This window comes from Nostoc sp. CALU 1950 (assembly GCF_051172895.1).
Taxonomy (GTDB): Bacteria; Cyanobacteriota; Cyanobacteriia; order Cyanobacteriales; family Nostocaceae; genus Nostoc; species Nostoc edaphicum_A.
In genome coordinates this window covers 1-44724 of sequence record NZ_JBDNJQ010000058.1, presented here as the reverse complement: position 1 = coordinate 44724, position 44724 = coordinate 1, and the positions used below count along the sequence as shown (strand labels likewise).

Annotated in this window: 33 protein-coding genes and 3 pseudogenes; 18 read left to right on the top strand and 18 right to left on the bottom strand. The window is 40.6% G+C overall.

The features are described from left to right. Positions 1 to 298 (bottom strand): hypothetical protein (locus ABF638_RS17270; protein WP_435024119.1); only part of this gene is annotated, 298 nt, incomplete at its 3' end. A gap of 466 nt (positions 299 to 764) precedes the next feature. On the opposite strand from ABF638_RS17270, the gene ABF638_RS17265 reads away from it, so the two are divergent. Further along, the gene (locus ABF638_RS17265) at positions 765 to 1652 is read left to right on the top strand and encodes a tetratricopeptide repeat protein (protein WP_435024117.1); all 888 of its coding nucleotides are present in this window, start codon (positions 765 to 767) and stop codon (positions 1650 to 1652) included. 221 nt (positions 1653 to 1873) lie between these two features. Here ABF638_RS17265 and ABF638_RS17260 read toward each other — a convergent pair whose 3' ends face one another. After that, the gene (locus tag ABF638_RS17260) at positions 1874 to 2272 is read right to left on the bottom strand and encodes a response regulator (RefSeq protein WP_069073372.1); all 399 of its coding nucleotides are present in this window, start codon (positions 2270 to 2272) and stop codon (positions 1874 to 1876) included. 496 nt (positions 2273 to 2768) lie between these two features. On the opposite strand from ABF638_RS17260, the gene gyrA reads away from it, so the two are divergent. The 3 genes from gyrA (at position 2769) to ABF638_RS17245 (ending at position 6193) form a co-directional block, all read left to right on the top strand. After that, entirely contained in the window at positions 2769 to 5255 is a 2487-nt protein-coding gene (gene gyrA / locus ABF638_RS17255; RefSeq protein WP_435024116.1) for a DNA gyrase subunit A, read from the top strand. 252 nt (positions 5256 to 5507) lie between these two features. Further along, positions 5508 to 5696 carry a GNAT family N-acetyltransferase gene (locus tag ABF638_RS17250; RefSeq protein WP_435024115.1) on the top strand — a complete coding sequence of 63 codons (189 nt, stop codon included), beginning with the start codon at positions 5508 to 5510 and terminating at the stop codon, positions 5694 to 5696. Between the two features lie 311 nt (positions 5697 to 6007). Further along, entirely contained in the window at positions 6008 to 6193 is a 186-nt protein-coding gene (locus tag ABF638_RS17245; RefSeq protein ID WP_435024113.1) for a chlorophyll a/b-binding protein, read from the top strand. A 147-nt stretch (positions 6194 to 6340) separates the two neighbouring features. Here ABF638_RS17245 and rpoD read toward each other — a convergent pair whose 3' ends face one another. The 3 genes from rpoD to gyrB all read right to left on the bottom strand — a co-directional run bounded on the left by rpoD (position 6341) and on the right by gyrB (position 12195). Then, on the bottom strand, positions 6341 to 7510 hold the full coding sequence (rpoD, locus tag ABF638_RS17240) for an RNA polymerase sigma factor RpoD (RefSeq protein WP_069073375.1): 1170 nt from the start codon (positions 7508 to 7510) through the stop codon (positions 6341 to 6343). 1538 nt (positions 7511 to 9048) lie between these two features. Beyond that, the gene (locus tag ABF638_RS17235; protein WP_435024111.1) at positions 9049 to 9696 is read right to left on the bottom strand and encodes a fasciclin domain-containing protein; all 648 of its coding nucleotides are present in this window, start codon (positions 9694 to 9696) and stop codon (positions 9049 to 9051) included. A gap of 561 nt (positions 9697 to 10257) precedes the next feature. Further along, positions 10258 to 12195, bottom strand: coding sequence for a DNA topoisomerase (ATP-hydrolyzing) subunit B (gene gyrB / locus ABF638_RS17230; protein WP_435024109.1), 1938 nt, complete (start codon positions 12193 to 12195; stop codon positions 10258 to 10260). Between the two features lie 280 nt (positions 12196 to 12475). Between gyrB and miaA the strand changes: the two genes are divergently transcribed. Beyond that, positions 12476 to 13381 (top strand): tRNA (adenosine(37)-N6)-dimethylallyltransferase MiaA, encoded by a 906-nt coding sequence (gene miaA / locus ABF638_RS17225; RefSeq protein ID WP_435024107.1) that lies wholly within the window; start codon positions 12476 to 12478, stop codon positions 13379 to 13381. Between the two features lie 117 nt (positions 13382 to 13498). On the opposite strand, the gene ABF638_RS17220 is transcribed toward miaA, so the two are convergent. Further along, positions 13499 to 15025 (bottom strand): NB-ARC domain-containing protein, encoded by a 1527-nt coding sequence (locus ABF638_RS17220; protein ID WP_435024105.1) that lies wholly within the window; start codon positions 15023 to 15025, stop codon positions 13499 to 13501. A 697-nt stretch (positions 15026 to 15722) separates the two neighbouring features. Here ABF638_RS17220 and ABF638_RS17215 point away from each other — a divergent pair. The 6 genes from ABF638_RS17215 (at position 15723) to ABF638_RS17190 (ending at position 28270) form a co-directional block, all read left to right on the top strand. Continuing rightward, positions 15723 to 22946: a M10 family metallopeptidase C-terminal domain-containing protein gene (locus tag ABF638_RS17215; protein WP_435024103.1), complete on the top strand. Its 7224-nt coding sequence runs from the start codon at positions 15723 to 15725 to the stop codon at positions 22944 to 22946. Between the two features lie 287 nt (positions 22947 to 23233). After that, positions 23234 to 23905: a PEP-CTERM sorting domain-containing protein gene (locus ABF638_RS17210; protein WP_435024102.1), complete on the top strand. Its 672-nt coding sequence runs from the start codon at positions 23234 to 23236 to the stop codon at positions 23903 to 23905. Positions 23906 to 24220: 315 nt separating this feature from the next. Continuing rightward, entirely contained in the window at positions 24221 to 25525 is a 1305-nt protein-coding gene (locus tag ABF638_RS17205) for a Tudor-knot domain-containing protein (RefSeq protein ID WP_435024101.1), read from the top strand. Positions 25526 to 25751: 226 nt separating this feature from the next. After that, entirely contained in the window at positions 25752 to 26870 is a 1119-nt protein-coding gene (locus tag ABF638_RS17200) for a phosphotransferase enzyme family protein (protein WP_435024099.1), read from the top strand. Further along, on the top strand, positions 26867 to 27439 hold the full coding sequence (locus ABF638_RS17195) for a DOMON-like domain-containing protein (protein ID WP_435024097.1): 573 nt from the start codon (positions 26867 to 26869) through the stop codon (positions 27437 to 27439). Before ABF638_RS17200 ends, ABF638_RS17195 begins: the two co-directional genes overlap by 4 nt. Positions 27440 to 27505: 66 nt before the next feature. Next, positions 27506 to 28270 (top strand): ABC transporter ATP-binding protein, encoded by a 765-nt coding sequence (locus tag ABF638_RS17190; RefSeq protein ID WP_435024095.1) that lies wholly within the window; start codon positions 27506 to 27508, stop codon positions 28268 to 28270. Between the two features lie 64 nt (positions 28271 to 28334). On the opposite strand, the gene ABF638_RS17185 is transcribed toward ABF638_RS17190, so the two are convergent. After that, positions 28335 to 28865, bottom strand: a complete 531-nt coding sequence (locus ABF638_RS17185; RefSeq protein WP_435024093.1) for an orange carotenoid protein N-terminal domain-containing protein — start codon at positions 28863 to 28865, stop codon at positions 28335 to 28337. 224 nt (positions 28866 to 29089) lie between these two features. Between ABF638_RS17185 and ABF638_RS17180 the strand changes: the two genes are divergently transcribed. After that, entirely contained in the window at positions 29090 to 29464 is a 375-nt protein-coding gene (locus ABF638_RS17180) for a hypothetical protein (protein WP_435024091.1), read from the top strand. A 151-nt stretch (positions 29465 to 29615) separates the two neighbouring features. Here ABF638_RS17180 and ABF638_RS17175 read toward each other — a convergent pair whose 3' ends face one another. Together ABF638_RS17175 and queG are read right to left on the bottom strand one after the other, a co-directional pair. Next, the gene (locus tag ABF638_RS17175) at positions 29616 to 30251 is read right to left on the bottom strand and encodes an HAD-IA family hydrolase (protein ID WP_435024089.1); all 636 of its coding nucleotides are present in this window, start codon (positions 30249 to 30251) and stop codon (positions 29616 to 29618) included. After that, a pseudogene (queG, locus tag ABF638_RS17170) lies at positions 30226 to 31199 on the bottom strand (tRNA epoxyqueuosine(34) reductase QueG). Before queG ends, ABF638_RS17175 begins: the two are co-directional and overlap by 26 nt. 237 nt (positions 31200 to 31436) lie before the next feature. Here queG and ABF638_RS17165 point away from each other — a divergent pair. Beyond that, complete coding sequence (locus ABF638_RS17165; protein WP_435024087.1) at positions 31437 to 31868, top strand: ketosteroid isomerase family protein; 432 nt, start codon at positions 31437 to 31439, stop codon at positions 31866 to 31868. Between the two features lie 44 nt (positions 31869 to 31912). Here the strand turns inward: ABF638_RS17165 and ABF638_RS17160 are convergent, their stop codons facing one another. The 3 genes from ABF638_RS17160 to ABF638_RS17150 all read right to left on the bottom strand — a co-directional run bounded on the left by ABF638_RS17160 (position 31913) and on the right by ABF638_RS17150 (position 34898). Next, positions 31913 to 32338 carry an ATP-binding protein gene (locus tag ABF638_RS17160; RefSeq protein WP_435024085.1) on the bottom strand — a complete coding sequence of 142 codons (426 nt, stop codon included), beginning with the start codon at positions 32336 to 32338 and terminating at the stop codon, positions 31913 to 31915. Between the two features lie 3 nt (positions 32339 to 32341). Then, positions 32342 to 34015, bottom strand: coding sequence for a SpoIIE family protein phosphatase (locus ABF638_RS17155; RefSeq protein ID WP_435024083.1), 1674 nt, complete (start codon positions 34013 to 34015; stop codon positions 32342 to 32344). A gap of 163 nt (positions 34016 to 34178) precedes the next feature. Then, positions 34179 to 34898 (bottom strand): response regulator, encoded by a 720-nt coding sequence (locus ABF638_RS17150; RefSeq protein ID WP_435024081.1) that lies wholly within the window; start codon positions 34896 to 34898, stop codon positions 34179 to 34181. A gap of 329 nt (positions 34899 to 35227) precedes the next feature. Between ABF638_RS17150 and ABF638_RS17145 the strand changes: the two genes are divergently transcribed. Both ABF638_RS17145 and ftsE read left to right on the top strand, forming a co-directional pair. Next, a complete protein-coding gene (locus ABF638_RS17145) occupies positions 35228 to 35983 on the top strand; it encodes a WecB/TagA/CpsF family glycosyltransferase (protein ID WP_435024079.1) in 756 nt (251 codons plus the stop codon). 182 nt (positions 35984 to 36165) lie between these two features. Continuing rightward, positions 36166 to 36912: a cell division ATP-binding protein FtsE gene (ftsE, locus tag ABF638_RS17140; protein ID WP_435024078.1), complete on the top strand. Its 747-nt coding sequence runs from the start codon at positions 36166 to 36168 to the stop codon at positions 36910 to 36912. Between the two features lie 96 nt (positions 36913 to 37008). Here the strand turns inward: ftsE and ABF638_RS17135 are convergent, their stop codons facing one another. Together ABF638_RS17135 and ABF638_RS17130 are read right to left on the bottom strand one after the other, a co-directional pair. Next, complete coding sequence (locus tag ABF638_RS17135; protein ID WP_435024076.1) at positions 37009 to 37782, bottom strand: armadillo-type fold-containing protein; 774 nt, start codon at positions 37780 to 37782, stop codon at positions 37009 to 37011. 187 nt (positions 37783 to 37969) lie between these two features. Next, the gene (locus ABF638_RS17130; protein WP_435024074.1) at positions 37970 to 38554 is read right to left on the bottom strand and encodes a hypothetical protein; all 585 of its coding nucleotides are present in this window, start codon (positions 38552 to 38554) and stop codon (positions 37970 to 37972) included. Between the two features lie 531 nt (positions 38555 to 39085). Between ABF638_RS17130 and ABF638_RS17125 the strand changes: the two genes are divergently transcribed. Next, positions 39086 to 39982, top strand: a complete 897-nt coding sequence (locus ABF638_RS17125; protein WP_435024072.1) for an alpha/beta fold hydrolase — start codon at positions 39086 to 39088, stop codon at positions 39980 to 39982. Between the two features lie 258 nt (positions 39983 to 40240). Here ABF638_RS17125 and ABF638_RS17120 read toward each other — a convergent pair whose 3' ends face one another. Then, complete coding sequence (locus ABF638_RS17120) at positions 40241 to 40771, bottom strand: DUF4330 domain-containing protein (protein WP_435024070.1); 531 nt, start codon at positions 40769 to 40771, stop codon at positions 40241 to 40243. 394 nt (positions 40772 to 41165) lie between these two features. Between ABF638_RS17120 and ABF638_RS17115 the strand changes: the two genes are divergently transcribed. Then, entirely contained in the window at positions 41166 to 42023 is an 858-nt protein-coding gene (locus ABF638_RS17115; protein WP_435024069.1) for a M48 family metallopeptidase, read from the top strand. Positions 42024 to 42079: 56 nt separating this feature from the next. Here the strand turns inward: ABF638_RS17115 and ABF638_RS17110 are convergent, their stop codons facing one another. Beyond that, on the bottom strand, positions 42080 to 42835 hold the full coding sequence (locus tag ABF638_RS17110) for a metallophosphoesterase family protein (RefSeq protein ID WP_435024067.1): 756 nt from the start codon (positions 42833 to 42835) through the stop codon (positions 42080 to 42082). Between the two features lie 289 nt (positions 42836 to 43124). Here ABF638_RS17110 and ABF638_RS17105 point away from each other — a divergent pair, with 289 nt between their 5' ends. Further along, the gene (locus ABF638_RS17105) at positions 43125 to 43409 is read left to right on the top strand and encodes a DUF2470 domain-containing protein (RefSeq protein WP_435024065.1); all 285 of its coding nucleotides are present in this window, start codon (positions 43125 to 43127) and stop codon (positions 43407 to 43409) included. Between the two features lie 257 nt (positions 43410 to 43666). On the opposite strand, the pseudogene ABF638_RS17100 reads toward ABF638_RS17105, so the two are convergent. Next, positions 43667 to 44168: pseudogene (locus ABF638_RS17100) on the bottom strand (transposase); the annotation flags it as partial. A gap of 147 nt (positions 44169 to 44315) precedes the next feature. Continuing rightward, a pseudogene (locus tag ABF638_RS17095) lies at positions 44316 to 44571 on the bottom strand (transposase); the annotation flags it as partial. Between the last annotated feature and the right edge of the window lie 153 nt (positions 44572 to 44724).

Below are 44724 nucleotides of genomic sequence, written 5' to 3'. Positions count from 1 at the left end.
TGTCTCTAGAGTTTCTGACTTCTACAGGATAGGGTCTGCCGTTACGGTTCCAATTGTCCCTGTCTCTAGAGTTTCTGACTTCTACAGGATAGGGTCTGCCGTTACGGTTCCAATTACCCCTGTCTCTAGAGTTTCTGACTTCTCTAGAGTTGCTTCTGCCGTCGCGATCCCAATTTTGATTGCGATCGCTAACAACATAGACTTCCGTCTGGGCACTTGCAGGCGCAGTCAACAGAGTGGGAACAATGATCAAAGCAGCAGCAGCTAAAACTATCGATACACGGTTTGGTTTCAACATGGAATTAACTCCTAATTGGCATTAAACTTCTATTTTGCTGATGTTTAAATTCAGCAATCTTAGACAGTTGCTTTTGTTTGGACATCAAAGTGTTTAATATTTACCTCATCGTATAAATTCATACATTATAATTATCGATCAAAAAGTCCAAACCTATGTATGACGAAAGTCACTAGTAATTCCAGGCTGAGGTATGACGAAAGTCATCAGTTTTTTTAATGGGGATTGGGGACTGGAGACTGGGGATTGGGGATTGGGGACTGGGTATAAATTGTTTTTGTTATAGAAATGTCAAGAACTAATAACTTCAGGAAGGAGGAGGAACCCACGCTTTTAAGCCAACTAAAGTTTCTGTTAATACTTCTGCCTCCTGCCGCCTTTGTTTGTAAGATTTTACTGCCGTCAAGAGCGGAGATCGTTTAAGCTAGCTGAAAGATTCTTTGATTAGTGGCTTAAAGGCGGTAATGTGCCTAAACATGTTAGTTTGATTTCTCTTCTAATGGTTTGTAGTTTGTGGAGTATGCCAAAAGCCGCTAACGCGCAGGCATTAATACCCCATACACTGCAACTGGATGCAACAAAGTTAGAAAAGCAGGGTTTGAGCTTGGCGCAAGAGGCGGCTCAACTAGCTCAGTTTCAACAGGTTGAATTAGCTTTGCCACGAGCGCGGCTGGCTAGTCAACTGGCTCCTGGGAATGATAAGGTGTGGTTGCTGTTAGGTGGATTGCAACTGCAAACTAAAGAGTTTGACGCAGCGATCGCTAGCCTGAAAAAAGCGCAATCTATCAACCCCAAAAATGGTGATATTTTGTTTGCTTTGGGTTCAGCTAATTTTCAGCAGAAAAATTACCAAGCAGCTCTTGTCAATTACCAAGAGGGTTTGAAGTTAAAACCCAATGATCCAGAGGGGTTGTTTAATTTGGGTAATGCTTACTTTATGCTGGGTCGATTGCCTGATGCGATCGCACAGTACAGTACAGCAGTCTCTAAAGATAAAAAATTCTGGCCAGCGCTCAACAATATTGGCTTAATCAACTACGAACAGGGTGATATCCCCGGAGCGATTAAGCAATGGCAATCTGCTGTCACCATTGACAAACAAGCCGCAGAACCTTTATTGGCCTTGGCAGTGGCACTCTATACTAAAGGCGATCGTCAACAAGGACTAACTTTGGGAGAAACTGCACTCCGGATTGATTCGCGCTATGCTAATTTGGATTTCCTCAAAGAAAATCTCTGGGGCGATCGTTTACTGTCTGATACGAAAAAATTCCTAGAATTACCCCGTATTCAAGCAGCCCTACAGCAACCAGCAAACTCATCATCAGCCCCTAGGCAACAGCCTACCCAATAGGAGTGGGGAGCAGGGGGAGCAGGGGGAGCAGGGGAAGAAGAATTATTGATTAATTCCCAATGCCCAGTCCCCAGTCCCCATTCCCCAATGCCCATTCCCCATTCCCCACTTGCCTAACAGTACCTTTTCGTAGTACATATATACTAAACAAATACGGGAAATAGTTGCCCAAAAATATTGGCGGGCAAGTATTCCTAAAATTAAGTCGTTAATTCCCAGTGTTAGTCTGTCGGTAGAAGTGCGATGATTTGGTCAACAAACTGTTGATGGTCAACAACTGGCTTAGAAATGTAGCCGTCAGCACCGCTTTGCTTGAGAAAGTTCTCGCGATCGCCTTCCATAGCATGTGCCGTAACCAAAATTACAGGCAAGTTTGCTGTCTTCGGATCAGATTTCAACATTTGTGTAATCTTGATTCCATCAACAGACTTGCCTTGGTAAACACTTCTGGACAGAGAAACATCCATCAAAATCAGGTCGGCTTCTCCTGATTGGGCAATTTTTATAACTTCTTCGACATTTTCAGTATGTTTTACACCCAAGCCGCCACGCTTGGACAAAATTTTGGAAAAAACACGAGCATTAATTAGATCGTCTTCGACAATTAAAACAGTTTTCATGAGAATTTTAGTTATAGAGGTGAGGAGATTAAAGAATTCCAGAATTCAAAATTAAGAAATGCAATCATGATCAAAAGGAGTCAGAAAACAGAATTCAGAATTCAGAATAACCCAGCAATCAAGTCAGGCGTAACAGTCATGGAAAAAATTTTTCTTCTCCCAAGGGGAGACGCTAAGAGCGAACACGCGCGTTTAAAATCACTTGCTTTAAACCTCGATTCTCTATCCAGTCCCACAAAATCCATTCTGGATTCTGTCTCCTGAATTCTGAATTCTTCTTCGGTAAGTATGATGGCTACTAAGTTTATGTAGATTATACTCGTGTGCATCCTTTTTAATAGTCAATTGCATCCTGGTCATCAAGGATGATACTACTGCTTTTTCTTCTGCGACTATCAAAATTTTGTTATGAATCCTATTTGATCCGTTATGCTGTGGTTGCCGCAGTGTTGAGTTCCATCGGCTTTTGTGTAGTTAAATTTCAGGGAAAAAACTCATGGCAAAACAGTTAAACCTTCTCTCAACGGGACAGGTAATTCCAACAGCCCTGCACACCGAGATGCAACGGTCTTATCTAGAATATGCCATGAGCGTGATTGTCGGGCGAGCGCTACCAGACGTGCGTGATGGCTTAAAACCAGTGCATCGCCGCATTCTATATGCAATGCACGAACTTGGTTTAGTACCAGATAGACCCTATCGAAAATGTGCCCGTGTAGTGGGTGATGTGTTGGGTAAATACCATCCCCACGGCGACCAATCAGTTTACGATGCCTTAGTCAGGCTGGTACAGGATTTTTCTAGCCGCTATCCTTTACTGGCAGGACACGGTAACTTTGGCAGTGTCGATAATGACCCGCCAGCGGCAATGCGCTACACAGAAACGCGCCTCGCACCGATCAGTCATGAGGGAATGCTGACAGAAATTGGTGAAGAAACTGTGGAATTTGTCGGGAACTTTGATAATTCCCAGCAAGAACCAACGGTGTTACCTGCTCAGTTGCCGTTTCTGTTGCTCAATGGCTGTTCTGGTATTGCCGTAGGAATGGCAACGAATGTACCACCCCACAATTTGGGGGAAGTTGTCGATGGGTTAATTGCCTTAATCGACAATCCAGATTTGCCAGATGAAAAATTATTCGAGTTAATTCCAGGGCCAGATTTTCCCACTGGTGGAGAAATAATTGGTGAGACGGGAATTCGGGAAGCATACACCGCTGGTAAAGGTGGAATTCTGCTGCGGGGAGTTGCGACTCTGGAGGAAATTCCAGCCAGTCGGGGAAGCAAGCGACGGACGGCAATTATCATTACAGAATTGCCTTATCAAGTGAATAAGGCTGCCTGGATTGAGAAGGTAGCGGACTTAGTAAATCAAGGACGTTTGCAAGGAATTTCCGATCTCCGAGATGAGAGCGATCGCGAAGGGATGCGGGTAGTAATTGAACTCAAACGCGATACCAATCCCCAAGAAGTTCTCCAGCATTTGTATCACCAAACTGCTTTACAAATGACTTTTGGGGCCATTCTCCTAGCAATAGTAGATGGACAACCCCGCCAATTAAGTTTGCGTCAACTGTTGCAGGAGTTTTTGAGTTTCCGAGAAGAGACGCTGAACCGCCGCTACAATTACGAGTTGGGTAAGGCCCAAAGTCGTGTGCATTTGGTGGAAGGTTTGCTGAAAGCGCTGTCTAATTTGGATGAGGTAATTCAAATTTTGCGCCAAGCTCCTGATGGCAGTACGGCAAAAATTAATCTTTGTAGCCAACTGGATTTGAGTGAGGTACAAGGAGATGCAATTCTGGCTATGCCGTTGCGCCGCCTCACCAGTTTAGAACAGCAAAATTTGCAGCAGGAATTTGAGCAAATCAGCGAACAAATTAGCTTGTTGGAGCAGTTGCTGAACGATCGCCGCGAATTATTAAAGGCGCTGAAAAAAGAATTGCGATCGCTCAAGCGCAAGTACAACGATCCCCGGCGGACAAAAATCGGAGAGGAGCAGAAGTCTAGGGCAGAGGAGCAGAAGGGCAGGGGAGCAGAGGAGGAGGAACTTAAATCTTCTGAACCAGTAGAAGAAGCAGTTTTAGAATTTACCCAACGCGGTTATGTCCGCCGCACTCAGCCATCTGGGAGAAAGTCAAAAGCTGAAAATGGTCTGCACGATAATGACTTCATTATCCAAACTGTGTTGACCGACACGGGGAAAGACTTGCTGATACTAACTGGTAGCGGCAAAGTCTACCCGGTGAATGTGGGAGAAATTCCCCCAACTACTGGACGTTCTCCACGGGGAAAACCTTTGATTACTATGCTCAGTAGTACTGCTCAAAGCGCTCAAGAAGATGTGGTCAGCCGCTTTTTGCTGCCGGAAAATCTTGAAACTAGGCAGATGATTCTCCTCACAAAACAGGGAAGAATTAAACGTCTGTCTCTGGGAGAATTTACTAACTTAACTCGGCGCGGAATCACGATTTTGAAGCTCAAAGACGATGATGAATTGTCATTTACCCAGTTCACCGCTCCAGGGGCGCATCTAATTTTAGCTAGTTCCGGCGGGCGAATGTTGCGCTTTGCAGCCAATGATGAACAATTACCAGTCATGGGTCGCACAGCGATGGGTTTACAAGCATTTCGGTTATTGAAAAATCAGCAAATGGTTGGCTGTGTCACTGTCGGTAAAGATGACCAACTGCTGCTAGTTACTCAAGAAGGATATGCCAAACGGATGGCTGCGAGTCAGTTGAGAGCAGCTAATCGCGGCGATTTAGGTACGCAAGCGCTGAAATTTGCTAGCAAAACTGACAACTTGGCTGGTATGGTCATAGCGATCGCATCTGGCGAGGTAGCTTTAGTGACGAATAAGGAACGGGTAGTGCGAATCCCTGTAGAAACAGTGCCGCTCTTAGGTAGAGATGTCAAAGGTGAAAGCATCCTCCAACTCAACCGCGATGAAAAAATCATTACTGTGGCTGAAGTGCGATCGTAAATTAGGGTGATGTTCAACTTCCGACAAGCCAACTTGCAGGATTTAGAGGCGCTAATCCAACAACTGCGTCTCTAACTCCTGCGGGAGGCTAGCGATATTAAAAGTGACTCGCGTAAATAATTAAAGGTTTGTAGTGGGGACTTTAGTCCTCTCTTAAGGGCTAAAGTCCTTACTACGAGCTAATTCAATTGAATTTTACATTACTTAATGTAGTTTGATTTATTCTTGCCCACTTACTTAGAAGCCTACATTATGAATGTTTATGCAATTCCGATGTGGCGAGGACGGGGAATTGCAACAGCCTTGTTAAAGGAAATTATCAGCTTTGTCAGAACAACTGAGGCAAGACGCCTCTGGCTTAACTCCACTGAGGATGGTAAAAGTCTCTATAAAAAGCTTGGTTTTGTCTCGACTTCAAAAGAAATGGAAATTGTCTGGTAATGACTTAAGCTATCAATATTTTCTTATCTTAAAATAACAAACTCTATTGGAAATCAATCAATTTAAATAAATTATTTGATAATTAATATCAATAAGATATTATTGTTTATAACGGTAAAATTCTAGATAACATTTCTTTCACCTCCGTAAATCTTACTGAAGACAGATGCTTGAATCTGTATAAATGGCTATTCCTATTTATGTCAAGGTATGGAAACAAAAGTATAAAAAATGTTGCCTTTCTCAAAATATTTGTTATATTAGTTTACATAAGGCAATAAACCTTAAAAATTAAATTTGGAGTTCAGACCATGACAAATGTAAGCACCACAAAAGTAACTACTCCTGTAATTGAAGATCGCAACGCTTGGCGTTGGGGCTTTACCCCACAAGCAGAAATTTGGAACGGTCGTTTGGCAATGATTGGCTTTTCAGCAGCCATTTTGGTTGAAGTTTTTTCTGGTCAAGGCTTCCTACACTTTTGGGGTATCCTGTAAGTTTTAATATTTAAGATGACCTATAAATAAAAAAACCTGGAGTGCCAATTCACTACCAGGTTTTTTATTTTTTTTTGTTATTAGTCAGTTGTCATTTGTCCTTCGTTTATTTACTAATGACCAATGACTAATGACCAATGACAATAACTACCGAATATATTCCTTGAGAACGCTATTGCGGTTTGGATGGCGTAATTTGCGGAGTGCTTTTGCCTCAATTTGACGAATCCGTTCGCGAGTAACGTTGAAAATCTGTCCGATTTCCTCAAGGGTTTTCATCCGACCATCATCCAAGCCGTAACGTAGTCTGAGAACATCACGTTCACGTGGGCTGAGACTGTCGAGGACTTTTTCGAGATCTTCGCGGAGAAGATTTTTGGAAACTTGGTCTTCTGGCGTTTCACCGTCGGATTCAATAAAATCGCCCAATCGAGAATCTTCTTCTTTACCAATAGGCGTTTCTAGTGAGATAGGTAACTGGGCAGATTTAGCAATGAACCGCAACTTCTCAATGGTCATTTCCATGCGAGTCGCGATTTCTTCTTCAGTGGGTTTGCGACCCATCTCTTGAGATAGTAACTTGGTAGTTTTCTTAATCCGAGAGATGGTTTCGTAAAGGTGAACTGGAAGACGAATTGTGCGAGATTGATCTGCGATCGCGCGGGTAATTGCTTGACGAATCCACCATGTAGCGTATGTAGAGAACTTATAACCTTTTTCGTGGTCAAACTTTTCAGCGGCACGAATCAAACCGAGACTGCCTTCCTGAATTAAGTCCTGGAACGACAAACCACGATTCATGTACTTCTTAGCAATTGAAACTACAAGACGGAGGTTAGATTGCACCATCTTGTCTTTCGCCCGACGACCAACATGGAGGCGATAACGAAAGGCTGGTAGTGGCAGTTGTACTGCTTCTGCCCATTCACTATCTCGAGGATCGCGATCTAATTGCTCACAGAGTCTTTCGCGGACTCTCTCTAATTCCAGCAAATCGGCTATTTTCCGCGCCAATTCAATTTCTTCGTCTGCCCGCAACAGACGAATTCTACCAATTTCTTGCAAGTAAAGCCGAATTGAATCTTCGGTATAGTGCTTTTTCTTGCTTTGTGTCCGACGACGCGATTTAGCGGCTTTTCCAGACTTTGCGTCGTCCTCATCAGACTGAGGCTCTAAAAATTCCTCGTCACCTTCATCGATGATCAGCAAGTCCTCTTCATCGTCTATTAAGAGTTCTTCTAACTCGAGCTCAGGCTGATTTATTATTTCTAGGTCAGGCTGATATATGCTTTCGAGTACGTTGTTAGCCTGGTTCATGCCGCGTTCCTCATGCTCCTTGCAGAATCAATTACTCAAGATGTGTTTACTGCTCTTTATAAACGAGCTAGTTATCAACCGAAAATAAGCTTTTTGGCAGATTTGCCAGAGATATTTTCGGACATTTTACACCTCCGTTAGGAGGGGTTTTTACTTTAGTTCAAGCAACTACTAAAGGTGATTTGCTCACTTTCGTAAATGTTATATGTGTTGCTATCACATACTGCTTTCAACTAACTGGTTAAAAAAAATACTCGCCCTTGTCAAAAAATTTGCCACTCTATACAAATGAGTTCATACTGTTGGCAGATTTTCCTATAAAGACTCTTCAGATTGTAGCCTGTTTCACAGAAATTGCACTCTTTTTGTGTATTAATCATGAATTCATTAAGCAACTCTTAGCCACGTTCACCAAAAAGACATTAAAAATGGGATTTATACCCTGAAATTTTTTCTCCACTTTTCGGAATTACAGTGACGCTCTTATTACATTGCGAAGTAAGTACGCTTGCTTTTGCCGAATTTCATGTATTTTACACAACATTAATTACTGAGGAAGAGTGCATTTTATGTTAACTCAGACTATTCGTCTTAACCTACCCATTTTTACATTTCCTTCATAAATTACGCATTCCTTAGACTAAAGAGGGTCTTGTCGTTGGGTAAATACAACAAGTGTGGTGGTGCTTGCCTTAAACCAGTTAACCTTCTACTTACTCATTACCTTAACTGAGGAGTTGAGGTAGTGGCAGAATCGACCGATAGGAGATCAATTTAGGTTTAACTAATTCGGTCTTATTCACACGTTAGCGCACTGTGGCGATTTCAGCCCTATGAAACTTGACAAACTCTTCTTATTGTATACAAGGATATTTTAATCAATTCAAAAACAATTTGTCCTGTGAATTAGCCAATATAGTCCTAATCTTAGGCAAAAGTACATTAGATACATACGATACAATAGCGATCGCCACAGCACCACATGAAGATATTAACAAGTTTTCAGCTTTATGGTGTGTGCTTTCACTAGCCATCAACTCGAACACAGAGAACCCAGAAGATTGCCTGATAATTTAGTTACAATGTCGTTTTGCGTAACTTAATTGTAAATTTAAATACTTTTATTTCAGTGAGTTTCTGTCATCTTATGGTGATAAATCCTCAAAATACTTATTAATTGCTGTTTGACAGATGATATTCACTTATTTTCTTAGAGGATAACAAATGTGTTTCTAGCTGGTGGGCGAAATTAATCAGCTAGTCAGAGCAAAGAGTATTATCTTGGCCAAATTTCCAATAAAATTGGTAGTTTTGCTCACACTTGAACATTGATGGTTTGGAAAATATTGACAAGAAGCAAATTATATGATTCTAGACTAAGTGAGAAATTTAGAATTTTTGTTATTATGTAGTGCTGACTTACCACTTGTGTGACAAGTCAACCTAAATTTTTAATTGATTATTAGCGTCTAGTTGAGAATCAGGATGGCTTTCAAACCTACTCCTAACGAAAACTGGGAATTATAAGCTTTGCTAAACTACCGTGGTGTTGGGGTTGTGTTTAGACTTGCAGCAAAATTAGGTGGGAGAAGTACCTGGTCAACTACATGAACGATGCCGTTGCTAGCTGGGATATCTGGCTGAGTCACTTTAGCGTTGTTGACTGTGATTGAGTTGCTAGCACGATCAACCGTTACTTTAACGGGACTACCCTCAACTGTTTTAACTTCTCCAGATGTCAATTGCTGGGAGGTAGTTCCCCCAGGGACGACATGGTAGGCCAGAAGCCTGACTAATTGTTGTTTGTTGGCTGGCTGCAAGAGTTGGTCTAGAGTAGCTTTCGGTAAAGCAGAGAAAGCGGCGTCAGTCGGTGCAAATACTGTGTAAGGGCCTGGTGTAGACAATTGTTCAGTTAAGCCAGCAGCTTGCACTGCTTGGATGAGAGTTTTAAACTGTCCTTGACTAGCTGCGGATGTTGCCAGTTCTGCTAAATTTTGGTTAGCAGTGGCGGCAGTAGGAGTTGGTGTAACGGGAGGAACGGTTGTTATGGGGGTTTCGGCAACGGGAGGGACAGTTGCAGTGGGAGTTTCTGTGACAGGTTGAGCGCAGGCAGACAGAGCAACCAAGCTACCTATGCCAATAATATTGAACAATGCTTTTTCTACTATGCCTTTGCTCGCTTTCATAGCTTTGTGTAGAATCCTGTTAAATAGGGGATCATTAACAATAGTTAATGAATTTATGGATATAGTCACTCATCTAACGACATAGTTTGTAGTATGAAAAATACTAATATAAAAGATTTATATATTTCCTAGTTTGTCATCAGCTAAAAGAAGTAGTTTTTATAGTAGATTTGGATATAAAGCAATACAGTTCAGATAAGACCAAAACACTTGTAGAGACGGCGATTTATCGCGTCTCGAAAACCCAAAATTTTGTACAATTAGCCCTTAACTAAAACGTGAGTTCGACAAGTCTTATTTGACCTCTCCCCCAACCCCTCTCCGACACGGAGAGGGGAGCAAAAAGCTGAATTTTTCGTTGCTCCTCCCTTTCCGTTTCCCAGAGGGAGGCTGGGAGGGAGAGGTTCATCGAACTCACGTTAACTAAACCGTATTGGGATATAAAGTCTTTACCAAAGGTTTGTTCTGGGAATGTCAATCAAGACTTTAAAGCCAAAGATCCCCGATTTCTTTGAGAAATCGGGGATCTTGTTTTTTACGAATGATTTAGGACTGCTGATATTAGATATCTAGATCGGTGAAGTTGAGTTTAGAGCCATAGGTTTCGATGAATTCTCGTCTGGGTGCGACCCGATCGCCCATTAAAATTGTGAAGATGCGATCAGCTTCAGCGGCATCCTCAATTTCGACTTGCTTCATTTTACGAGTTTCTGGGTTCATGGTGGTGTCCCAGAGTTGTTGTGGCATCATTTCACCCAAACCTTTGAAGCGTTGGATGGTATAGTTCGCGTTAGCAGGAAATTTGGCGATCGCTTGATTTTTTTCGCGATCGCTATAGCAATACTCATGATTACGTCCCCGTTCTACTTTAAACAGTGGGGGACAAGCAATATAAATAAAGCCTTGTTCGATAAGCGCCCGCTGATATCGATAGAAGAATGTTAACAACAAAGTCCGAATGTGCGCTCCATCTACGTCAGCGTCCGTCATGATGACTATGCGGTGATAACGCAGTTGAGTGGAATCGAATTCATCACCTTTAACACCTAAACCAAGTGCTGTAATTAACGATTGAACTTCGTTATTTTTATAGATTTTAGCGTCGTCGGTTTTTTCAATGTTGAGAATTTTACCACGTAGAGGCAAGATTGCTTGAGTGCGGCGATCGCGTCCTTGTTTGGCACTCCCACCGGCTGAGTCCCCTTCCACGATGAATATCTCAGATTCGCTGGGGTCGCGAGAACTACAATCTGCTAACTTACCAGGTAATGGCGAAGATTCTAGTACAGATTTGCGCCGGACTAACTCTCGCGCATGACGCGCTGCTTCTGCGGCTTTGAAAGCTTGGATAGCTTTATCTAAAATTGAATCTGCGATCGCCGGATGAAACTCTAGATACTCAGTGAGGACTTCTCCCACTAAAGAATCGACAATTCCCCGTACTTCGGTATTACCAAGTTTAGTTTTGGTTTGTCCTTCAAATTCTGGGTCGGGGACTTTAACGGAAATTACGGCTGTCAGACCTTCGCGGACGTGTTCGCCACTGAGGTTTGGTTCATTATCTTTAATTTTATTCCGCTTGCGAGCGATCGCATTTAATGTCCGGGTCAGAACCGCTTTTAACCCTTCTAAGTGCGTACCACCATCTACGGTGCGAATATTGTTAGCAAAACCTAGCACATTATCTGTGTAAGCATCAGTACACCATTGCAGTGAAACTTCTACTTGTACATTGTTGCGTTCCCCCTGCACATAGATAATTTCTTCATGCAGTGGCTGCTTCTCGCGGTTCATGTAAGCGATATATTCTTTAATACCACCCTTGTAATTGTAGGATTCTACTTTCGGTGTATCGCTTTTTAGTAGTTCTAGACGGTTGTCAGTAAAGGTAATTTTGACACCTGCATTCAGATACGCCAACTCCCGTAGGCGACCTGATAAAGTGATGTAATCAAACTCAATGCTAGTTGTAAAGATTTGGGTATCTGGCTTAAAGGTAACAGAAGTTCCAGTTCTAGCTTCTTTGTAAGGTTTGGTTTGCAGTTCAGTAACTGGGATACCGCGTTCATAGCGCTGGAGATGAACTTTTTTTTCTCGCCAAACTGTAACTTCTACAACTTCAGATAAGGCATTAACAACAGAAATACCAACCCCGTGTAATCCTCCAGAAACTTTGTAGCCACCGCCGCCAAACTTACCACCGGCGTGCAATACCGTCATCACGGTTTCCAAAGCCGATTTCCCGGTGCGCGAGTGAGTATCGACGGGAATACCGCGACCATCATCTGTTACAGTCACAGAACCATCAGCGTTGATATCCACCTCTATATGAGTGCAATGACCCGCCAAAGCCTCATCGATTGAATTGTCCACCACCTCGTAAACTAAATGGTGGAGTCCTCGCGGCCCAGTGGTACCGATGTACATTCCTGGTCTTTTGCGGACGGCTTCCAGACCTTCCAGAACTTGAATCTGATCGGCACTGTAACTGCTCGTCATGTAAACTCTCCTGATGCGTGGGGTTGAACTCGCCAAAAGGCAAATAAAAGTAAAAACACTCCAAAATTGTAACACAAAAGCCTTGCTGGCGTCTGTAGGGCATTTTCAAGAGAAGTTTATACTGGGGTTGCACTACCGTGGAAGAGGGGCAGAGGAGCAGAGGGGCAGGGGGGCAGGGGAGCAGGGGGAGATGAGGAAGCAGGGGAGGATTATTGAACAATTTTATTCCTTATGCCCAATGCCCCATAACAAATGACTAATGACTAATGACTAATGACTAATGACTAAATTAATTGTGATTTGTGGGGCGACGGCAACAGGTAAGTCTGGTTTGGCTTTGGCTTTGGCGATGCGGTTGGGTTCTGTGATTCTCAGTGCTGATTCTCGTCAAGTTTATCGTGAGTTTGATATTGGGACGGCAAAACCGACTGTGGCTGAACAAAAATTGGTGCCACATTATTTAATAGATATCTGCGATCCAACAGACATGATGACAGTAGCAGACTACCAGGAGCAAACACAAGCCTTAATTGCTTCTGTTGATGTTACACCACTATTGCTAGTTGGTGGCACTGGTTTATATATCCGTTCCATTGTCCAAGGGATGAAAATTCCGAGAGTTGCACCACAAACAGAATTGCGATCGCAACTGGAATCTCTCGGTCAACCACAACTCTACGCAATATTACAACAAGTTGATCCAGTTGCCGCACAAAAAATTCATGGCAATGATTCAGTCCGGACTTTACGAGCATTAGAGGTATTTTATGTAACTGGATATCCAATTTCAGAACAGCAAGGGGAGAATCCACCAAATTATCCGATTTTGCAAATTGGTTTAGATTGCGATCTTGAAAGATTGGGTGTTCGGATTCAACAACGTACTGAGCAGATGATAGCAAATGGTTTAGTTGCTGAGGTGGAGTATCTTTGTCAAAAATATGGCGCTGATTTGTCTTTATTGAATACTTTGGGGTATCAAGAAATTAAGCAATATTTGTCTGGCAATATTTCTTTGGATGAAGCGAAAGAATTAACAATTTTGCATACAAGGCAATTTGCCAAGCGACAACGTACTTGGTTCCGGGCATATCCAAAAATTGAATGGTTTGATGCGGATGATATTGATTTATTAGAGAAGGTTTGGCATCGGATAAATGAGTTTGTAAGTTTCACAAGTTTGTGAGATTTAATAAAGTTATACAATTTTTATTTGTCTACACTTTTAAGAAACACCGGGCGATTGGAAGTCTGAGGGCGATCTCAAAAAACCTTTATTATCAAATTTACTGTCTATGTGGAATTAGATAATTTCTGTAATGCAAGATTGCAGTACCCTTTGTTCTAATTTTGTTAACTCAATTCCCAGATAGTTAGAAAGATGAATAAAATTGGATACCCCATGTTTAGATAAGTGCTGCCTAAAAGTTTGCACTTCCTTTAAGATGCCCTGAATATGTCTTTTGAGGGCTATTCTTGAAGCAAAATGATGACAAAGTTGGTCTGCAATACCGAGTAAAGTCAATGAATTATGGTTTTTCATAACACGATTTTTAGTGATTTTTGCAACCAGTAAATATTTATTAAACAAGAGAAGTTTTGTATTTATCAGTTCTATTAAAATTTGCTGTTTAAATTTTTCGATTACATACTCAATTACAACAGGTTTTTGGGTATAACTTTTAGATTTTTTTTCAATTAGTGAGCGCCAAATCAATCTCTCTATGGCATTCAAAAGTTGGAATTTAAGAACAGTCGGACAAATACTTTTAGCTAAGGTATCAAGAGTTGATACTTCCTGATCGATCGCGATACAGTTCATAATGTGCCATTCTAACCCTGAAAGACGATTTAACTGCTGCTCTAGTAAATGGTTAATGTTACTGAGTAATAAGGTATTTTGTTCTAGGAATTTCCCTATTTCGCCATTAAATAGCTCGATTATGGCATTAGTAACCATGTTTATTTGTAAAGGGTTATTACTGTAGCGATCGCACAGTTCCTGTTTTTGCTCATCTGAACCCAGCAGTTGCTTTGATTGTAGTAGGTGAATGGCTACCTTTTGAGAAGCTTCCAACTTGAAAGAACGCACCAGTAATTCTGCTCCTTCTGATATGGCGACTTCAGCGGGTTTTTCTCTAGAGGTTAAAATCAGACAGCTATTATGATTTGTTTTTCCAATGGCTTGGATTAAATCACCATATATCTGATAATTAGGGCGATACTTTGCCATCGAACCCGGATCTAAGACCGTTTCTAAGTTGTCTAAAATTAATAGACATCGGTAAGTACGCAGATAATGGATCAGCAAATTGATGTCGGGTGTAGTTTCTTGCTGATTGGATAAAAATGATACTAATTCAGTTAAAAAGCTGTTTCCTGGCGGAGTGTATTGTAGCGATCGCCAAATCACATACTCAAACTGATCTTGAATTGATAGTGCTAATTTAGTGGCTAAAGTGGTTTTCCCAACGCCGCCCATACCGAAGATTGTAACCAAGCGACAGCCATCTTGTAAAATCCATGATTTTAGCTGCGTTAGTTCTTGGGTGCGATCGTAAAATGATGAAACATCAATTGCTGCACCAAAATCTGTCCTTTTTTTTATAACTTTGGATGTATTATTTAAGACATCTAGTTTGGGATTAGGTGTAGAGATATCTCTCCAATCTAGATTTAATTTATGACATAATTCTTCAAAATTTGTATGGCCAACTGGTTTCCCAGTTAGGAATTTGCTAACTGTAGCTAAAGCTAAACCAGTGTCATGAGCCAAGCTTCTTTGGTTGGGGTAGCCATTACGTGTAAGTGATATTTTGACTTGATCCATACAGTCATGGCGAACTTTCAATGACCTTGGCATTCTGTATTTTGTTTGTTTGTTTGATTATTTACTCAGTTTACAGTAGCGCTGAAGCAAGCTTATATATATTTTTCTTTTTTCAGGAAGAAGAATACTTTTATCGTTTTCTAGGCTAACTAAATTATTCTTTTAAGAAAGAATATTAAAAAACCATCAAACTTGGTCAAAATTCACAATAAATCAGTAATTTCTAGGACTGAAGTTAGTCAGCAACCGAATATTATGATTTTGCGTATAAGTAATTTCACTTATGTGTGCATAGATATCGTCTCTTTTGCTTCACATCCCTCTTTTACATGAGGGTGAGTTCTATAGCGCTTCTCGGTTGAGTCCAATACAGACTTAACTCCCAGCCCCTTCCCTGGCTACGGTGTACACACAAGTCTTTAAGAGTTGCGCCACAGGCTTTTGATCCCCCCAACCCCCCTTAAAAAGGGGGGCAAAAAGCTCTCAAAGTCCCCCTTTTTAAGGGGGATTTAGGGGGATCTACCACGATTTTGGTTTTATAGAAAGATGTGTGTACACCGTAGCCTCTTAGGAGAGAGGTTTGGAGAGAGGTCAAAGTCTATTGCTTCCATTCGAGAAACGCTATCAATTTGCTTTAGGAATGCAGACATTTTTTTGTGCTTAGTTATCGATGCAATACCAATCAAGGAGTAAAACCATGAAAACCTACAAAACTTTACCTAACAACCTATATAAAGCCCGTTTGTCAAAAAGATATTCTTTTATAAAAAATTTATTTCCTGACATTCTGGACAATGAAGAATTAATGAATGATTCTTTTGCATTCACTCAGATTACCAAGTCAGATAAATTCTCAAATCTACCATTCTTTGATTCCGATGATTTCAATAATCTACTTTTAGGATTTTGGGATAAAAACACATCTGGTAGACTATTTGGTTTTCCGTCACTTAGTGGCAATAAAAGAGATGCTTTTAATTCATTGAATGCTTTGAAAGCTCCAATCTCATCTGATACTAAATCTAGCAGGATTAATATAAATCAACAGAGTTTTGTTGTAGAAGGAAGTATTGCCAGTAGTAATAATCATCAAAATATTGATAATAACAATGATCTGATTATTAGCAGAAATATTGTTGAAGTTTATAAAAACAGTCAAACACAGTTAGATGAAACGAAGGTTAAGGATAATCTAACTTTTGTATTTGCTGAAAGTCTTCAGAATAACAGCGAATTGGACTTGTTGGATATTTACGGAATAGTAGATAAAGCCTTACGGGATAGCTATGACTATCTCAGCAAATTCCGTTTTGATCCAGATTACAGCCAGAAGTTAGAGACTGCTTTTGGTAATGATTTTAATCGGGAAGTAGCAGATAAATTATTTGATAATTTTGCTGACAGGAATTTTACCAATATTCCTACTATTAAGATTGTCAATGGTGGTGCTATTGCTGGGGGTAATGGTGCATTCTCTGACAATACTCAAAAAGTTTATTTGGCGGTGGAGTTTGTCAATAAATATGCTAATAATACGGCTAGAATTACTGATGTCTTAATAGAAGAAATTGGTCATTTTGTTGATTCTCAGATTAATGAGATTGATGCACATGGGGATGAGGGGGATATTTTTTCTGAGTTGGTGCAAGGGAATATTCTGAGTGATGAAGATTTACAGGTTTTAAAAGCAGAAAATGACATTGTTACTGTTCTTAGTAATCAGCAAGAGTTGAGTAATTCAGAAGATACTTTGAGAGTAGCCACATGGAATATTTGGAGGGATGATGCAAAACTTACTAATATAAATGTTCAACTAAGAACCCATGCAGAACGTATAAAATACATATCAGATATTAGTGCTGTTAATGATGTAGATGTAATAGTTATTCAGGAATTTAACTCAACAAAACTTTCTGAAACTCAATTAAGAAGTACTATAAATCAAGATTATGATTATTATAAAATAAACAGAGAATATGCTAAAGATAATATAGATAATTGGTACAAAACACTAAGTAATCCTGATTCATCAGGCTATCTGATTTTATATAAAAAAGCTACTATCTCACTACCCCCTGCATCACCACCGACTTTATCATCAAATTTAATTAATCCAAATAATCAAAACATTTGGCAATCAGAATATTCTGATAGATTTTACCGTACTCCAATTACATTTACTGCTACAAAAGGAGCTAACAGTTACAACTTCTTAGGCTGGCATAATGAGACGGGAAGTCGCAAAAAATGGGAAACTATCACAAATGCTCCTAATAACACACTCCGTAATGATTTAGCTAATTTACAATTCTATGGAAACCCAGCTAGACGAACACTTAATATTCTTAATAATCAACTTGCTGCTAATGATTATAAGACAATAATACTTGGTGACTTAAATGTTACCGACACAATGCTTCGGAATACTTTGACTTTTAGCAATAGCCAACCTATTAAAGGCGCAAACAAAAAAAATGACTTTATTGCTACTACTGCTCAAAATTATTCTGTGGAGGAAATTGATATTCCTCATGACATTAAAAATAACCTTAAAAGCGATCATCATTACGCAATTTTTGCTGATATTAAACAAGTCATTTCAAATAATAAAAGACGCGTTAGTAATGCTGTTATACAAGCAACTAAAAGGATTAAAACAACTAATTTCCAGCTTATAACAACTAATTTTCAGCAATCTCTTCAACTATCGAGTGAGACTACTCCCAATAATAACCCTTATTCTTACACACCAGACACAGATCAAATTCAATTAGATACAGCCAATGAAGTAGTCTATATAGGTAAAGCAGATGGAGACAATGATGAGATATTGGAAGCTCTGCTTACGATTGTAGACGGTAAAGTAACCATTGGTAGAGAAAGCGATGGGAAACAATATATCTATATCGAACCAATAAATTCTACTATAAATCCTAAAGTTTATACCAGCTTAGGTGATATTGCAGACAAGCCTTTATTCAATGGTAAACTAAGACTTGATCCCAATAATTTACAAGCAACAATTGACGAATTAGGGACTAATGATTCTGATTTTAAATTTTTTGGGCTGGAAGCCAATTTTGAAGGTTTAGAATTTGGCAATAATGAGATATCTGGTTATCCTGAACTTAAATTACAGGGTTCAGTGATCCTGCCCAAAAACTTAGTCGGTGGCAATGGATTAGCAATAACAATAGGAAAACATGATACAGGTGAAGACTATATCATCTTTGGTGTTAAGGAACGAATAGAAGAAGATGAAACAATTTACGTCCCTTATGTTGATGTCACAGGTGGTTCATTAATACTGCGAGGAGAGCGTGAGTTTAATCTGCTCAACTTAATTAAAATTAAAAGTACTGATGCAGCAATAAACTTTAACTTTGGTGAACAAATAGCAACACTTACAGGTCTGTTTGAAGTTCCCAGTCTCAAGGGTTTTAAACTAGATTTAAGAAGTGGTAATTACGTTAAGGTTAAAAATAGTGATCAAGGTCTTCAGTATGAATTAGTAGCGGATTTTCAAGTTAATCCTATAGACATATATGGTGACTGGAAACTCTCTGATATTCAAGTAAATGTTAATAAAACTTTTGATAATCGTAGAAATGAAGTTACAGGTACAGCTAAACTGTACACTGCTCCTGAAAAATATATTGGTTTAACTCTGGCTTTTGATCAAGGTCAGCTCACAAGAATTAGTGCAGACACCCCAGAAGGAACTGATTTTACATTTTTTGGCACAAATGTTGACCTCCGAACCATAATCTTTACCCCTGACCGAAATCTTACTGATACAATCTTATGGGACCCAGAACTTAAAACTCAAGGTAAGTTAATCCTTCCTGACGCATTAGGAAAAGCCACTGTAGATATAACTGGTTTAAATTACTTAGTTGTTAATAATGATGGAATTGACTTAACTGGTGGTATAATTACAATTCCTAATTTTGATGTTAATTTTCTGGGTTTAGAAAAACTGCGAGCAACAGGTACAAATATTAAACTTGAATACGCCAAAGTATTAGATAAAGACGGCAAAACAATTTTAGAAAAATACTTTAAATTTCAAGGTACATTGGTACTTCCCGATTTTCACGAGTTCACCGCTAATTTTAGTGGTTCAAACTATATTAAAATTAGCAACAATGCTGCTAATCCTGTAGTAGAAGTTGTCGGAACATTCTCTGCTGAGAATATCAATGCAGGGGGATGGACAATCAAACACGCAGAATTAGGGATTAATACAGTAAATAGCACAATAAATGCTAAAGGAACTCTATCAATTCCCAGTGGAATTGATATTAACGCTGATTTTACATTCAATACCACTACTGGTGTATTAACTTATGCCGACATTAAAGCAGATCACCTGAATAAACCAATTGGTACTACCGGAGCTTATCTTCAAAGCATAGAAGGGCGATATGAGGCAGTAAACACATTATTTGGTGGCAAAGTTGGTATAACAGCCGGGGCTGAAATTAACTTAAATCTACCTTCTTGGGCTGGTGGTGGTATTCATGGCTCGTTGGTTGAGTTAGATGCAAGCGCCAGAATTACTAGCAGCTACTTCAAAACAACTGGCAACATTACCGTTCTTGGTGGGTTGATTAAAGGTAATGGCGATACTGAAATCAATTGGGCTAATAAAGGAAATGAATATTTATGGGCAACATCTAATTTCACCATTTTAAATGGACTAATCACTACACAAACTCAGTTTTTGGCTACGTCTAAATTAGACCTATATATGTTCGGTGAGGCGAGTGTCAAGGTTCCTGATTTTATCCCCTTCATCGGCGGAAAGAATTTAGGCTCTGGGGAAGTTTATGTTGAGTACACTAATGATGGTATATCGAGCAATGATTATGTTGCAGCTTGGGGAAATGTAGCTCTGCTAGGAACTGTAGGTATTAAGGTTTCCTTAGATGGCAATTACCATGTCATGTGGTATGACGAGGCAAATACCATAGCTCAATATGCTAGAGAAACAATTACAGAAAAACATAAACTTTTGGTGGAAAATAAACCTATATACGAAATAGGCAATGTTCAACTAGATGTCTCAGCTAATAATGTAGCAAACATAGACGGCACAGATGGTAACGATAGTATAGTTGGTGATAATAATCAGAACATCATCATTGGTAAGAAAGGTGATGATTTATTGTTAGGCGAGGGAGGTAATGACGCCCTATATGGCGATGAAAATAAGGACTTGCTTCATGGTGGAGATGGCGATGATTTCCTCTATGGTGATGGAGATAATGACATCCTGTATGGCGACAAAGGCTATGATGAGCTTTATGGAGGAGATGGCGATGATAACCTCTATGGAAATGATAATGATTACCTCGTTGGCAATGATGGCAATGATTACCTTTTCGGAGGGGGTAAACTCTACGGTGGAAAAGGCTCTGACATCCTTACTACCAGCTATGCTTTCGCTAAATTAGATGGTGCCCACGTAGAAGGTAATAAAGCCATATTTGAATTTGATAACCTCGATGGTAGTGATAGTGATACTGTCTCTTACAGCCTTTATACTGAAAATCTAGATATATCTCTCAACGAGTTTGATAGCTCTTTGAGTTATACAACTGGATTAGTGTATAAGAAAGGGATAGAAAGCAGTCAATTTCAGCACCTTTTAGCATCAATTGAAAACGCCATTGGTGGCAGTGGTGATGATTCCTTATCTGGCAATAGCCAAAATAATCGGCTCGAAGGTGGAGAAGGGGACGACACCCTAACGGGAGGAGCTGGTGCTGATACTTTTGTCTTTAACGGTATCTCAGAAGGAATTGATACCATTACAGACTTCAATCCATTAGAGGGAGATAAGATTCAGATTGATATTTCTCAATTTGGCCCAATTTCTATGGATCAATTTAGCTATGATCGCAATACAGGTGATTTATATTATAAGATATTTGATTTTGCCAGCCCTATTTTTCCATTCTTTAAGTCCCAGCATTTAATAACACTCAGCAACAAGCTAGATTTTAAAAATTCAAATTTTATAATCTCTGGTGACCATGCTGAAATTTTTGAACATGGTAGTTATTTAGGAAAAAGCTTGAAGCTAATACCAGGTAGGTACAATTATGATAGGTTGCTAAGAAACGGCTTCGATAAGGATATCCTCAGTTCCTTAAAAGTTCCTCAAGGTTGGGCAGTTGCACTCTACAAAGATAATAACTTTAGGGATCTATCGGAGATTTTTACTAGCAATAGAGCGTGGACTAATACAAATGATTCCACTGACTCGCTCATCGCCTTTAATAATTATAAGGAAGGAACTGCTGGGAATGATACCCTGAAGGGTGAGTATGACTACTACAGCTTACTAAAAGGTGGTGCTGGTAACGATACTTATATTGTTCTTGATAGCATCACTGATACTATTATCGAGAATCCAGCAGAAGGAACTGATACCGTTCAATCCAGCGTCACCTTTAGTATTGCTGATATTGCTAACGTAGAAAACCTTACCCTGACAGGAACAGTTGCGATTAATGGCACAGGTAACGCCGCCAATAACATCATTACAGGTAATAGTGGCAATAACATTCTCAATGGTGGTGCAGGGAATGACAACCTGAGTGGTGGTGCAGGTAATGACAACCTGAGTGGTGGCGATGGTAATGACAACCTGAGTGGTGGTGCAGGTAATGACACCGCAGTTTTCACGGGAGATTCTGTTAATTATCAAATCTCTTTATTAAATAATGGAGATATGCAGGTTACTGACACTCAAACCAATAGAGATGGTACTGATATCCTCATAGATATTGAACAAATCAATTTTAATGGAGGAGGAACATATAAAGTTTTTAAAGGAAACGATTCCAATAATATTTTAACAGCAGACTCTTATTCGGCTTTAATGTATGGTGGTGCTGGCAATGATACCCTTAATGGCGGCGGTAGTAATGACAGACTAATCGGTGGACGTGGTTCAGATATTCTAACCGGAGGAACTGGAGCAGATATTTTTGTTTACACCGACTTAAAAGACTCTCTCCTCAATAACTTTGATGTTATTAAAGACTTCAATGCTAACGAAGAAAAATTTCAAATTTCTACCGTATCTAACTTCTATTTCTATAATGCGGGTAATCTTCTAAAAGGATTTCCAAATGAGTCTTCAATTAATACACACTTAAACATGGGAAACCTGTTTTCTGGTGGATTTCAAGCCAACTATGCTGCCACATTTACTTCTGGTAGTAGTCGCTATTTAGTTATTAATGATGGTACAGCAGGGTTTCAGGCGGGTAGCGATGCCATCATTCAATTGCAAAATTTACAGGGAACCATTAAAGCAAGTAATTTTATAGATCCTAATGGTAATGTTGCTCAAAATGTTTTACTAACTTTACCAGATTTGGGTGGTGGATATATTAGTATCCAATCAGTTTCTGGTGGTGGCACAAGTATTAGTAGTGGCGGCTTTACGCGTGGAGATACTACTTCCGTACCAATTACTGATAATCTCTCCATTCAGCCAAATGAAATCACTGGTACACCAGGGCGTGATACTTTAATTGGAACTTCCACGAGCGATCGCATCACCGGCTTACAAGGCGCAGATATAATTACTGGTGGTGACGGAAATGACGAATTTGTATATACTAATATCCGCGATAACGGTGACACGATTACAGATTTTGAAGTTGGCAAGGATCGTATTGTCTTCACGCAACTGCTCGATAGCCTAGTTACAGGAGGCTACAACAGTGCAAACGCAATAGCCAACGGCTATGTGAAAGTTGTGCAGGGTATTAGCACCAACAATTTCAGCGTGCAAATTGATGCTGATGGCTCTACAGGCGACGACATCTTCAGACCTTTTATCACGGTTAATTTAGCTGGTACTGGCACTTTTAATAACCCCAGCAACTTCGTATTTTAGGGCTTGACCGTTATAGGATGTTTAAAAAGTAGTTGGTTGTGATTTTAGGAACTTATTGATCCCCCCTAGCCCCCCTTAAAAAGGGGGGAACCGGAATCAAAGTCCCTCTTTTTAAGGGGGATTTAGGGGGATCTAGAACGTTTTGTTACCGAGAAGAAAACTTTTCAAACATCGTCTTAGCCCTTCCACAAGAAAATGGGAAAGCAACAGTCAAACTGGTAGTTAGTTCAATCTTCAAAACTAGTATCTACTAACAAAGCGGTTTCATAAATTTGTAGGAATTTTATATGTTGAATGCAACTTTTATCAAACGAACAATTCACAAGGCTATGGTTTTTAGCTTCTTGGGCTTGAGCAGTTTCACCATTGCTTCCCCTTCTTTTGCTGCCAGTCTTAATTTAAGCAATTGGGACAAATTGGGTGATGTTGTTGCAGTTCCAAGTCAAGCGACGCTAACAAATGCCTTCGCTGATGGCAATGATGATGCTGACAACTACAATGTCTCAGGTAATGACCCAACTTATATTAGCTCCTTAGAAACTTTTTTAAGTCTCAATCCAGGATCGCTTGGTATTGATGCCACCGAAGGTTCTGCGATTAAAACAGCTTTAAATGTCCTAGCTGGAGATGCGATCAGTTTTGACTATTCCTTATTAACCTATGATACTTTTTCCAGCGATCGCGCCTTTGTAACCATTAGCAACTCAGTTATCCCTCTAACTGGAAGTAACCCTTTTAGCTATACATTTGCAACATCTGGCAGCTACAACATTGGCATTGGTGTTACCGATGTAAATGATACTTTTGGTTCATCAATATTGTCGTTAACAAATGCTTCAGTGACAAATTCCAATCCTCAACCAGTCCCAGAACCTTTAACTACCCTTGGTTCTATTTTGGTTGGTGGGTTTGGAGTTATGTTAAAAAGAAAAGTTGCAAAAAAATGTAGGTTGGATTAACTACAAAAAAAGCAAATACCCTGAGCTATGTTGGGTTTTGCGTTGCTCCACCCAATCTACGCATAATCCATCATTCTAGTCGTGTCAGTCTACTACTTTATATCATCAATTAGTTTTGAGAGTTAAGCGATCGCCTATGTAATATCTCTTAGTTGTAGAACCTGTTGGTAACATCGTTATTTTTTAGTCAGGTTCGGGAACTCTATGAATACGGTTCAGCAATTCGCCCAGCGCCGACGAGAGAAAGGCTTTCTGTAGGGTGTGGGCTGATCTGAATCGTGTTGCAACGATATTTGGAGTTTTGAGGATCGGCTGATGGATAAATCAATTATTCAGTTGGTTGACGAGTTACCGACTGACAATATCACTGTCAAAGTTTTAAAGGCTCTTGATTATGTAGCACCAGGTGAGTGGAGCAATTTGACGGGGTTTGACAATAATATTCGCAGCATCACTGGAGAAACTGATGCTAAGGCAATTCAGAAAATCCGCGATCGCGCCGTCACTTTATACCAAGATCCTCAACAAGGCTACCAGTTCGCAATCAAACTTTATCAAACAATTGATAAGGCAGACACAGCTATGGCGGCGGCGGCTTTAGCGAATAAAGTTAGTGAAAAAATCGGCTTTCTGTCTTTTTTAGGCAATATTACTCCCAAAGCTGATGTCACTCAATCCATTGACTTAGTACTAAAAATTGCTGTCGAAATCATTGCCTTTTGTAAACTAAATGGCATTCCTCAACCTAATCCCCAAGAGTTTGCTAATTCTCTCGCTAACAACTATCAAAATGCATCCCTAATGCGAATGGCCGCTCTAGTTTGTCTAGATGGAATTCTCCCATTAGGCCCCGATTTTCTCAGCAAAATTCAGGGAGTTATTAGTGGTACTGATACTAACGCAATAACTCAAAATCCGGTTTTCTTAGCCGTTAATAACTTTCTCCCAGGTAGTAACCCCTCTGATAAAGTTGGTTTTATCAGTCAGGGTTTCAACTCTGTGCAAGGCTGGATGAATAACTTAGTATCCAAGACAGGCATAACTCCGCAATCAATTTCTAGCCATTTGGGTAATTTTATTCAGATTGCTGATGATAATTTAGATTTTGTTGCAGCATTCCTAGATCAAACTACCAATTACTATGAGCATACAGGAATTCAAACTGTTGCTCGCAGTTTGATTTTGCAAGCATACACTTTAGTAAAAGAAGAAATTCAAAAAGAGTCACAAAAGCCGATCCAAGATGTCTCATCTGCTGTTAAGTCAGATAAGAATCAGTATGAATTAAGCAAAACAGTAGAAGTTTGGGATAATGAGGACGAGGATTGGTATCAGGGAACAATTGAAAAAATCCAAGATGACCAATTTTTTATTCATTACCTTGGTTACGGTTCATCTTATGACGAGTGGGTAGGCGAAGATGACATTCGGACTCGCGATCTTCGCTCCGCTGATGAGAATGGATATGCAGTAGGTCAAAAGGTCAAATGTTGGGATGATGAGCAAGAAGCTTGGTATTCCGCAACAATTGAGCAAATCCAAGGTCAGCAATACTATCTTCACTACGTTGGTTATGATTCATCTTATGACGAGTGGGTTGATAATGATGAGATTTCCTAACTATTAAATTGCAACCCACAGATCCCCGACTTCTCAAAGAAGTCGGGGATCTTGTTTTTCACGAATGATTCAGGATTGCTATAGTACTTTTAAAGATTCATAATTGACATTTGAATAATCAATTACGAATTACGAATTACGAATTACGAATTATCTTAACACTTGCGCTACGATATCCCCTATTGCTTGCGTGCAATGTATGTGAGGAGTAGTACAGGTTAAACACATGACAGAAGAAATCAATACACAGAATACCCGAAATCTAGTAGCGATCGCAGACCAATTCGCCCAACTAGGTAAGGTTACAGGCGTTAAATCATTTGGAAGTGGTAATATAAATGACACCTTTTTGGTAACTCTAAATTCTTCAGAAGAACAGCATTTTGTCCTGCAACGCATCAATACGCAGGTATTTCGCCAGCCACAACTGATTATGCAGAATATGCGTACCTTCACTGAGCATGTTCGCAAACGGTTGCAGCATACACCCCTGAATCGTCGCTGGGAAGTTCCACGCGTACTATTGACCAAAAACGCTCAAGAGTACTGGAAGGATGTAGATGGCTCATTTTGGCGGGCGATTAGCTTTATTGAAGGCTCCCAGTCCTTTGATACTATGAGCGATCGCTCCCATGCCAAAGAAATCGGTTATGCCTTGGGGATGTTCCACAATTTAATCAGCGATTTACCACCAGAAAAACTTGCTGATACCCTTGAAGGATTCCATATTACACCGCTTTATCTCCAGCATTACGAGGGAGTTTTGGCGAAAACTAGTGCGTTTCAATCTGCTGAAGTTAATTATTGCTTGCAGTTTGTTAGCGATCGCCAAACCTTTGCACATATCCTAGAAAATGCCAAAGCTGAAGGCAAACTACCTCTGCGTCTGATGCACGGCGATCCAAAAATCAATAACGTGATGTTTGACACTACTACCCAGCAAGCTGTCAGCGTCATAGACCTGGACACTGTTAAACCCGGTCTGGTACATTACGATATTGGCGATTGCCTGCGATCGGGTTGCAATCCGGCTGGAGAAGAAACTGAGAATTGGGAAAGTGTTTGTTTCGATACTGACCTGTGCCAGGAAATCCTACAGGGTTATCTTGCTGTGGCCAAGGCATTTCTTACTGAGAATGATTATGCTTATATATACGATGCCATCCGTCTTATTGCCTTTGAACTAGGATTGAGATTCTTTGCTGATTATTTAGCAGGAAATGTTTACTTCAAAGTCAAACATCCAGAACATAACTTGGCAAGAGCGCTCGTCCAGTTTAAGCTTACCGAAAGTATTGAATCTCAAAAAACGCAAATTTGCAACATTATTCAAGACATGAAATGAACGAACAGACATTTTCCCTGCAACCCTTCCCCTCTACCGAGTTCTTTCCTAATTTAAAAATTGCAGGCAATATCGCTCGAAATTCTAATCAACTTACCATCTGTTACACCCTTGGAGGCAATTTAAAAGAAATTGCGTTGGTAAAGCCTGTAGCGGATCGCAGAGAAGGTATTGCTTTACCAGCAAACATGCCATCACGCAAGCATGAATTGTGGAAAGAAACCTGCTTTGAGTTCTTCCTTGGCATCAAAGATGCTCAACGATATTGGGAATTTAACCTTTCCCCCGCCGGACACTGGAATGTCTATCGCTTTGATGGCTACCGTCAACGGATGCAAGAGGAAACAGCTTTTGAAAATCTACCGTTTAATGTTGACAATCAAGCTGATAGTTTAGTACTGACTTTAAATGTCGATTTGGATAAAATTATCTCTGTGGAGCAAGCTATTGAAGTTGGTATCACGACTGTCATCAAACATAAAGATAGTGAGGTGACTTACTGGGCATTAAATCATCAAGGCGCGGAGGCTGACTTTCATATTCGAGAGAGTTTTATTGTTAAGTTGTAAAGACTGGTGTTCAAAACGAGAAGCGCTATAATCGCGTCTTTAGCAACTAATCACTAAATCCTTATTATGGCAAACACTATTTCAATTACCGATTCTCCAGTTCCCAATCCTGTTCCTAAACCAACAATTATTCGTTTGGAGAACATCTTTAAAATATATGGCAGTGGCGAAACTGAAGTCAAAGCACTCAACGATGTGAACTTGACTATCCACGAGGGCGAATATTGTTCAATTATGGGCCCTTCTGGTTCTGGGAAATCCACAGCCATGAATATTATCGGTTGTCTAGACAGACCCACCGGCGGACATTATTACTTAGATAATATTGATGTGGCGCAAATGGACGATCGCTCCTTAGCACACATCCGCAATAAAAAACTGGGGTTTGTCTTTCAACAATTCCATCTATTACCCCAACTCACAGCATTAGAAAATGTGATGCTGCCAATGGTGTATGCTAGCGTGAGTCCGAAAGAAAGAAGCGATCGCGCTACAGTTGCATTGACGCGAGTCGGTTTAGCAAATCGCCTCAACAACAAACCAACTCAACTATCTGGTGGACAACAACAAAGAGTAGCGATCGCACGAGCCATTGTCAATCGTCCCGTAGTACTTCTAGCCGATGAACCCACAGGCGCACTTGATTCACGCACAACCCAAGAAGTCTTAGATATTTTTGGCGAACTAAATAGCAGTGGGATCACCGTTGTCATGGTGACTCATGAACCAGAAGTTGCTCGTCAAACCCAGCGCATCGTTTGGTTCCGTGATGGTGAAGTCGTACACTCCAACCTCACCCCAGCCGACTTGAGTCAGTTGGCTGTCTCGTAGGTTCTTCAAGTCCGCGTAGGCGGACTTTGCTTGTGTAGCCGCGACTTCTAGTCGCCAAAGCTGATTACAAACTTGACGTTTTGCCAGTTTCTGCTTGCGTTTCGATCGGCTTGACATCGGTGTAACCCAATTCACCAGCTATTGTCCGAAACACCGACATTTGCTCCTCAAAATCTAGTCCTTCAATTTGGGAAACCAGATCATTTATTGCCTTACTTGCCTGATAGCTAGCTGGTAAGTCCACCACCGTATCCCCCATAGCTACCGCCCAAGCATACCAAACTAACAGCTGGTTGTTTTCTTTGATCGCCCCATAAGCACGAGAATATTCTGTGTCTTTGCGGTTAACAATATCCCGCATAATATCTAATTGCTGCTCATCGGATAATTCAAAATAATCTCCTAGCAGAAGTGGTGCTAACTCTGGTTCGGCCGCAGCGGGAGCAGCTGGCGTGATGGAATCACCCATTTTTTCATAAACAAAATAGAACCAAGCTAATTTGGCATCGGTATCTAAGGCGTTAAACGCATCTACCAAATTTTGAGTTTCATTGCTCTGAGCTTGAGAAATAGTTTTGTCGTAACTTGCAGTCATTATTATTTGTCTCCAACATTATTTAACACGCCAAACTAAGTGTTACCAAAATTTGAGAATCAGATTCTAGTACCAATAGAAAGAGTTAAATTAATTGGAAATTGCTACTTTAATCTACCTTTTAATAGAGGTAAAAATCTCTCTTAAGGAAGCAATAAAGCAGCGAATTGCTTTGCTATGATTGCTCAAGTAAGCAATTAAACATTTAGCTTAAGGTTTTTATTATGACTGATGAAGTAAAGCCCAATTTAAATGAATCTCCCACCCATGATTCACAATTAGCTGCTGAAAGCATAGCTAGTGGTGAAGAAAAAGCACCAACGGTAGATTTTGATGCGGATTATGCAGCTGCTCAACAATTTAGCGTAAGTGAAGTTGATCGCACAGGTAAAGGTGGAACAGCAGCCGAAGCAGCCACAGCACCTAAATATAAAACCTCTAAGCCACAAGAGACAAAAACTGAAGCGCAGTCAACTGGCAATCCTGATGATTTTCGAGAGTTAGCAAAAGAAGTTGGGAATTCTAACACTGAGGGTGTAACTAATGTCAGCGATGATTTAGTACAACAAGCTTTAGAAAAGGGTGAACGGAAAAATTAAGTTTTCCTGATATCTTGCTATTTTGTAGGATGGGCAATGTCACAAATATTAAAATTGAAGTTTTCGTCATTGACAGACATTGCCCACTCGACTGTTTTAGCCATTTGTCAACAGTTGAGATTTTTCTGATCGAATTTTGACTATTTATTAATTAACGACCATTCATCACTTCTAGTAGTTCACTAGGTAACTGAATTAAATAATCTGGATTTTGCTTGGCGAGTACTTCCGGTGAGTTAAAGCCCCAAGTCACTGCAATTACTTGGATGTTTGCTTTCTTTGATGCTTCTATATCTCTAGTTTCATCTCCGACATAAATCACTTCTTGAGGTTTGAGTTGCTTTTGCCTCAATACATTATTAATAATCGTTGTTTTACCAAAAATTGTAATTCCTGAATATATAAAATCAAACAGGTGATTTAAATCATTAATTGTCAGAAATTGTGTAACATTTTCTTTAGAATTAGAAGTAATAATACCCAGTTTATATCCATGATTTTGGAGTTCTATTAATGCTTCTTTAATTCCCGGAATTGGCTTTAATTCTGGGATTTTGTTTTTTAATTCTCCTTTAACTTTTTTAACTAGAAAAGGGATCTTAAATAGAGAAACTCCTGAATACTTAATGATCTCCCTAGATGTTAAGTTCTTGAGGAGGGCTAATTGCTCTGGGCTTATTTGTCTATAACCAAAGTCTACAGCTAGACGATTAGCAATGCTTACAAGGGCGTCTACTGTATCAGCAATTGTGCCATCAAAATCAAAAATAATTACTTTCGGGGTCATTCTTTGCCTGGATGCGTCAAGATTAGCTAGGGCGTTGCGTCGTAACATTTCTGGCTTAATCCGCCGCAGGGCAGATGCTGGAAATCGTTTATCCCAATCCTGATCTGAGATTTGGGCTAATTCTAGCAGGTGGGGAGCAATATTCCCAGGATAAGGCTGAAACTCTGCAATATCAGTTGTGTTGGCAAAACGTTGATTCCAAGGACAAACATCTTGACAAATATCGCAACCAGCAACCCAGCCTTGCAAATGAGGTGTGATTGTTTTTGGTAATTCCTCTGCCCGATTTTCAATGGTATGATAAGCAATGCAGCGATTAGCATCCACGACAAAAGGCTGAGTAATTGCACCTGTGGGACAAGCCTGAAGACAACGAGTACAGCTACCGCAGTGTTCTGTATGCGGGCGATCGCTCTCTAATTCTAAATTAGTCAACACTTCTCCCAAAAATACCCAAGAGCCATATTCCCTTGTAATCACATTACCATTCTTGGCAATCCAACCAATTCCAGCAAGTTGAGCCAATATTTTATCTTGCACCGGGCCAGTGTCTGCATAATAACGAGCTATCACACCTGCATCAAGTGATTCTAACCATGTAGCTAGCTGCTTAAGTTTTTTATGCATCACCTTGTGATAATCCCTTCCCCAGCCATAACGGGAAATTTTGGCGTATCCCTCGCCATCGGGACGTTGATGTGGTGTGTAATAATTCAGCGCCACACATATTAGCGATCGCACTTCTGGCATCACTAAGCGGATATCCTGACGTTTCGGGTTAGCCATCCATCCCATATCCGCGTGATAACCCAGTTCAATCCATGCTTGCAACCTCTGCGCTTCTGTGGCATCTACCCCATCTGCGGCAGCAATTCCAACTTTGTGAAAGCCCAACTCGCTGGCTTTTTCTTTGACTACACTGCTGCTTGTTATGGAATACTGATTCATTTTTTTATTTGGATTTTGCCTAACTAAAGGCGCTATAATTTTACATTACGTAGTTTGTAACTTTAATTAAGATTTATTAATCTCTTATATGCGCCAGTTTTAAGCTGCGTAGCAGCTTAAAACTTCCATCGTGAGGAAGATTTACCAATATGTAGCAATCTATCTCAACAGCGGCTTTCTTTTTACCTATTTTTGTACTGAAATTAATATTCAGATAGCATAATACAGGTAATTCCTATGACCTCTCCTGAATTGATATCCCTAACCCAGTTGAAAGAAGAATTCCAGATAGATGGAATTACAGAAACAAGCATACTGAGTTATTTTGAAACCTTAAATGCAGGAGAATTTGAGGCAACTGCTGCCTTATTTGCGGTAGATGGTGTGATGCGCCCACCATTTGAATCTGATATTGTGGGAACAGATGCGATCGCAGCCTACTTAAAACAAGAAGGCCAAAATATCAAAGCTTACCCCAACACAGGAATAGCTGAGACTTTAGAAAACGGTGATATTCAAATCCAGATAACAGGCAAAGCCCAAACTTCATGGTGTAGTGTGAATGTCTTGTGGTTATTTATCCTCAACCAACAACGGCAAATTTTTTATACTAGAATCAAAATTTTAGCTTCTCCCCAAGAACTACTTTCTTTACGTCGTGAAAAATAGCAAATAAGTATAAATCACATTACCTGCAAAATAGTCACTTTTTTCTATTGGACTAATTCGGGTAAAGTAGCTTGTAACTTTAGACAGTTAGCACCATCAATTTGCAACTGGTAATCTACTTTATCCATGAGACGATTCATAATCAGCCAACCATAACCACCTTCTTGTTTTTCCAATGGGTTTGGAGCGTAGTAGTTAGACATATCAAAGCCTTCGCCGTAGTCCCAAACTTCTAAGGCCAGATCCCGGTCTTTCACTTCCAAACGCAGTAAAATCGGTAAATTTGGTTTGTCTTTGTGGGCATGACGGACTGCATTTGAGTAGGCTTCTACTAAAGCCAGTCTCAAACGACTTGATTGCCGCGACCAATCCACAGATTCTCCTAGCTGAATTTTCAAACATCCCAGCAACCAGTTTTCGACAATATTCAGAAAACTTAAGTCACTCGGTACATGAAGCTCACTTTTCATGACTTACAAAATCTCCAGCGAAAGTATAGTTTGATCGTCTTCTTGAATGTGATTATCTGCCTGGATGCGAGCTAGTAAATGGTTAAGAGAAAGTGGCTGTTGCTCCTGTTGTAAAAGTTGCCAAAGACCATCTTGATTCAGCATGGAACGGTTAACGACTTCAACGCCAGACCCGTTTTTTACTGTTAAATCAGAATCATTTGAGATCATTGCCTCTGTAATGCCATCGCTGGCTAGCAACAATGTGTCTCCAGCGTCAAGAACCAAACGACCAGATTGTGCCTGCCACTTGGGCAAGATTCCCAAAGGAACGCTGCGGACTTTGAGGTAATTAGGATTGTCAGCTAAAACGTCTTGGCGTGACCATAATAGTGGATAGATATGACCGGCATTAGTGTAGACGAGTTCCTTAGTGCTAGGGGTATAACAGGCTAACACAAGGGTGATGAAATAATTGTTGCTAATTAAATCTTCACTCAGAGCGTGATTGAGGTTCTGCATAACCACATTCGGCTCGGCTGGTGTTTCTTGAGATAATTCTCGGCGCAAAACTGAAATAACACTGGCCATAAATAAAGCAGCTGGGACGCCTTTACCAGAAACATCACCCACTGCTAACCACAAATCGCCTTTGGGATGAACAAACACTTCAAAGAAATCGCCTCCTACTTCCCGCGCCGGGTAGCAACAGGCTTGCACCTTCACACCTTTGATGTCAGGTAAAGTTTGGCGTAGTAAGTTGTATTGAATTTGGCGAGCCACCTCCAACTCATTATGAATCTGCTGTTGCTTTTCTTGGAGGCGCTGGTAGAGTTTTGCTTGAGAGAGAGCTAAGGCTGCTTGTTCGGCAACACCTGCAATCAGTTGGATGTCTTCGTCTTGCCAGGGGCGATCGCTTCCCCATTGGTGGAGGGCCAGCACAGCCAATAGATGCTGTTGATAGCTAAGTGGCACAACCAGATGGTGACAAGGAATACCGTCATATATATCTTGAGCAAGTTGATAATGTCGGGTTTCCAGCACTTTTTCAATTAAAATACTGGCATCGAAGAAGCAATCTGATACATGGGATTGAGGATCGTGGTACAAAAACTGGTCTTGTATCAGGCGATCGCCCTCTACTGGTCTTAGTAAGCAACTGGTAGCTTCAAATGTTTGTCCAATAGTTGCCACAATTTTTTGCAGCATACTGTCGTAGTCTAAAGACTCCCGAATTGCCGTTGTTACCGCATTAAATAAAGATTCTCGCCGTAGGGCCCGACGCAACTCTTGGGTGCGCTTCTTAACTAGGCGATATGTATCAGTGGCTTGCTCAACTAACGCTCTCAGCCGATCTGGATTCCAGGGTTTGGTAATGTACTTGAATACCTGACCGGAGTTAATCGCATCTACCAAATCTTCGACATCAGTAAAACCAGTTAACAAAATCCGAATCGTGTCTGGAAAGCGTTCTACGGTGCGACTAAAAAATTCAGTGCCATTCATTTCTGGCATTCTTTGGTCAGAAATAATCACCGCCATTTCGCCAAATTGATCCAAGATTTCCATAGCACCAAAGGCATGATTGGCTTTATATACTTGAAAATCTCGCCTAAAAGTGCGGTAGAGTAAATCTAAGTTATCTGGCTCATCATCTACCACCATGAGCTTAAGTTTGTCCACCCCGTTCTCAGCCATATTTGACTTTATTTTTCACATATTTGAATGGCGAGATAGTGTGATATTTATCTCACCTGATAAGTAACAAAAAATCAGAGAAGCCATTCACTTTGAAAATATGACTTTCTCAAAGTTGTGAGTTCCCCTTGATCATCCTCAATTGTCCACTGCAAAATTAACTTTATCCAACTAACCCAGAACGCAATGCGCGTACTGCTGCTTGGGTACGGTCATCTGCACATAGTTTATTCAAAATATTACGAACGTGAGTTTTAACAGTCCCAACAGTGATATAAAGTCTTTCTGCAATTACTGCATTACTACAACCTTCGACAATCAACTGTAACACTTCCAATTCCCTTTCTGTCAGGGTGTAAGGCTGAATTTCCTCCGAATTCTCAAAAGAATCAGGGTTAGGAGCAATAGTCTTAGTATCGACAAAAGCCGATTCCAACTTTTGGGGATTTTGTTGCGCTTGTTGTAATACAATCCGAGCGATCGCTGGATCGATCCAGGCGTTGCCATTGTAAGTGACTCGTACTGCTTCCAGCAAATTATCAAATTTGATATCTTTCATACAGTAAGAGTCTGCGCCAGCGGCAAAAGCTGCCAACACCGCTTCTTTATTATCCCGTAGTGTCAAAATTAACACTTTTGTCAGTAGCTGCTGTCCATTAGTAGTAGATTTTACCTCCCGTGTTAACTCAATGCCATCCTTATCTGGTAAACCAATATCTACAATGGCAATATCTGGTCGTACCATTTTTAACATTTTTAGCCCCTCAACAGCATTGGCAGCTTCACCTACAACTTCAATTTCATCCTTTTGCAGTAATGCTGTCCGAATACCTACACGAGTTAGGTCATGATCTTCAATCAGAGCAATGCGAATTTTACTCATAGCCAACTTCAGCCCGTTACACTACCTTAACCATAAAGTCGAGTTTCGTGACATACTCCCACACTAACTGCAAGCAGTATAGTGGGGGCTTCTGTTCCCGGAACCAGAGTTGCGAGTTGAGCGTTTTATACTGAGTGAATATTACACTTTAACAATAAATTTGGACTGATTCAGTCCAAGTACAAGCGCCCAAGACTAGTTAGTTTAATTATGCTTTCTATCGTTGCAGGGCAATGGAGAATCCCTCCTGCCTCAGTTCTAATATAAAAAAATTTGATAAACTTAACATTCAAGCGAAATCTGGTGTGAGAGTTACTCAAGAATAGGCTATGTCTAACGGCAATCAAGCATTTTCAGTGTTGGGAATACCAGTTCATGTGATGGCTAACTATCCAGGCTGGTTGTTAGAATGCCTGCACGCAGGCAAGGGAACTCATGTAGTAACGCTCAATGCAGAAATGACTATGCAGGCAGAGCGAAATCAATTATTAGCTCAGGTCATTAAAAATGCTGAACTCGTGATTCCAGATGGAGCAGGGGTTGTTTTGTATTTGCGGTGGCTGTTATGGCAAAAAGTGCAGCGTTTTCCGGGGATTGAGTTAGCAGAAAAGCTTTTGCAAGAACTTGGGCAACAACAGACAAGAGCAAAGATATTTTTCTATGGAGCAGCGCCGGGAGTAGCTACAAATGCGGCAGATTTTTGGCAGCAGCAAATTCCAGACCTCAATATAGTAGGCACTCACTCAGGCTACCATTCTCCAAAAGAAGAAGCACAATTGCGAGAAACTCTTGCTCAATTGCAGCCACAAGTGATTTTTGTCGGTTTAGGAGTGCCACGTCAAGAGTTATGGATTGCCGAAAACCGTCATTTGTGTCCTCAAGCAATTTGGATTGGCGTCGGTGGCAGTTTTGATATTTGGTCAGGAACTAAAACTCGTGCTCCCGCCTGGTTAGGAAATAATAATTTGGAATGGTTGTATCGGCTTTATCAAGAACCTTGGCGCTGGCGGCGGATGTTGGCTTTGCCAGAGTTTGCTGTGAAAGCGTTTATTTATCGTTTGACAGCAAAGGGTGCAATTAGTTAAGAGTGCTGAGTTTTGAATTCTGGGTGCTATTACTTAGTTTGTATTAAAGTATTCAAAAAATTTTAAATTTTCTTTGTTGAATTTTAAATTCCCAGGCGAAACCTGGGAATCCTTATTTTTGAGGGGAATGTCACATCTCAGCAGGCAAACTGTTTGGTTGTGGGTATGAGGAAAATTTAACAATGCCAGTATTGACAACTCAAGTTAAGACAGAAAAATCCGTTCATAGAGAGGACTGTGAAACTCAACAGCACGATCGCAATACGATCGCAAAGGTGCAATTGCAATCTGTAACCAAGACCTATACTAACGGCACTCACGCCTTGTTAAATGCGAACCTTGAGGTAAGAAAGGGAGAATTTCTGTTTATCACGGGGCCAAGTGGTTCTGGTAAATCAACCCTCTTGAAACTGCTGTATGGGCAAGAGTTGGCTACACAGGGAGAAGTAATTGTTGATGAATGTAATGTAGCGGATTTACGGGGCGATCGCTTGTCATTATTGCGGCGACGGATTGGCATTGTGTTTCAAGACTACAAACTGATTACTCAGCGAACAGTAGCGGAAAATGTGACTTTTGTGCTGCAAGCTCAAGGGTATACCCGTAAAGAAATTCAACGACGTTTAGAACCAACTTTAAAGCTGGTAGGTTTGCTGAATAAAGCTGACTGCTTTCCAGACCAACTCTCAGGGGGAGAGCAGCAGCGGGTGAGTATTGCTCGTGCGATCATTGGTACGCCACCCTTGTTGTTGGCAGATGAGCCTACTGGAAATCTCGATCCAGATAATTCCTGGCAAGTGATCCAGATTCTTCAGAAGTTAAATTCCTTTGGAGCTACAGTAATTGTTACCACCCACGACGAACAATTAGTGCGGCGATGCAATCATCCGGTAGTCCAAGTTCGCAATGGACGGCTGTCTCGAAAATAAGTATTGGGGATTGGGGATTGGGGATTGGGGCATTGAAAATTAATTAGGACTCATCATTTAACCAAAGACCAATGACAAATGACAAATGACCAATGACTAATAAACGTGATGCTTGACTTTTGCTGAGACGGGTGTGAAAGTTGTTGCTGTTTTGGGGGGTAGCACTTGTAGGCGATCGCAGGCTTGTAAACTCTTAAAAGCTGCCTCTCGAACTACAGCTTCTTCTTCTCGACTGAGTAGGAGTTGCAAGCATTGAACAACATCTTGCTGCACTGAAGAATCAACTCGCTGACGGGTGATGACTTTAGTTAGTTGACGTAGGGCAATCAACCGCTTCAATGGATCTTTTTCTGTTAAATTGACCAACAACTGATCGAGATGGTCTTCTTCTCGATTTTCATAAAAGTTGACAATTTGCCAAACCAATAAAATTAAAGTTAACAGAGTACCCACGCCTTGCGCGATCGCACCAGCGGCAATCCACGGACTGTGAGAGTCAACCCAAATTGCCGCCGCCATGTAAGTGCTGACAGTAGCAATACCACCACTAATGACTGCTAGGGCTAACCGACGATTTGAACTATTTAAGAAATTGCGTATTTTTGACCAGCGCAATTGCCAGTCCCACTCCTGCATTGAGTAAACCAATACCATTACTCCAATGCCGACTAAGAGAGCCAATAGCAGTTTCCAGTTCCACAACAACATAGCAACAACGATTGTCACGAACCCAAGAAATACCCCAGGCCCAGAGAAGCGCTTAAATGTTTGCTGCTTTATGGCTCCCTTTGTCTTGAGTTTTGGAAGCGACCAGTTCCAGTTAGGGATCTGGTTGATCAATTGCTGCCAAGAAGACGAAGCCTGTGCCACAGTGTTTACCTACTTGATTACGAAATTACCTATTGTATAAGTTTTACTATGGATAAAGAAAGGATGAAGACCCAAACTACAAGATCCCCAGTTTTATGGTCGGATAGTAGACTAGTACAGCACAGCGGAAACAAAGATACCATTTTAAATCCCTCAGAGCAAGGGCATTTTGTACGTAAGTCCTAAATTAAAGACAAAAACGAAACTGATCAAGGGTGAATTGACCATTAAAAGCACAGAAGGTAACGCTGTAGATGTTATTCGCACTTATAGATAATAAGGCATTGGGGGAAATTGCTGAGTCGGAATTGGCAAGATTAGAGCCTGGTAGTGCAGTTTGAGCAAGCAGTTGTCGATCGCGATCGTAGGCGGAAAGCACTAGCCGTTGCGAACTAGTGACAAAGGCGCTAACTGAGTTAACTGGACGCAAGAAAGTAGCTTCTAAAAATCCGCTTTTGGGCGCTCCCATTAAGACTGTTAGCCCTGAATAGGTTGGAAATGCTGGATTTGATGGCTGTATTGCTAGAGAATTGTGAAAAATTACTCCCCAGCGTTCATACTGACGCTCTACTGCTTCAAAACACTTCAAGTCTTCTAAGTCTAAACAAATACAAGTAGGTGCAGTTACTTGGGCAACGTCAATTACTGGGTCGATCTGACCCCGCCCAGCTGAAGCTTTAATTTCGTTTTGTATATTAAATTTGTCAAGCGCAAATTTAGCGTCTTCAATCGTTGGTATTTTATTGGATTGAAGAGTAGCCTGCTTTACCATGACATCCCGCCTTACTATATACTTAGATAATAATGAAAGTATTTATACGTTAAATGCTAATTTCTGCGTATGAAAGTAGAATTAATAGCTTATTAAAATGAGCGTTTTAACTATTTTTCACGCTGAAAATTATTTATCGGTTTTTTGATACACTACCATAAAAACTTATGCTGGATTTACTCTGGAGTGATCCTCGCTACCATTAAAAAGTCTTATAAAACAGTAATTTCAACGTTAAGTTACTTTTTATTATGAAAAAAAATCACCAAATCTTTACAAGTAATCCAGTAATTTTATATCTACTTAATCTGACGGTGGTGAGAAGGCTTAAAGTGATTGGTTAGTTGATAATAACAATGAGCGGGGAGCTTGAACTAAATACGTAAGCATCCAGAGTGACTAAATAAGACGCGGCAAGGGTAAAACACGGAGACGTGGAAAAATTATCAAATACTCTCTCCGTATCTCTGTGTCCCAGGTCTTTTATTTGACTTGTGCCAACTAATAACTACAGTCAACAAAAAAATACTTATGTTTCAACCAATAGGATTTGAACAACGCTCCATAAATACCTCACTAGGTAGAATGGTATATTATACTGCTGCTGGAGAACCTTGGCTGGATGATGTGACTGCCAAAGATGATCGGGAAACTTTAGTGTTTCTACATGGCTTTGGTGGTGGATCTTCTGCTTATGAGTGGTCGAAAGTTTATCCAGCTTTTGCGGCTGAATATCGCGTGATTGCGCCAGATTTGATTGGTTGGGGTAGGTCTGAGCATCCAGCACGGAGTTATAAGATTGAGGATTATTTGATCACGATTCGGGAGTTTTTCGAGCAGACTTGTACTGGTCCAGTAACAGCGATCGCTTCTTCGTTGACCGGAGCATTTACAATTCGGGTAGCAGCAGATCATCCTGATTTATTCAAGTCTTTAATTCTTACCACCCCCGCCGGACTTTCCGATTTTGGCGAAGACTACTCCCGTAGTTTTTTTGCTCAGTTAGTTAGCGTTCCTGTTGTTGATCGCTTACTTTACAGCACTGGAATTGCTACTAGTGGCGGTGTTCGCGGCTTCCTAGAGCAACGGCAATTTGCTAAATCTAATCGAGTGTACGAAGAAATTGTAGATGCTTATCTACAATCCGCCCAACAGCCTAATGCTGAGTATGCGGCATTGTCATTTGTACGTGGCGATTTATGCTTTGATTTATCCCTTTACATTCAACAGTTAATTACCCCCACCGCCATTATTTGGGGACAAAAGTCAGAATTTACAGGGCCCTCAATTGGTCGCCGCCTTGCCGAAATTAATCCCCAAGCGATCCGATTTTTTCAACAATTAGAAGATGTGGGGTTAACACCGCAGTTGGAATTACCAGCAGTGACAATTGGATTAATTCGCAAATATTTGCCTTTGCTTAATTAGGTTCTTTAGTAGCATCTCAGTTTTGCAAATATACCTGGCGATTAGAAATCGCGGCTACACAAACGTTCGCCCTTGGCCTACCCTCCGGGAAGGCCAAGGGCGCGGACTTAAGAAATTGGAAACCCGCCTACGCGGGTTTTGTCTGTTATGTACACACATGTCTTATATAGTTGCTCTGCACAGCTTTGATGTCACCCAGTTTACGCCAGTTGTTTTTCCTGTTAGAGATGGAGAAATATATAAGACAAAATGTGAATGCTATTTGTCAAATCTGATATCAATAACAGTTGCATTGAAGTTGTAGTTAAAGCCTTCTAACTCAAATGGCATACCAATTTTAACTTTACTGCTACCTAGAACTAGTCCGCTTTCGGTCTGTTTGGCTTTGCCTTCTAAGGTCAAAAGCATATCTGTGCTAAAATTATTGGTCTTTGGATCTGGCAATTCTTTAACAGTGCCATCAGGTTGGAAAACATTGACTGTTCTAGGTAGCTGCTGAATAGATTTAATCTCAATTTGCCCATAAGGTTGATTGCGGATAATCACATTAGTTTTTCCGCCTGTTTTTAAGCCGTTATTAAATAATTGCTCAGGATCACGTACATTCAAACCACGAACTACTAAGTCTACTTCTATCGGTACTATTTTCTCACCGATTTGGGCAAGACCCAAGCTAGACAAGAAGGTAGACAATATGACAAATATAACTAGCAGAGTTACCAGCGCAGCACCTAAATCTAGGAGGTTGATTTTGCCGAACAAACGACCTTTTGAATCTAAAATAGCCATAAAAACTTTTCCGAGGTAATAGCGAAGTAATTGATTGTAGCAAGAAGGTTTTTGATGGGAACGGCAATTTTCCCTATTTGGTAATAACTCAAAGCTTTCGAGGATTGCGGTTATGCGACAGTTTATCACGAGTTCGCAAGTTCCGAGGAGTGGCAGCTAAACCTTAAACTTGTACCTATTAAGACTGACGTATCTAGAAAGTAGAATCTAGTGTTAAAACCTATCTCTAGAGGGAATCCCTAGCGCCGCACAGTTCAGTAGATTTGCGTAAGGATTATCTGTATCACAAATCCTTTGGTCTTGAGTGAATAATTGCAACTTAGAATACTCTAAATCCGTCTCATAATTTGTCTCATTATTTTATGTTCTCCCGAAATAATCTTCAAAGCGTATTATGTTCAATTGGAAAGGTTTTGTTACAAATTACCGTATGTGGCGGCGCCGCTGGTTTTATCCCCTAATTTCGGTGGTAGTCGCGCTGAGTCTGTGCCTGAGTACACCCTTGCCTGGAAGAACTTTAGACTTCTTGCCTCTGATATTGCAGGGAGTCCAGGTACTTCAGCTTTCTAATATATCCGATCGCCAGGAAACTGATATTGGTAAGCAGATTAATCAGCAAATACTGGGAAGTCAAGTCCGACTTTACCGAAATTCTAATGTTAATGCCTATGTCGAACAAATTGGTCGGCGTTTAGCGGCCAATAGCGATCGCCCCAATCTTCCCTATACCTTCCAAGTGGTTGAAGATGATGCTATTAATGCCTTTGCTACTTTAGGAGGTTATGTATATGTCCACACGGGTTTGCTGAAAGCTGCCGATAATGAAGCGGAACTCGCAAGTGTCATCGCCCATGAAATTGGTCATATTGGCGGTAAACACCTGGTTAAACAGATGCGGCAAAAAGCGATCGCTAGTGGTTTAGCAACAGCAAGTGGTTTAGATCGCAATGCAGCTGTGGGTATTGGTGTAGAACTTGCTTTGAATCGTCCCCGCAGTCGTAGTGATGAATTTGATGCTGACCAAAGAGGGTTAAGAACTTTGACACGCGCTGGTTATGCCCAGTCTGGGATGGTTTCTTTTATGCAAAAGCTGCTGAAAAAGGGTGGTTCTGTGCCAACATTTTTGAGTACACACCCCGGAACCAGCGATCGCATTAATGGACTTAGACGTGCTATTAACTCCCAACCTAGTAATGGGAAATATGGCTTGGATAACGCTAGTTATAAAGCTAATATTCGACCATTAGTGTAGTCTTGAGGGTCTTGGGAATTGGGCATTGCTTATTCCCCTCATCTCCCCACTCCCCCTCAATTCTTATTGCGACGATCAACTTTAATCTTGGCTGGATCAACGTTAATTACAACTTCTTCTAAAGGCAGGACACGGATATAGTTTTTAAATATGTTAACTTGATAAACCAAGTCATTTGTGACATCCAGTCCAGTCAACCAGCCACTCCGGGGATGATAAGCGCCAGTATCTATGTCTAGCCATCCCCTTCCTTGTGCCAGTTTACCAGGAGAAACACCCGGCAGAGTAAAGGTAATGGTGTGACCGATAATAATTTGCTTATCTGGAAAGTAGGGTTTTTCAATGCTGTGAAATTCCTCTCGTATCCAGCACAGTTCATCGGCTGTTTGTTCTGTCACTGACTTGGAAGGGTCAACACCAGCATGAGTTAACCAAACATCCCCCAAGTCAATGTATGTAGGCAAAGTTTTTAACCAATCCAGATGGTCATCAGGAATTGGAGCCTCTTGGTAACTGGCCACGGTAGCTTGTCCTCCACCATACAGCCATGCTTGCATCGTCGAGGAGGAAGTCTTTTCATTGGTCAGAATGTTTAATAACATCTGCTCGTGATTTCCCAATAAACATGAGTAGTTATTTCGCTTGACAAAATTAACTACTTGTGCACTATGGGGTCCGCGATCAATTAAGTCTCCCAGAAAATAGACTTGATCTTCTGATGTGGGGGCGATCGCCTCCAACAATGTCATTAAACCTTCATAGTGTCCATGCACATCCCCAATTACAATTCGTCTGGGGCTAATTTCGCTCATTGTCTCTTAGCTACAATAGTTTTGGCTAATACTTCTGCTACAGTTTACGCTGTTTGCTTTCCGCAATTAAAGGTAAAAATACTGGATAATGTTTATTTTAATTTAATTGTTGTACGAGTAATAAACTTAACTTATCAAATATATACAACGGCAATTGTTTTTCAGATATCACTTATAATAACGATGGTGCAAGACTAATGCCTTTTCTGCTAATTTGAAATATTGGCAAATCTCATCTACTTAGGTGAGAATTTAGACTCTTGCCGTATTGGCCACTTTTAATCTCACAATGTCTAAAGATTTTTCTCCTGAAATTAGTTCGCGCATCTGCAAGCATATGAATGATGATCATGCTGATGCTGTAGTTATTTATGCTAAAGCTTTTGGTGGTGTGACAGATGCGATCGCAGCTGAAATGCTTTCAATTGATGCACAGGGTATGGATTTAACAGCGCAAGTAAATGGGGAACCTGTACCCGTTCGCATTCAATTTGATCATGTTTTAGCAGATGCGGAAGATGCCCATCAAACTCTGATTGCGATGGTGAAGCAAGCGCGGGTGAAGACTAATTAGAAATCGCTTCAGCTTAGATCGAATCTTGTTTTGCGTATTGATTTTCTCAAAACTCTAATTATTCAGAGTGTTAAATATTACTTGTATTTGACATAAATGAGTCGCTGCACTGGGGCTGTGATAGCGTATTGTAATACGCTGCAATAATCTTGATTTTCTTAAGCAATCGTACTGATAAGTGAGTGATCGCTGACTGATTATTTTATAGAAAGAGATGCCAGCGGCTTTGTCTTAGAGACCATTTATAAAGTAAATCTTTAGGAGGTTAAACGACGCAGCATAATGCGAGTCATAACAGTATATATAGCAGCCTCACTCATTTCAGGAAGATATTCATAATCTTTCATAATCTTTGCTTAGGCGACGATACTGGTTAAACCAGGCAAATGTTCTTTCTACTACCCAACGCTTGGGTAAAACTTCAAATTGTTTTTCTTTCCGGTGCATTACCTCAACTTGAGCTTGAATCATTAACCAAACTGCCAAGCCAACCTTGTCACCATCGTAGCCAGAGTCAACCCACATAACTTCAACTTTTTCCAATAATTCTGGACGTTCCTCGGCAAGTTCCATCAAGGCATAGGCCGGCCGCAAGAACCCTCTCTCCAGCATTTCCTTCGCTCACGATGACTTTGAGTAACAGACCAAGGCTATCAACTATTGTTCTTCCTTTAATTAGTTTGCCACCATCAAAGCCGTACACATCCCCTTTTTTTCAGTCGTTTTTACCGACTGGCTATCTGCTGCTATCGCACTTGGCTTTGCCAAACGACCCATTTTCTCTCTTAAGCGATCGCGCAATATATAGGACTCATATTTGATTTCTGAAAAAACTCAGTACAACTAAGAAGCCTTCTTTCCTGTTGCCTGCCTACGCAAATCAGTTCAGAAATCAAAGCGGATTCCTATATGATTTAATTCTTCCCAAACCCCACGTTTTTGCCATTTTCGGTAATAGCTGTAAACAGTTGCGCTTGGGGGAAAGTCACGCCTGTTGCATATCCCATTGGCAACCCGTTTTTAAGTGATAATAAATGGCATTACATACTTTTCTGATATCAGTTGTTCGGGGATGACCACCAGATTTTGCTGGTGGAATCAATGGTGCCAATATTTCCCATTCTAAATCACTAAGGTCAGTAGAATAAGCTTTTCGAGCCATCGCTTTATAAGTGGATACACCTTCTTTGAAGTATCCTACCTTTGCAATTATGCTTGGCTAACCATCTTTAGATTTACTTTATAAACAGCCTCTTAGAGGGTGTTTGAAAAGTAGGTCAGGGTGTAAAAAAGCTCTCTCAGTATAAGCTGTGAA

What these genes read in the sequence shown, in the direction of transcription:
- ABF638_RS17260 (WP_069073372.1), bottom strand. Translation starts at nt 2,272, where the DNA reads ATGAAAACTGTTTTAATTGTCGAAGACGATCTAATTAATGCTCGTGTT.
- gyrA (WP_435024116.1), top strand. Translation starts at nt 2,769, where the DNA reads ATGGCAAAACAGTTAAACCTTCTCTCAACGGGACAGGTAATTCCAACA.
- ABF638_RS17250 (WP_435024115.1), top strand. Translation starts at nt 5,508, where the DNA reads ATGAATGTTTATGCAATTCCGATGTGGCGAGGACGGGGAATTGCAACA.
- ABF638_RS17245 (WP_435024113.1), top strand. Translation starts at nt 6,008, where the DNA reads ATGACAAATGTAAGCACCACAAAAGTAACTACTCCTGTAATTGAAGAT.
- rpoD (WP_069073375.1), bottom strand. Translation starts at nt 7,510, where the DNA reads ATGAACCAGGCTAACAACGTACTCGAAAGCATATATCAGCCTGACCTA.
- ABF638_RS17235 (WP_435024111.1), bottom strand. Translation starts at nt 9,696, where the DNA reads ATGAAAGCGAGCAAAGGCATAGTAGAAAAAGCATTGTTCAATATTATT.
- gyrB (WP_435024109.1), bottom strand. Translation starts at nt 12,195, where the DNA reads ATGACGAGCAGTTACAGTGCCGATCAGATTCAAGTTCTGGAAGGTCTG.
- miaA (WP_435024107.1), top strand. Translation starts at nt 12,476, where the DNA reads ATGACTAAATTAATTGTGATTTGTGGGGCGACGGCAACAGGTAAGTCT.
- ABF638_RS17220 (WP_435024105.1), bottom strand. Translation starts at nt 15,025, where the DNA reads ATGGATCAAGTCAAAATATCACTTACACGTAATGGCTACCCCAACCAA.
- ABF638_RS17215 (WP_435024103.1), top strand. Translation starts at nt 15,723, where the DNA reads ATGAAAACCTACAAAACTTTACCTAACAACCTATATAAAGCCCGTTTG.
- ABF638_RS17210 (WP_435024102.1), top strand. Translation starts at nt 23,234, where the DNA reads ATGTTGAATGCAACTTTTATCAAACGAACAATTCACAAGGCTATGGTT.
- ABF638_RS17205 (WP_435024101.1), top strand. Translation starts at nt 24,221, where the DNA reads ATGGATAAATCAATTATTCAGTTGGTTGACGAGTTACCGACTGACAAT.
- ABF638_RS17200 (WP_435024099.1), top strand. Translation starts at nt 25,752, where the DNA reads ATGACAGAAGAAATCAATACACAGAATACCCGAAATCTAGTAGCGATC.
- ABF638_RS17195 (WP_435024097.1), top strand. Translation starts at nt 26,867, where the DNA reads ATGAACGAACAGACATTTTCCCTGCAACCCTTCCCCTCTACCGAGTTC.
- ABF638_RS17190 (WP_435024095.1), top strand. Translation starts at nt 27,506, where the DNA reads ATGGCAAACACTATTTCAATTACCGATTCTCCAGTTCCCAATCCTGTT.
- ABF638_RS17185 (WP_435024093.1), bottom strand. Translation starts at nt 28,865, where the DNA reads ATGACTGCAAGTTACGACAAAACTATTTCTCAAGCTCAGAGCAATGAA.
- ABF638_RS17180 (WP_435024091.1), top strand. Translation starts at nt 29,090, where the DNA reads ATGACTGATGAAGTAAAGCCCAATTTAAATGAATCTCCCACCCATGAT.
- ABF638_RS17175 (WP_435024089.1), bottom strand. Translation starts at nt 30,251, where the DNA reads ATGACCCCGAAAGTAATTATTTTTGATTTTGATGGCACAATTGCTGAT.
- ABF638_RS17165 (WP_435024087.1), top strand. Translation starts at nt 31,437, where the DNA reads ATGACCTCTCCTGAATTGATATCCCTAACCCAGTTGAAAGAAGAATTC.
- ABF638_RS17160 (WP_435024085.1), bottom strand. Translation starts at nt 32,338, where the DNA reads ATGAAAAGTGAGCTTCATGTACCGAGTGACTTAAGTTTTCTGAATATT.
- ABF638_RS17155 (WP_435024083.1), bottom strand. Translation starts at nt 34,015, where the DNA reads ATGGCTGAGAACGGGGTGGACAAACTTAAGCTCATGGTGGTAGATGAT.
- ABF638_RS17150 (WP_435024081.1), bottom strand. Translation starts at nt 34,898, where the DNA reads ATGAGTAAAATTCGCATTGCTCTGATTGAAGATCATGACCTAACTCGT.
- ABF638_RS17145 (WP_435024079.1), top strand. Translation starts at nt 35,228, where the DNA reads ATGTCTAACGGCAATCAAGCATTTTCAGTGTTGGGAATACCAGTTCAT.
- ftsE (WP_435024078.1), top strand. Translation starts at nt 36,166, where the DNA reads ATGCCAGTATTGACAACTCAAGTTAAGACAGAAAAATCCGTTCATAGA.
- ABF638_RS17130 (WP_435024074.1), bottom strand. Translation starts at nt 38,554, where the DNA reads ATGGTAAAGCAGGCTACTCTTCAATCCAATAAAATACCAACGATTGAA.
- ABF638_RS17125 (WP_435024072.1), top strand. Translation starts at nt 39,086, where the DNA reads ATGTTTCAACCAATAGGATTTGAACAACGCTCCATAAATACCTCACTA.
- ABF638_RS17120 (WP_435024070.1), bottom strand. Translation starts at nt 40,771, where the DNA reads ATGGCTATTTTAGATTCAAAAGGTCGTTTGTTCGGCAAAATCAACCTC.
- ABF638_RS17115 (WP_435024069.1), top strand. Translation starts at nt 41,166, where the DNA reads ATGTTCAATTGGAAAGGTTTTGTTACAAATTACCGTATGTGGCGGCGC.
- ABF638_RS17110 (WP_435024067.1), bottom strand. Translation starts at nt 42,835, where the DNA reads ATGAGCGAAATTAGCCCCAGACGAATTGTAATTGGGGATGTGCATGGA.
- ABF638_RS17105 (WP_435024065.1), top strand. Translation starts at nt 43,125, where the DNA reads ATGTCTAAAGATTTTTCTCCTGAAATTAGTTCGCGCATCTGCAAGCAT.